This window comes from Pararhizobium sp. DWP3-4, from assembly GCF_049898205.1.
GTDB lineage: Bacteria > Pseudomonadota > Alphaproteobacteria > Rhizobiales > Rhizobiaceae > Pararhizobium.
This window is the reverse complement of sequence record NZ_JAFCXF010000004.1, coordinates 111,343-167,164: the sequence shown is the minus strand read 5'-3', so window position 1 is coordinate 167,164 and position 55,822 is coordinate 111,343. Positions and strand designations below refer to the sequence as shown.

The window sequence follows — 55,822 nt, the reverse complement described above, 5'->3', positions numbered from 1 at the left end:
GCCGAGCGTGACGAGCTTCTCGACGATCGGACGGATTTCCTTTGCCTTCGGCAAGGTCGTGACGATCTGCTCATGTTCGATGAGCGAAGCGGCCATATTGGCAAACATTGCCTTGCGATGGCTTGCAGTTCTATTCAGCTTGCGGCCGGCTACACCATGGCGCATTGCTATTCTCCTTTAATTGCAGGTTCCCTCTTGAGTATGGGCCTGCCGTTTCCTGGCACATGCAGACTTTTGCCTGCTGTTTGACGGGGAAAGGCAGTCAAAACCTGCCTTTTTTATTGTTAATATTGGTCTTCGTAGCGCTTGGCGAGATCTTCGATGTTCTCGGGCGGCCATGCGGGCACTTCCATGCCGAGATGCAGGCCCATGGAAGCGAGAACTTCCTTGATTTCGTTCAGCGACTTGCGGCCAAAGTTCGGAGTGCGAAGCATTTCGGCTTCGGTCTTCTGAATGAGGTCGCCGATATAGACGATGTTGTCGTTCTTCAGGCAGTTGGCCGAACGGACGGAAAGTTCCAGTTCGTCGACCTTCTTGAGCAGTGCCGGGTTGAACGCCAGTTCGGTAACGGCTTCTTCTTCGGCTTCCTTCTGCGGTTCGTCGAAGTTGACGAAAACGCCGAGCTGGTCCTGAAGGATGCGGGCCGCGAAAGCGACTGCATCTTCACCGGTGACGGAACCATCGGTCTCGATCTGCATCGACAGCTTGTCGTAGTCGAGAACCTGGCCTTCACGGGTGTTTTCCACCTTGTAGGACACTTTCTTGACCGGCGAATACAGGCTGTCGACCGGGATGAGGCCGATCGGCGCATCTTCCGAACGGTTGCGGTCCGCAGGCACGTAGCCCTTGCCGTTGTTGACGGTGAACTCCATGCGGATCTCGGCGCCCTCGTCGAGGGTGCAGATCACATGGTTCGGGTTGAGGATTTCGATATCGCCAACCGTCTGGATATCACCGGCGGTCACAACGCCCGGACCCTGCTTGCGCACAACCATGCGCTTTGCGTCGTCGCCATCCATCTTGATGGCGATTTCCTTGATGTTCAGCACGATGTCCGTCACGTCTTCCCGGACACCCGGGATCGAGGAGAACTCGTGCAGAACGCCGTCGATCTGCACTGCGGTAACAGCAGCACCACGAAGCGACGACAGAAGAACGCGGCGAAGCGCGTTGCCGAGGGTGAGGCCAAAGCCACGCTCCAGCGGCTCGGCAACAAGGCTAACCTTGGTACGGCCGGTGGACGAGAACTCAACCTTGTTCGGCTTGATCAGTTCCTGCCAGTTTTTCTGAATCATATGTTTTGCCTTCTGTTCGTTGCCACCATTCAATCGTGGCAACCGAGCCTTGAAGCGCCGGGAGAGGTAACCCCCTCACCGGCTTGATGAATGCGTAAATTAAACGCGGCGCTTCTTGCGCGGGCGGCAACCGTTGTGCGGGATCGGCGTGACGTCACGGATCGAGGTGATCATGAAGCCAGCAGCCTGAAGCGCACGCAGAGCCGACTCACGGCCGGAACCCGGGCCGCAGACTTCGACTTCGAGCGTCTTCATGCCGTGTTCCTGGGCCTTCTTGGCCGCATCTTCAGCAGCCATCTGAGCTGCGAACGGGGTCGACTTACGCGAGCCCTTGAAGCCCTTCGAACCAGCCGAAGACCAGGCAATTGCGTTGCCCTGTGCGTCGGTGATGGTGATCATCGTGTTGTTGAACGACGAGTTGACGTGCGCAACGCCCGTAGAAATGTTTTTCCGCTCGCGACGGCGAACGCGTGTGGCTTCCTTGGCCATGGTATACCTTTCGTTGATCTCTGCACCGCCGTAGTACCAGCGGCTCCACCGGGCGGAGGCTAACCCCTGCCCTGAATTTTCAAGTCATGCGCGAACGGAAAAATCCGGTCTGCGCGGCGATATCGTCACTGCCGTAGTTCCAGCAGCTCCACCGGAGGGACGCAGGCGCGCCCTTCCGAAACCACAAAAGAGGCCGGCGCCGAGCGCCAGCCTCTGCATTCCCCATTTCTGGGAAATTATTTCTTCTTGCCTGCAATCGCCTTTGCCGGGCCCTTGCGGGTACGGGCATTGGTATGCGTGCGCTGACCGCGAACCGGCAGCGAACGACGGTGACGCAGACCGCGGTAGCAGCCCAGGTCCATCAAACGCTTGATGTTCATCGAGGTTTCGCGACGCAGGTCGCCTTCAACCTGATAATCACGGTCGATTGCTTCGCGGATCTGAAGAACTTCAGCATCCGTCAGTTGGTGCACACGACGTTCAGCCGGGATACCGACCTTCTCGACGATTTCCTGTGCGAACTTCGCTCCGATCCCGTGAATGTAACGAAGCGCGATTACTACGCGCTTGCTCGTCGGGATGTTGACGCCAGCGATACGTGCCACGCCTGTTCTCCTTGCTTCCAGTTGCCATCCGGCAATAGGTGCTTCGTTATGCAGCCCTTTAAGAGGCCGACTGTGAAAGTTCTGTTCGGAACACGTCAAAAGAATCGCGCCCGGACTTCGTCTTTGAAATCCGCGCCGATCCCTAGCATGCTGCGAGTTAGCGCGGTCTTTGAAGGAATCGACCGCAAAAGTCAACTCCCCGGCAGTCCTTTTTCAAGAACTGCCTTTTAGGCGTCGGCAGAAGCCGATGCCAGAATTGCGTTGATCTGCGAGGTGACGGTCTCGACCGGCGCCATTCCATCAACTGTCTTCAACTCGCCGGTCACAGCGTAGTGCTGCGACAGCGGCGCCGTCTTCTCGCGATACTCGACAAGACGCTTCTTGAATGCTTCCGGATTATCGTCGGAACGAACCGTACCGCCAGCGGCAATGGTTTCTGCTACGCGATTCTCGATGCGCCGTACAAGCGCATCTTCGTCCACTTTCAATTCAATAACCGAATCAAGCCGCAGCCCCTTGCCTGCAAGCATCTTGCCAAGGGCAACAGCCTGCGGAACGGTGCGCGGATAGCCATCGAGAATGAAGCCGTTCGCACAGTCGGCCGAATCGATCCGGTCGGAGACGATCTCGTTGACGATCTCGTCGGAAACGAGCTGACCGGCATCCATGACGGCCTTGGCACGTTTGCCGACATCCGTCTCAGCCTGGACGGCCGCCCGCAGCATATCACCTGTGGAAAGCTGCGGAATGCCGTATTTCTCCGTCAGAAGCTTGGCCTGTGTTCCCTTGCCAGCTCCCGGCGGTCCTAAAAATATTAGTCTCATCGGCCCCTCTTTCCTCCACGCAGCTTCGATTTCTTGATCAGCCCCTCATACTGCTGGGCAATCAGGTGACCCTGCACCTGTGCTACAGTATCAAGGGTAACGCTGACAACAATCAAAAGCGACGTACCACCAAGGTAGAACGGCACGCCGGTCTGCGCGATCATGACTTCGGGCAGAATGCAGACGAACATCAGGTAGATCGCGCCGAGCACGGTGATGCGCGTCAGGACGTAGTCGATGTATTCCGCTGTGCGCTCGCCTGGGCGAATGCCGAGGATGAAGCCGCCGTGCTTCTTCAGATTGTCGGCCGTGTCCTTCGGATTGAAGACGATCGCGGTGTAGAAGAAGGCAAAGAACGCGATCATGCCGCCGTAGAGCACCATGTAGAGCGGCTTGCCGTGGCCGAGAGCAGCAACGATGGTCGTGGCCCAGCCTGGCAGCGCTGCGCTGTTGGCAAAGCCTGCAAGCGTTGCCGGCAGAAGCAGAAGCGACGACGCGAAGATGGCGGGGATGACGCCGGCGGTGTTGAGCTTCAGCGGCAGATGCGAGGTATCGCCCTGGAACATCTTGTTGCCGACTTGTCGCTTCGGATACTGGATCAGAAGCCGGCGCTGGGCGCGCTCGACGAAGACGATCAGCGCGATGACGGCAACGACCATGACGATGATGGCGAGGATCAGCGGCGTCGACAGAGCGCCGGTGCGGCCCAGTTCGAGCGTACCGGCCAGAGCCGTCGGCAGATGCGCGACGATACCGGCGAAGATGATCAGCGAGATACCGTTGCCGATGCCGCGCGAGGTGATCTGCTCGCCGAGCCACATCAGGAACATCGTGCCGCCAAGCAGCGAAATGACGGTGGAGATCCGGAAGAACCAGCCGGCATCGACGACAAGGCCGTTGCCGCTCTCGAGGCCAACCGCGATGCCATAGGCCTGCAGCGTGCCGAGAAGCACCGTGCCGTAGCGGGTGTACTGGTTGATAACCTTGCGGCCCTGCTCGCCTTCCTTCTTCAACTGTTCAAGCGACGGAACCACGGAGGTCATCAGCTGGACGATGATGGAGGCGGAAATGTAAGGCATGATGCCGAGGGCGAAGATCGCCATGCGCTCGACGGCGCCGCCGGAAAACATGTTGAAAAGGCCAAGGATGCCACCGCTCTGCCCGGCAAACGCCTGTGCAAAAGCTTCCGGGTTGAGGCCTGGCAGCGGAATATAGGTGCCGAGGCGATATACCAGAAGCGCACCGAGGGTGAACCAGAGGCGGCGTTTCAGATCTTCGGCTTTTGCGAACGTCGCAAAATTCAGGTTGGAGGCGAGCTGTTCCGCTGCAGAAGCCATGCAATTCTCCGCGTAGCCAGTTCGGAACCCGCGGGGAAACCCGGTCAGATCCGGAAAAAGCTATCTTCTTTTTATGAAAACCGGCTTGGAAACGACTGCAACTGCAATCTCGCGCCTCACCGTGGTTCCCGATCAATATTCTGCTGCGCCGGACGAATCCGGCCGTGCAATCCGTGAGGCTCTCATATGGGAGCAAAACCGCCCGGTGTGAAGCACCCCGGGCGGTTCATCAGCAACTAATTATTCAGCAGCGCCCGAAAGCAGCTTGATCGAACCGCCAGCCTTTTCGATCTTTTCGATCGCAGGCTTGGAAGCGCCGGCAACTTCGATCGTTACCTTTGCCGTCAGTTCGCCATCGGCGAGAACCCGAACGCCATCCCTGGCGCGGCGGATTACGCCGGCAGCCGTCAGAGCAGCAGCATCGATGGCCTTGGAAGCATCAAGCTTCTTGGCGTCGATGGCGATCTGGATACGGCCGAGCGACACGACAACAAAATCCGAACGGAAGATGTTGTTGAAGCCGCGCTTCGGCAGACGGCGGTAGATTGGCATCTGACCGCCTTCGAAGCCGTTGATGGCGACGCCGGAACGAGCCTTCTGACCCTTGACACCGCGGCCGGCAGTCTTGCCGGATCCGGAACCGATACCACGGCCGAGACGCTTGCGGTTCTTGGTCGAACCTTCGTTGTCTTTGATTTCATTCAGTTTCATGATGTTATCCCCCTCACTTCTCTTCGACGACGCGAACGAGGTGCTGGACGGCCCGGATCATGCCGCGAACGGAAGGTGTATCTTCCAGAACGCTAACCCGGTGCATCTTGTTGAGACCGAGACCGATCAGCGTTGCACGCTGTACGGCTGGGCGGCGAATGGGGCTGCCGATCTGTTCGACCGCAACCGTCTTCTTTGCAACTTCTTTGTTAGCCATTGTTCAGGCTCCCTTATTCTTCGGAAGCAACGCCGGCGGATACGCGGCGGCTCTGCAGAGTGGCATACTTCATGCCGCGCTGAGCTGCGATATCCTTCGGGTGCATCTGGCTCTTCAGGGCGTCGAACGTGGCGCGAATCATGTTGTACGGGTTCGAAGAACCAGTCGATTTCGCAACAACGTCGTGCATGCCGAGCGTTTCGAAAACGGCGCGCATCGGGCCGCCGGCAATGATACCGGTACCGGCCTTGGCAGCACGCAGCAGAACCTTGCCTGCGCCGTGACGGCCGTGAACGTCGTGATGAAGCGTACGGCCCGAGCGCAGCGGAACGAAGATCAGTTCGCGCTTGGCAGCTTCGGTGGCCTTGCGGATGGCTTCCGGCACTTCACGTGCCTTGCCATGACCGAAGCCAACGCGGCCCTTCTGGTCGCCGACGACGACGAGAGCAGCAAAGCCGAAACGACGGCCGCCCTTGACGACTTTTGCGACGCGGTTGATTGCTACGAGCTTGTCAACGAATTCGCTGTCGCGCTCCTCGCGGTTCTGGCGATCATCGCGAGAACCTCTTTTTTCTTGTGCCATTGTCCTTTTCCTTTTTCTTTTCCGGGTGCAATCGGCAGATTGACAAAAAGTCGCCCCGCCCCTTCGAGGGAGCGGAAGCGACGCGCTTTATAAAAAGCGGTTCGATGATCCGCCCAGGCAAGCCCGGACGGATATCATCTCCTGGAGCATGCCACTTCAAATGCGTACATTTGAAGTGGATAAAATGCTCCAGCTTCATAAGACTAGTGCGACCTTCACGCGTTCTTCGAACGCGTGGCGCACTAGAAGTTCAGGCCACCCTCGCGGGCTGCCTCGGCGAGCGCCTTGACGCGGCCGTGATAGATGAAGGCGCCGCGGTCAAAGACAACGTCCTTGACACCAGCCTTCGAGGCGCGCTCTGCGAGGAGCTTGCCAACGGCAGCAGCAGCTGCCGTGTCAGCGCCCGTCTTAAGCGACGAACGCAGATCCGTGTCGAGTGTCGAGGCAGACGCAACGGTCTTGCCAGCAACATCATCGATAACCTGTGCGTAGATGTTCTTCGACGAGCGATGAACAGACAGGCGCAGACGGCCATTGGCCACTGCCTTGACTTGACGGCGCACGCGGCTGGCGCGGCGCACAAGTGTATCTTTCCTTGTAGCCATTTCGCGTGATCCTTACTTCTTCTTGCCTTCTTTGCGGACAATCCGCTCGCCAGCATACTTGACGCCCTTGCCCTTGTAGGGCTCGGGGCCACGGTATTCGCGGATTTCTGCCGCGACCTGGCCGACCTGCTGCTTGTTGATGCCGGTGACGACGATTTCCGTCGGCTTCGGCACAGCAATCGAGATGCCTTCAGGAGTCTGATAGACCACGTCGTGGCTGAAACCGAGTGCCAGCTGCAGGTTCTTGCCCTGAAGCGACGCGCGATAACCAACGCCGTTGATTTCGAGCTTGCGCTCGTAACCATCCTTGACGCCCTTGAAGATGTTTTCGATCATCGTGCGGGACATGCCCCACTTGGAACGAGCATCCTTGGACTGGTCAACCGGGGTCACCGACACCGCGTTGTTGTCTTCCAGCTTTACGACGACTTCGTCGTTAGCAACGAAGAAGAGTTCGCCTTTCGGGCCCTTTGCAGTCACTGTCTGGCCACTAACCGTGGCCGTGACACCTGCAGGAACCGGAACGGGCTTTTTACCGATACGAGACATATTTCAAACCTGTCTGTCCGTTATGGAGGTCACTGCTGCCGTATTAGAATACGGAGCAGAGAACCTCGCCACCAACGTTCTGTTCGCGTGCCTGATGATCGGCCATCACACCCTTCGGAGTCGAAAGGATAGTGATACCGAGACCGTTCGCGACCTGCGGAATGGACTTGACCGAGACATACACTCGGCGGCCCGGCTTCGATACGCGGCCGATCTCACGGATCACCGACGCACCTTCGTAGTATTTCAGTTCGATATTGATCTCGGCCTTGCCGTTACCAAATTCTGTTTCCGAGTAACCGCGGATGTAGCCTTCAGCCTGAAGGACATCGAGAACGCGTGCGCGCAGCTTGGAAGCCGGAGTGGAAACACTCGACTTGCGGCGTGCAGCACCGTTGCGGATACGGGTGAGCATATCGCCCAGCGGATCAGTCATTGCCATGTGCCCGTCTCCTTACCAGCTCGACTTAACAATGCCCGGCACCTTGCCGAAATTGCCAAGTTCACGAAGCGCAATACGCGACATCTTGAGTTTGCGATAATATGCACGCGGGCGACCAGTCACTTCGCAACGGTTGCGAACACGGGTCTTGGAACCGTCACGCGGCAGGCTCGCCAACTTCAAAGTTGCCTTGAAGCGCTCTTCGATCGGAAGAGACTGGTTCATGATGGTTGCCTTCAGGGCTGCGCGCTTGGACGCATCCTGGGCAACCGACTTACGGCGGCGATTGTTTTTTTCAATTGCGCTCGTCTTCGCCATTCAACTTAATCCTTCTGCTTGTCGTTACGGCTTACTGGCGAAACGGGAAGTTGAACTCTGTGAGCAGAGCGCGTGCTTCGTCGTCGGTCGTTGCCGTCGTGCAAACGATGATGTCCATGCCCCACATCTGATCAACCTTGTCGTAGTTGATCTCCGGGAACACAATGTGTTCCTTGACACCCATGGCGAAGTTGCCACGGCCGTCAAAGCTCTTCGGATTCAGGCCGCGGAAATCTCGAACACGCGGAAGCGCGATGTTGATCAGGCGGTCCAGGAATTCGTACATGCGAATGCCGCGCAGGGTAACCTTCGCGCCGATCGGCATGTCTTCGCGCAGCTTGAAGCCGGCAATGGAGGTGCGGGCCTTAGTGATGACCGGCTTCTGGCCGGCAATCGCTGCGAGGTCTGCTGCAGCAACCGTCGGCTTCTTGCTATCAGCCGTCGATTCGCCAACACCCATGTTGATCACGATCTTGTCGAGGCGCGGGATCTGCATGACGTTTGCGTAGGAGAACTTCTCCTGCATCGCCTTGGAGATACGCTCGACATATTCGGTCTTGAGCCGGGGCTCGTACTTCTTAGCGTCAGCCATCGATCGACACTCCCGAACGCTTTGCAACGCGAACCTTCTTGTCGCCGTCGATCTTGAAACCGACGCGGGTCGGCTTGCCGTCCTGCGGATCGGCGATCGCGAGATTCGACAGATGAATCGACGCTTCCTTGTTGATGATACCGGCTTCCTGGGCCTGGGTCTGGCGCTGGTGACGCTTCACCATGTTTACGCCACGCACAACGGCCCGGTCTTCCTTAGGCAGAACCTGGAGAACTTCCCCAGAACGACCCTTGTCCTTACCGGTCAATACGACGACCTTGTCGCCCTTGCGAATCTTTTGCATCTCAATCGCTCCTTACAGTACTTCTGGAGCCAGCGAGATGATCTTCATGTGGTTCTTGGCGCGAAGTTCGCGCGGAACCGGTCCGAAGATACGGGTGCCGATCGGCTCTTTCTTGTTGTCGATAAGAACAGCTGCGTTGTTATCGAACCGGATGACGCTGCCGTCCGGACGACGGATGTCCTTGGCTGTGCGAACGACAACCGCCTTCATCACATCACCCTTCTTGACGCGGCCGCGCGGAATAGCTTCCTTGATCGAAACGACAATAATGTCGCCGACCGAAGCGTACTTGCGCTTGGAGCCGCCCAGCACCTTGATGCACATGACACGACGTGCGCCGGAATTATCCGCCACGTCGAGGTTTGTTTGCATCTGAATCATGTCAGGTCGCCTTCTTGTTGTGACCGGACCGGTTGGGCCAACCTCATCAGATTGAGGGCCCCCTGTTCCAGCTTCTAAATTTCTGTTCTCGCGCGGGATCGATCGTTGCCAGGGTGGTTTCCTAAACAGGACCTTCCGTGCGCTCAAAGCAAAAGAACGCTCGAGTCGAGCGTCCTTGCGCTGCTTCATATAGATTTTCGCAGCCGACGCAAGAGCCGGATGCGAAACTCTTAAGAATTAGGCCTGAACGGAAACCACTGTCCAGGTCTTGTCCTTGGAAATCGGCGCGCATTCCTCGATGGAAACCTGATCGCCGACCTTGTACTGGTTGTTCTCGTCATGCGCCTTGTACTTCTTGGACCGGCGAACGGTCTTCTGGAAGATCGGGTGCGCGAAACGACGCTCGACACGGACCACGACGGTCTTATCGTTCTTGTCGCTGACGACTGTGCCCTGCAGAATGCGTTTTGGCATATTCTTAGATCCTTAAGCCTTGGCTTCTGCCGCCTTCTGGCGGGCAATGGTTTTGACGCGCGCAATGCCCTTGCGGACTTCATTGATGCGCGACGACTTTTCGAGCTGGCCTGTGGCCTTCTGGAAGCGCAGGTTGAACTGCTCTTTCTTCAGCTTGGCGAGCTCTTCGTTGAGCTGATCGGCGCTGAGCGCGCGGATTGTATCGGCTTTCATTGGGCTTTACTCCTTACTCTGCAATGCGCTGAACGAAGCGCGTCTTGACAGAGAGTTTCGCAGCACCAAGGCGAAGCGCCTCGCGGGCGAGTTCTTCGCTGACGCCGTCGATTTCGAACATCATTCGGCCGGGCTTGACCTTGCAAGCCCAATATTCAACCGAACCCTTACCTTTACCCATGCGGACTTCGGTCGGCTTCGCCGTGACCGGTACGTCTGGGAATACGCGGATCCATACGCGGCCGGCACGTTTCATGTGACGGGTGATCGCGCGGCGGGCCGCTTCGATCTCGCGTGCGTTTACGCGGTTCGGCTCCTGAGACTTCAGGCCGAATTCACCGAAAGCAAGGTCGGAACCGCCCTTGGCAACGCCCTTGATGCGTCCCTTGAACTGCTTGCGGTACTTAGTGCGCTTTGGCTGCAACATTTTTTTAATTCTCCGATATTAGCTGCCAGGAACGACTGTTACGCGTTTTCGCGACGACGGTTGTTGCTGCTGGGGCCCTGGGCATCTGCCTCGGACGAACGACGCTCGGAAGCCATCGGATCGTGTTCGAGGATTTCGCCCTTAAAGATCCAGACCTTGATGCCGCAGATACCGAAAGCGGTCTTGGCTTCAGCCACACCGTAGTCGATGTCGGCGCGAAGCGTGTGCAACGGCACGCGGCCTTCACGATACCATTCGGTACGCGCGATTTCAGCACCGCCGAGACGGCCACCGCAGGTGATCTTGATGCCTTCGGCGCCAAGACGCATTGCGGACTGAACGGCACGCTTCATCGCACGGCGGAAAGCCACGCGGCGTTCGAGCTGCTGAGCGATCGACTGGGCGACGAGCGTCGAGTCGACTTCCGGCTTGCGCACTTCAACGATGTTGAGGTGCGTTTCCGACTTGGTCATCTCGCCGATCTTCTTGCGCAGCTTTTCGATGTCTGCGCCCTTCTTGCCGATGATCAGGCCCGGGCGAGCCGAGTGGATCGTGACGCGGCACTTCTTGTGCGGACGCTCGATGACCACCTTGGCGATACCGGCCTGCTTCAGCTCTTCCATGACGTAGGCACGGATCTTCAGGTCTTCGTGAAGAAGCTGACCGTATTCTGCGTTGTCCGCGAACCAGCGGCTATCCCAGGTACGGTTGATGCCGAGGCGGAAGCCGACTGGATTGATCTTCTGACCCATTATGCGGCCTCCCCTTTAGCTTCGACTTCGCGAACAACGATCGTCAGATGCGCGAAAGGCTTTTCGATACGCGATGCACGGCCACGGCCACGAGCGTGGAAACGCTTCATGACGATGGACTTGCCAACGTAAGCCTCGGCAACGATCAGGCTGTCGACGTCGAGATCGTGGTTGTTCTCTGCGTTTGCGATCGCAGATTCCAGCGTCTTCTTGACAGTGTCCGAGATCCGCTTGCGCGAGAACTCGAGTTCGGCCAGAGCCCGGTCGACCTTCTTGCCGCGGATCATCGCAGCTACCAGGTTGAGCTTCTGGGGGCTGACGCGGATCGTGCGCGCGATTGCCTGCGCCTCGTTATCCTTCAGCCGGCGTTCGGCTTTTGCCTTGCCCATAATTACTTCCTCTTTGCCTTCTTGTCCGCACCGTGACCGTAATAGGTCCGGGTCGGAGAGAATTCACCGAACTTGTGACCGATCATGTCTTCGTTGACACTGACCGGAACATGCTTGCTGCCATTGTAGACGCCGAACGTGAGACCGACGAACTGCGGCAGGATGGTGGAGCGACGGCTCCACATCTTGATCACTTCGTTGCGGCCGCCTTCACGAACCTTCTCAGCCTTCTTGAGAAGATAGCCGTCAACAAACGGACCTTTCCATACTGAACGAGTCATTGGAGACTTCCTCTCTTACTTCTTACGCTGATGACGCGAGCGCATGATGAACTTGTCTGTCGACTTGTTCGAGCGCGTACGCTTGCCCTTGGTGGGCTTACCCCAAGGCGAAACCGGATGACGGCCACCCGAGGTGCGGCCTTCACCACCGCCGTGCGGATGGTCAACAGGGTTCATGACGACGCCGCGAACGTGCGGACGCTTGCCACGCCACACCGAACGGCCGGCCTTGCCGTCGTTGATGTTGCCGTGGTCAGGGTTGGAGACTGCACCGACCGTTGCAAGGCAGGAGCCGTGCACCAGGCGCTGTTCGCCAGACGACAGGCGAAGGATCGCCATGCCCTGGTCGCGACCGACCAGCTGAACGTAGGCGCCAGCGGAGCGAGCGATCTGACCGCCCTTGCCTGGCTTCATCTCGACGTTGTGAACGATCGAACCAACCGGCATGTACTGAAGCGGCATGGTGTTGCCCGGCTTCACGTCAACCTGCTTTTCCGAGGCGATCACCTTGTCGCCGGCAGCAAGACGCTGCGGAGCGATGATGTAAGCCTGCTGGCCGTCCGCATAGTTGATCAGCGCGATGAACGCCGTGCGGTTCGGGTCGTATTCCAGACGCTCGACCGTGCCTTCGACGTCGAACTTGCGACGCTTGAAGTCGATCAGGCGGTAGGTCCGCTTGTGACCGCCACCCTGGTAACGCACGGTGATGCGGCCAGTGTTGTTGCGGCCGCCCTTGGAGGACAGGCCTTCGGTCAGCGACTTGACCGGCTTGCCCTTGTGCAGGCCGGACCGGTCGACGATGACCAGCTGGCGCTGGCTCGGGGTGGTCGGATTGAAACTTTTCAATGCCATTGTTCTATTCCTCAGAGTCCGGTTGAGACGTCGATGGTCTGACCGTCAGCGAGCGTGACGATAGCCTTCTTGACGTCCTTTTGCCGGCCAGCGAAGCCACGGAAGCGCTTCAGCTTGCCCTTGCGGACCAGCGTGTTGACAGCCTTAACCTTGACGCCGAACAGTGCTTCGATTGCAGCCTTGATTTCAGGCTTCGATGCATCCTTGGCGACGTTGAAGATGATCTGGTTCTGTTCAGAAACCAGCGTCGACTTTTCGGTGATCGACGGAGCGAGGATCACATCGTAGTGGCGAAGGTCAGTCATTTGAACCGCTCCTCGAGAGCTTCAACTGCTGCTTTGGAAAGCACGAGCTTGCCGCGGCGCAGAATGTCGTAAACATTGATGCCCTGCACCGGCAGAACGTCCACATTCGGGATGTTCTGAGCTGCGAGCTTGAAATTGCTGTCCAGTTCGGCGCCGCCGATGAACAACACGTTGGTCAGGCCGAGCGTCGCGAATGCGCCGGTCAGCGCCTTCGTCTTGGCTTCAGCAGCAACCAGGCTGTCAACGATGATCAGCTCTTCGGCACGCAGCTTGGCGGACAGCGCGTGGCGCAGGCCGAGAGCACGAACCTTCTTGGGCAGGTCATGGGCGTGGCTGCGAACAACCGGGCCGTGAGCCTTACCACCGCCGCGGAACTGCGGAGCACGAGCCGAATGGTGACGAGCGCGGCCCGTACCTTTCTGCTTGAACATCTTGGCGCCGGTGCGTGCGATTTCTGCACGGCCCTTTGCCTTGTGCGTACCCTGCTGCTTCTTGGCAAGCTGCCAGCGAACGACGCGGGCAATGATATCTTCGCGCGGCTCTAGGCCGAAAATCGCGTCGGACAGGGAAACCTTACCGGCCTCTTTGCCCTCGAGTGTGGTGACGTTGAGATCCATGATCTGGCCCCCTTACTTGGCTGCGCGCACAGCGGCAGGACGCGGAGCGTCAGCCGGAGTGCCGGACTTGATGGCGTCGCGAACGACGATCCATGCGCCCTTGGAGCCGGGTACGGCGCCCTTGACGAGGATCAGACCGCGGTCTTCATCGGTGGAGACCACTTCCAGGTTCTGGGTGGTGATGCGTGTCTGACCCATGTGGCCAGCCATGCGCTTACCCTTCCAGACGCGGCCCGGATCCTGGTTGGAACCAGTCGAACCATGCGAACGGTGCGATACGGACACGCCGTGCGTTGCACGCAGACCGCCGAAGTTGTGGCGCTTCATGGCACCGGCAAAACCCTTACCGGACGATGTACCGGTGACGTCGACCAGCTGGCCGGCGACGAAATGGTTTGCAGTGAGCTCAGCGCCGACATCGATCAGGTTGTCCGACGAAACGCGGAACTCGATGACCTTGGCCTTCGGCTCTACGTTGGCGGCAGCGAACTGACCACGCAAAGGCTTGCTCGTGTTCTTGACTTTAGCCTGGCCAGCACCGAGCTGAACTGCGGTATAGCCATTCTTGTCTTCTGTGCGATGGGCCACAACCTGGCAGTTTTCCATCCGCAATACTGTAACTGGGATGTGCTCACCAGCGTCGTTATAGACGCGGGTCATCCCAATCTTCTGTGCAATCACACCTGAACGCATTGGTTCATTCCTCTTAAGAGTTAGCGACGGAGAAACCCCCGTTGCATCTCTGGTTTAAGGTCTCCCTTTTTTCATCCGATCCACGTGGGATCATCCGATCGAAGGGTCGCCCGTTTTTGGAAGCCGTTGGACCGAAATCCACGTACCTTCCTTGTTTTTAAAGCTTGATTTCCACGTCCACGCCGGCAGCGAGGTCGAGCTTCATCAGCGCGTCAACAGTCTGGGGCGTAGGATCGACGATATCGAGGAGGCGCTTGTGGGTGCGCATCTCGAACTGTTCACGGCTCTTCTTGTCGACGTGGGGCGAGCGGTTGACAGTAAACTTTTCAATCCGCGTAGGAAGCGGCACCGGACCACGAACCGAAGCGCCTGTGCGCTTGGCCGTCGAAACGATTTCCCGCGTGGAGGCATCAAGAATCCGGTGATCAAACGCCTTGAGGCGGATACGGATATTCTGGCCGTTCATTCGAGTTATCCTTGTTGTTGTAAGCGAAAGCCCCAGGGGGAGGCATTTCGTTATTCGTTTCCGGGTGCTGATGCTTCAAAGAGCACAAAGAGCAAATCACTCTCTGTCCGTTTCTGCAATTCGACCCGCACATATACGGAATCGGCGCCCGACACAATGACCGAACGCCCACGAAAGCACGTTTTTTCGCGCTTCCGTCAATTCGAGAGGCATACACCTTGAGGCGCAGGCTTCGACCAGCAAATATTCAGGGAAGCGGCGCTGAAAGCGCCGCTTCCCAACCGAGTAAATTACTCGACGATCGAGGCGACGATGCCGGCGCCGACGGTGCGGCCGCCTTCGCGGATGGCGAAGCGCAGCTTTTCTTCCATCGCGATCGGAACGATCAGCTCGACGGAAACCGTGACGTTGTCGCCAGGCATAACCATTTCCGTGCCTTCAGGAAGCGACACGATGCCGGTCACGTCCGTCGTGCGGAAGTAGAACTGCGGACGGTAGTTGGTGAAGAACGGCGTATGACGGCCGCCCTCTTCCTTCGTCAGGATGTAGGCTTCAGCCATGAACTTCTTGTGCGGCTTGACCGAACCCGGCTTGCACAGGATCTGACCACGCTCGACGCCGTCACGGGTAACGCCGCGAACCAGAGCACCGATGTTGTCGCCGGCCTGGCCCTGATCGAGCAGCTTGCGGAACATTTCAACGCCGGTCACAGTCGTCTTGGCCGTCGGGCGGATGCCGACGATTTCGACTTCTTCGCCGACCTTGACGATACCACGCTCGACGCGGCCGGTCACAACCGTACCACGGCCCGAGATCGAGAACACGTCTTCGATCGGCAGCAGGAACGGCAGGTTGATCGGACGCTCAGGCGTCGGGATGTAGGCGTCAACAGCAGCCATCAGCTCGCGGATCGCGTCTTCGCCGATCTTCTTGTCGGAATCTTCAAGAGCGGCCAGAGCCGAACCCTTGATGATCGGAATGTCGTCGCCCGGAAAGTCGTACATCGACAGAAGTTCGCGCACTTCCAGCTCGACGAGCTCGAGAAGTTCGGCGTCGTCGACCTGGTCGACCTTGTTGAGGAACACGACGATCGCCGGAACGCCAACCTGACGGGCAAGCAGGATGTGCTCGCGGGTCTGCGGCATCGGGCCGTCGGCTGCCGAGCAAACCAGGATCGCGCCGTCCATCTGGGCAGCACCGGTGATCATGTTCTTGACGTAGTCGGCGTGGCCGGGGCAGTCAACGTGGGCATAGTGACGGGCAGGCGTTTCATACTCGACGTGTGCCGTCGAGATGGTGATGCCGCGGGCCTTTTCTTCCGGTGCGGCGTCGATCTGGTCATACGCCTTGTATTCGCCGAAATACTTCGTGATCGCTGCCGTCAGCGACGTCTTGCCATGGTCGACGTGGCCGATCGTGCCAATGTTAACGTGCGGCTTATTGCGCTCAAATTTGCTCTTTGCCATTTCCGGCTCTCCGTTTTTTAACCCCGAAGGGGAATTCTCTTGTTTCTGTCAGCTGGCGTTAGGCTCCGGTCACTTCTGACCGGAGTATTTCGCCTGGATTTCCTGTGCCACGTTCGACGGAACCGGCGCATAGTGATCGAAGGTCATCGTGTACTGTGCGCGGCCCTGGCTCATCGAGCGCAGGTTGTCCACGTACTTGAACATGTTGGCCAGCGGCACGTTGGCATTGATCACGACGGCGATGCCGCGTGCTTCCTGGCCCTGGATCTGACCGCGACGCGAGTTCAGATCGCCGATCACGTCACCGACGTAATCTTCCGGCGTCACGACTTCGACCTTCATCATCGGCTCGAGCAACTGGGCGCCAGCCTTCTTGGCTGCTTCACGGAAGCAGGCACGCGAGGCGATTTCGAAGGCGAGAACCGAGGAGTCGACGTCATGGAATGCGCCGTCGATCAGGGTTGCCTTGACGCCGAGCATCGGGAAGCCAGCCAGCGGACCGGAAGACAGGACGCTTTCGATGCCCTTCTGAACGCCGGGGATGTATTCCTTCGGAATGGAACCACCGACGATCTTGGATTCGAACTTGAAGTCGTCGCCTTCTTCATTCGGTTCGAAGACGATCTTGACGCGCGCGAACTGACCGGTACCACCGGACTGCTTCTTGTGCGTGTAGTCTTCTTCATGACGCTTCGTGATCGATTCACGGTAGGCAACCTGCGGCGCGCCGACGGTGGCTTCAACCTTGAATTCGCGGCGCATGCGGTCGACGAGGATGTCGAGGTGAAGTTCACCCATGCCGGCGATGATCGTCTGGCCGGATTCTTCATCCGTCTTGACGCGGAACGAAGGATCTTCAGCAGCCAGGCGGTTGAGCGCGAGGCCCATCTTTTCCTGGTCGCCCTTGGTCTTCGGCTCGATGGCGATCTGGATGACCGGCTCGGGGAATTCCATGCGCTCAAGGATAACCTGGTGCAGCGGATCGCAGAGCGTGTCGCCGGTCGTGGTTTCCTTGAGGCCTGCGAGAGCAACGATGTCGCCGGCAAAGGCTTCTTCGATGTCTTCACGGGAGTTGGAATGCATCTGCAGCATACGGCCGACGCGCTCGCGCTTTTCCTTGACCGTGTTCATGACCGACGTGCCCTTGGAGAGCTTGCCGGAATAGATGCGGGCGAAGGTGAGCGAACCGACGAAGGGGTCGTTCATGATCTTGAAGGCGAGCATCGACAACGGCTCTTCATCCGACGGATGACGGGCGATTTCGGCTTCGGTCTTCACATCAATGCCCTTGATCGACGGAATGTCGAGCGGCGAAGGCAGATATTCGACGACGGCGTCGAGCAAAGGCTGAACGCCCTTGTTCTTGAAGGCCGTACCGCAGAACATCGGGTGGAACTTCACGTCGATGGTACCGCGGCGAACCAGCTGACGGATCTTGTCGTTGTCCGGCATGATCCCGTTCAGATAGTCTTCCATCGCCTGCTCATCGATATCGACGACCTGTTCGATCATCTTCTCGCGATATTCAACAGCCTTTTCCTTCATGTCGTCCGGAATCTCGACGACATCCCACTGGGCGCCGAGCGACTCGTCGCGCCAGATCAGGGCATTCATCTCGATCAGGTCGATAACGCCCTTGAATTCGGTTTCCGCACCGATCGGGAGCTGCATGACAACAGCGATGGCGCCGAGACGGGTCTTGATCATCTCTACCGAGCGGTAGAAGTCAGCACCGGTCTTGTCCATCTTGTTGCAGAAGATCATCCGCGGGACGTTGTACTTTTCAGCCTGGCGCCAGACGGTTTCCGTCTGCGGCTCAACACCGGCATTGGCGTCGAGCAGAGCGATCGCACCGTCGAGAACGCGCAGCGAACGTTCGACTTCGATGGTGAAGTCGACGTGGCCGGGCGTGTCGATGATGTTGAAACGGCGCATCTTGCCGTCGCGACCCTTCCAGTAGGTCGTGGTGGCAGCGGACGTGATGGTGATACCGCGTTCCTGCTCCTGCTCCATCCAGTCCATGGTGGCGGCGCCGTCATGAACTTCACCGATCTTGTGCGACTTGCCGGTGTAGTAGAGAATCCGCTCAGTGGTCGTGGTCTTGCCGGCGTCGATATGCGCCATGATACCGAAATTGCGGTAGTCTTCGATCTTATATTCGCGAGCCATAATGACTGCCTTTCGAAAATTGTACGTCGATTACCAGCGATAGTGCGAGAATGCGCGGTTGGCGTCAGCCATCTTGTGCGTGTCTTCGCGCTTCTTGACAGCGGAACCACGGCCATTTGCCGCATCCATGAGTTCGCCGCAGAGGCGATCGATCATGGTGGTTTCGTTGCGCTTGCGGGCAGCAGCGATAAGCCAGCGAATGGCAAGTGCCTGGCGGCGCTCCGGACGAACATCGACTGGAACCTGGTAGGTTGCACCACCGACGCGGCGCGAACGAACTTCGACGTGCGGAGCGATATTGTCGAGAGCGGAATGGAACACGGTGACCGGCTCCTGCTTCAGCTTGCCTTGGACCAGATCGAACGCACCGTAAACGATGTTTTCAGCGACCGACTTCTTACCATGAAGCATGATTGCATTCATGAACTTGGTGACGACCAGATCGCCGAACTTCGGGTCCGGATTGATCTCGCGTTTTTCTGCACTATGACGACGTGACATACTTTTGTCTCTCAACTTTGAACGGGCGCCTTAACACGCGGAGAACCTCGCGCAGCACCTTAAATTGTGGAACCCGAATTACTTCGGACGCTTTGCACCATACTTCGAACGGCGCTGCTTACGGTTCTTGACACCCTGGGTATCGAGAACGCCGCGAATGATGTGGTAACGAACGCCCGGCAAGTCCTTTACGCGGCCGCCGCGGATCATGACAACGGAGTGTTCCTGAAGGTTGTGACCTTCGCCCGGAATGTAGCCGATGACTTCGAAGCCGTTGGTGAGGCGGATCTTGGCAACCTTACGCAGAGCCGAGTTCGGCTTCTTCGGGGTCGTTGTATAAACGCGCGTGCAAACGCCACGCTTCTGCGGGTTTTCCTGCAGAGCAGGAACCTTGTTGCGCTTTACCTGTGCCTGACGCGGCTTGCGGATCAGCTGGTTTACGGTAGGCATATAACCATCCCTTACAAATTCTGTCTCAATACCCTTGCGGGCGGATCAATGCCGTCTCCGGCGGTTTCGAACGCCATAAATGCGCAAAACGAGGACCGATCCGCCTTTCGGCAGATGGCCCGCAAAAAGCAGAGGACACCAATATTTTCAGCGTCTTGCGTGCAGCATTTTGGTCTTCAGCGTGCGTTTCGAACCTTGTTTGAGGCGAACTCCAGAACGTGACGTTCCGAACCAGCCAGCCTCACATAGGCTCCGATGGGGCGGGGTGTACTGATTTCGGGGTGTCGCGTCAAGGGGAATTAACAATTATTCTTGGTTCGGCAGGGCTGACATGCCTGCAAAACAAGGCTTTGACGCCGAAACGGGAGCAAGTGGCGGTCCGCGCGGGGCGGAATCGTCAGAGCGTCCTGTTCAACTTAAAGAATCATAAAGCAATTCTACAATTCCGCAACAACGGCGGGAATCGCCGTCCCTGCCCGTGACGATTCGTCGTGGGAACAGTGTTTTTTCCTCTGCGCACGGCAGCAATACGCTGTAAAGTCGTTTCACATATCTTTCGAAAGAGGAAATAGCCATGACTGCCAAGCCGGACAATGACAACAATCTCGACGGACCGATGATCTTCATCATCATCGGCAAGGCCTATGAGCAGGATGGCGACGAAGAAGGCGTGGACATTCACGTGATGCTGCGGGCACCTGACGACGATACCGCCGTTCGGGAAGCGTTGAACGCACTGGCCGAGGAAGGTTTTCTCGAGGCCGACCTCGATCAGATCGGCACGCTGACCGACGTGCCCAACGATGAGCCGCACGCATCCGCCTATCAGGGCGCGCTGACCGGCGAAGTGGCGATCATCAAGTTCGGATAACGCCCATCGAGCACCGCTGCCTCGTGTGATAGCGGCGAATTCGCGTGAAACGAAATGCAAAAGGCCGCCCGGATCACTCCGGGCGGCCTTTTCAATAAGTTGGAAAGGGCGGCAAACCGCCCTCGCCTTCTAAGCCTTATTCGGCCGCAGCTTCTTCCTTGGCTGCCATGTCGGCGAGCATCGGAGTTGCCGTGTCGGCACCCGTTCCCTTGCGGCGCTCTTCGAGGATCATCTCGTCGCGCGCGGTCGCAATACGGCGGATCTGGGTCATCGTGCCACCGGTACCGGCCGGGATGAGGCGGCCGACGATGACATTTTCCTTCAGACCCTGCAGGCCGTCGGTCTTGCCGGCGATCGCAGCTTCCGTCAGCACCTTGGTCGTTTCCTGGAAGGAAGCGGCCGAGATGAAGGACGGCGTCTGCAGCGATGCCTTGGTGATGCCGAGCAGGACCGGATCGCCGTAAGCCGGCTTCTTGCCCTGTTCGATCAGCTGATCGTTGACATCTTCCAGTTCGATACGGTCGACGCTGTCGCCAACGATATAGGTACTGTCACCAGCGTCGGTGACTTCGACCTTCTGCAGCATCTGGCGAACGATCACCTCGATGTGCTTGTCGTTGATCACAACGCCCTGCAGACGGTAGACTTCCTGGATTTCGTTGACCAGGTAGGAAGCGAGTGCCTCCACGCCCTTGATCGCCAGGATGTCGTGCGGTGCGGGGTTACCGTCGAGGATGTAGTCACCCTTTTCGATATAGTCGCCATCCTGAAGATGGAAGGGCTTGCCCTTCGGGATCAGGTATTCGACCGGCTCCACACCGTCTTCCGCAGGCTCGATCAGCACGCGGCGCTTGTTCTTGTAGTCGCGGCCGAAGCGGATCGTACCATCGATTTCGGCGATGATCGCGTGATCCTTCGGACGGCGCGCTTCGAAGAGTTCGGCAACGCGCGGCAGACCACCGGTGATGTCCTTCGTCTTGGCGCTTTCCAGCGGCGAACGTGCAAGCACGTCACCCTGGGAGACCTTGGTGCCCGGCTCGACCGACAGAATGGCGTCGACCGAAAGCATGAAGCGGGCGTCGCCACCACGCGACAGCTTCATCACTGCGCCGTTCTTGTCCTTGATGACGATTGCCGGCTTCAGGTCGATACCGCGTGGCGTCGAACGCCAATCGATAACCTGACGCTTGGTGATGCCGGTTGCTTCGTCGGTCGCTTCCAGAACGGAGATACCATCGACGATATCTTCGAAATGAACCGTTCCTTCGACTTCCGTCATCATCGGGCGTGTGTAGGGGTCCCACTCGGCCAGACGCTGGCCGCGCTTCACCTTGTCACCGTCATCGACGAAGATCTTCGAGCCGTAGGCGACGCGCTGCGAGGAGCGCTCGACACCACGTTCGTCGAGGATCTGGACCGCCATGTTACGGCCCATCGCGACGAGAACGTTGTCGGAGTTGCGCAGCATGTTGCGGTTCTTGATCTGGATCGTACCTTCGTACGACGCTTCCAGGAACGAGCTGTCGACAACCGTTGCCGTGCCACCAAGGTGGAACGTACGCATGGTGAGCTGGGTACCAGGTTCACCGATCGACTGAGCGGCGATAACGCCGACAGCCTCACCCATATTGACAGGTGTTCCGCGTGCAAGGTCACGACCGTAGCAGACGCCGCAGACGCCGGTCTGGATTTCGCAGGTCAGAGCCGAACGAATACGGATCGACTGGATGCCAGCCTTTTCGATTTCGACGACATCGGCTTCAAGGATCATCCGGCCGGCATCGACGATGCGATCGCCGGTCAGCGGGTGATCGATATTGTCGAGAGCCGTACGGCCGAGAACGCGGACACCGATGGAGGCAACGACCTGACCGGCATCGACGATGGCGGTCATGGTGAGGCCGGTTTCGGTACCGCAATCCACCGAGTTGACGATGCAATCCTGCGCGACGTCAACGAGACGGCGTGTCAGGTAACCGGAGTTTGCGGTCTTCAAGGCGGTGTCTGCGAGACCCTTACGGGCACCGTGGGTCGAGTTGAAGTACTCGTTAACGGTCAGGCCTTCCTTGAAGTTCGAGATGATCGGCGTCTCGATGATTTCACCCGACGGCTTGGCCATCAGGCCGCGCATGCCACCGAGCTGACGCATCTGGTTCGGAGAACCACGAGCACCCGAGTGCGACATCATGTAGATGGCGTTCATCGGCTTCTGACGGCCGTTATCGTCGAATTCGACAGCCTTAATGCGGGCCATCATGTCTTCGGCGACCTTGTCCGTTGCCTTGCCCCAGGCGTCGACGACCTTGTTATACTTTTCGCCCTGAGTGATCAGGCCGTCATTGTACTGCTGTTCGTATTCCTTCACCAGGCTTTCGGTGTCACCGACGATCTTGGCCTTGGTATCCGGAATGACCATGTCGTCCTTGCCGAACGAAATGCCGGCGCGGCAGGCATGGGCGAAGCCGAGCTGCATGATGCGGTCGCAGAAAATGACCGTGTCCTTCTGGCCGCAATGGCGGTAGACCGTGTCGATCATCTTGGAGATGTTCTTCTTGGTCAGTTCCTGGTTGCAGACGTCGAACGGCACGTTGGCGTTCTTCGGCAGAAGTTCGCCGATGATCATACGGCCAGGCGTGGTTTCATAGATCTTCGAGACAGGCTTGCCGTCGGCATCGACCGTCTTGAAGCGGCCGCGAATCTTGGCATGCAGCGTCACCGACTTGGTTTCAAGCGCGTGATGCAGTTCGCCGAGATCGGAGAAGGCCATGCCTTCGCCCGGCTCGTTCTGGTTCAGGATCGACAGATAGTAGAGGCCGAGAACCATGTCCTGCGACGGAACGATGATCGGCGCGCCGTTTGCCGGGTGCAGGATGTTGTTGGTCGACATCATCAGGACACGGGCTTCCAACTGCGCTTCCAGCGACAGCGGAACGTGAACGGCCATCTGGTCACCGTCGAAGTCGGCGTTGAACGCCGTGCAGACGAGCGGATGCAGTTGGATCGCCTTGCCTTCGACCAGGATCGGTTCGAAGGCCTGGATGCCCAGGCGGTGCAGCGTCGGTGCGCGGTTGAGAAGCACGGGGTGCTCGCGGATGACCTCGTCTAGGATGTCCCAGACTTCCGGCTTTTCCTTTTCAACCAGCTTCTTGGCCTGCTTGACGGTCGAGGAATAACCCTTGGCGTCGAGGCGGGCGTAGATGAACGGCTTGAACAGTTCGAGCGCCATCTTCTTCGGCAGGCCGCACTGGTGCAGCTTCAATTCCGGGCCGGTCACGATGACCGAACGGCCGGAATAGTCGACGCGCTTGCCGAGCAAGTTCTGACGGAAGCGGCCCTGCTTGCCCTTGAGCATGTCGGACAGCGACTTCAGCGGACGCTTGTTGGCGCCGGTGATGACGCGGCCACGGCGGCCGTTGTCGAACAGGGCGTCAACGGATTCCTGCAGCATGCGCTTTTCGTTGCGGATGATGATGCCAGGCGCACGCAGCTCGATCAGGCGCTTCAAACGGTTGTTCCGGTTGATAACGCGGCGATAAAGATCGTTGAGGTCGGATGTGGCGAAACGGCCGCCGTCCAGCGGTACCAGCGGACGCAGGTCCGGCGGGATCACCGGGACGACCTTCATGATCATCCATTCCGGGCGGTTGCCGGATTCCATGAAGTTCTCGACGATCTTCAGGCGCTTCATCAGCTTCTTCTGCTTCAGCTCGGACGTGGTGTCAGCCATTTCCGCGCGCAGATCGCCAGCGATCTTTTCGAGATTCATCGAAGCCAGCATCTCGTAGATGGCTTCAGCACCGATCATCGCGGTGAACTGATCTTCGCCGAACTCGTCGACGGCGATCATGTATTCTTCTTCCGAGAGAAGCTGACTTTCCTTGAGTGAGGTCAGGCCCGGTTCGGTGATGATGTAGTTTTCGAAATACAGGACGCGCTCGATATCCTTCAGCGTCATGTCGAGCAGCGTCGCGATGCGGCTCGGCAGGGACTTCAGGAACCAGATATGGGCGACCGGAGCTGCAAGCTCGATATGGCCCATGCGCTCACGGCGAACGCGCGACAACGTCACTTCGACGCCGCACTTTTCGCAGATGATGCCCTTGTACTTCATGCGCTTGTACTTGCCGCACAGGCACTCATAGTCCTTGATCGGGCCAAAGATACGCGCGCAGAAAAGGCCGTCGCGTTCCGGCTTGAACGTGCGGTAGTTGATTGTTTCCGGCTTCTTGATCTCACCGTAGGACCAGGAGAGAATCTTCTCCGGCGACGCAATCGAAATCCGGATGGAATCGAAGGTCTGCGCAGGCACCTGCGGATTGAAAAGGTTCATGACCTCTTGGTTCATGCCTATCTCCTTTATGGGCTATCGCCCTGAGCTTGGCAGAGAGCGCGGCAAATCCCGGGCGCCGGCTTCCTGCTCGAAACGGATAAAACCGCATGAAATGCGGCCGCATTTCCTACCCTGCCCCAACGATTTGAGACTGGGTGGAAATGGTGCGCGCCGCTTGGGAAAGCGGCACGCACCCTGATGTCTTATTCGGCCGCGTCCGGCAATTGCTGGTTTGCCGCGTTAAGTTCGTCGAGCTTGGAATTCTCCAGTTCGACCGAGAGACCCAACGACCGCATTTCCTTGACGAGAACGTTGAAGCTCTCCGGAATACCAGCCTCGAAAGTATCGTCGCCTCGGACGATCGCTTCGTAGACCTTGGTACGGCCGGCCACGTCGTCGGACTTCACCGTCAGCATTTCCTGCAGGGTGTAGGCGGCGCCGTAGGCTTCCAGAGCCCAGACTTCCATTTCCCCGAAGCGCTGACCGCCGAACTGCGCCTTACCACCGAGCGGCTGCTGGGTGACGAGCGAGTAAGGACCGATCGAACGGGCGTGGATCTTGTCGTCCACAAGGTGGTTCAGCTTCAGCATGTAGATGTATCCGACCGTCACCTGACGGTCGAACTGATCGCCGGTACGGCCATCATACAGCGTCGACTGACCCGAAACGTTCAGGCCTGCCTGTTCCAGCATCTCGTTGACGTCGGCTTCGACTGCACCGTCGAAGACCGGCGTTGCGATCGACACGCCGCGGCGGGTCTGCTCGGCCAGACGGACGATCGATTCGTCGTCGTAGTCCTTGATCGGCTCGCCCTTCGGACCAGAGCCGATGACGCTATCGATGGTATCGCGCAGCGGCTGAATTTCAGCGCCCGCCTTATAGGCATCGAGCATGGCACCGATCTTCTTGCCCATGCCGGCGCAGGCCCAACCCAGATGGGTTTCAAGGATCTGGCCGACGTTCATGCGCGAAGGCACGCCGAGCGGGTTCAACACGACGTCAACATGCGTACCGTCTTCCAGGAACGGCATGTCTTCGATCGGCACGATGCGGGAAACCACACCCTTGTTGCCGTGACGGCCGGCCATCTTGTCGCCTGGCTGGATCTTGCGCTTCACAGCAACAAAGACCTTGACCATCTTCATGACGCCCGGAGGCATTTCGTCGCCGCGCTGGACCTTTTCGACCTTGTCCATGAAGCGATGCTCGAGCAGCGACTTGGATTCGTCGTACTGGCCACGCAGAGCTTCAACTTCGCCCTGAGCCTTTTCGTCTTCCGTCGCAAACATCCACCACTGCGAGCGGGGATATTCGGAGATGACGGCGTTCGAAAGTTCGGTGCCCTTCTTGAAGCCCTTCGGACCGGCCACAGCGACCTGGCCGCGCAGCATGTCGAGGAGACGCGAGTAGACGTTGCGATCGAGGATCGCCTGTTCGTCGTCGCGGTCCTTGGCAAGACGCTCGATCTCTTCCCGCTCGATCGCCATCGCACGTTCGTCTTTTTCCACGCCGTGGCGGTTGAAGACGCGAACTTCGACGATGGTGCCGAAGGTGCCCGGAGGCATGCGCATGGAGGTGTCGCGGACGTCGGAAGCCTTTTCACCGAAGATGGCGCGCAGAAGCTTTTCTTCCGGCGTCATCGGGCTTTCGCCCTTCGGGGTGATCTTGCCGACCAGAATGTCGCCCGGGGTCACTTCGGCGCCGATGTAGACAATACCGGCTTCGTCGAGGTTCTTCAGTGCTTCTTCCGAAACGTTCGGAATATCGCGGGTGATTTCTTCCGGACCAAGCTTGGTGTCGCGCGCCATCACTTCGAATTCTTCGATGTGGATGGAGGTGAACACGTCATCGCGAACGATGCGCTCGGACAGAAGGATCGAGTCCTCGTAGTTGTAGCCGTTCCACGGCATGAACGCGACGAGCGCGTTGCGGCCGAGAGCCAGGTCACCGAGATCGGTTGACGGACCGTCAGCGATGATGTCGCCCTTGTTCAGAATATCACCGACGGTGACCAGCGGGCGCTGGTTGACGCAGGTGTTCTGGTTGGAACGCTGGAACTTCTGCAGGCGGTAGATATCAACACCGGACTTGCCGGCCTGGAGATCTTCCGTCGCACGGATAACGATACGGGTCGCGTCGACCTGGTCGACCACACCGCCACGGCGGGCAGCAATGGCAGCACCGGAGTCGCGGGCAACGATCGGCTCCATGCCGGTACCGACGAACGGAGCTTCCGCACGCAGCAGAGGCACGGCCTGACGCTGCATGTTGGAGCCCATGAGGGCGCGGTTGGCGTCGTCGTTTTCCAGGAACGGGATGAGCGCTGCCGCCACAGATACGAGCTGCTTGGGCGAAACGTCCATCAGGTTCACGATGTCGCGCGGTGCGAGCATAACGTCGCCGGCGTGACGGCAAACAACGAATTCTTCAACGAAGGACTGGTCTTCGTTGAGTTCGGAGTTGGCCTGGGCCACGTGATACTTGGCTTCTTCCATCGCCGACAGGTAGACGACATCCTTGGTCACCTTACCGTCGATGATCTTGCGGTAAGGGCTTTCGATGAAGCCGTACTTGTTGACCCGGGCAAAGGTTGCCAGCGAGTTGATCAGACCGATGTTCGGGCCTTCCGGCGTTTCGATCGGGCAGATACGGCCGTAATGGGTCGGGTGAACGTCGCGGACTTCGAAGCCGGCGCGTTCGCGCGTCAGACCGCCCGGTCCAAGAGCCGAAAGACGGCGCTTGTGGGTGATTTCCGACAGCGGGTTGACCTGGTCCATGAACTGCGACAGCTGCGAGGAACCGAAGAACTCGCGAACAGCGGCGGCAGCAGGCTTGGCGTTGATCAGGTCCTGCGGCATGACGGTGTCGATTTCGATCGACGACATGCGTTCCTTGATGGCGCGCTCCATGCGGAGCAGGCCGAGGCGGTACTGATTTTCCATCAATTCGCCGACCGAACGCACACGGCGGTTGCCGAGGTTGTCGATGTCGTCGATTTCGCCCTTGCCGTCGCGCAGGTCCACGAGCATCCGGACAACAGCCAGGATGTCTTCCTTGCGCAGGATACGAACGGTGTCGGCAGCATCCACGTCCAGACGCATGTTCATCTTGACGCGGCCGACGGCGGAGAGATCGTAACGCTCCGAATCGAAGAACAGCGTGTTGAACATGGCTTCAGCCGAATCCATGGTCGGCGGCTCGCCGGGACGCATGACGCGGTAGATGTCGAACAGGGCATCCTGACGGTTTTCGTTCTTGTCGACCGAAAGCGTGTTGCGGATGTAGGCACCGACATTGATATGGTCGATGTCGAGGATCGGGATCTCGTCGAAACCGGCCGTCAGAATGACGCCAAGCGTCTTCTCGTCGATTTCGTCGCCAGCTTCGAGGAAGATTTCACCCGTCGACGGATTGACCAGATCTTCGGCAAGGAAGTTGCCGTAAAGCTCGTCGTCCGTGGCCTTGATGGCCTTCAGACCTTTTTCCGTCAGCGTCTTCAACAGGCGCGGCGTCAGCTTCTTGCCGGATTCAACGACCACTTCGCCGGTGTCGGCGTCGATCAGGTCGGAAAGCGCCTTCTGGCCCTTGAGAACCTCCGGCTGGAACGGAATCCGCCAGCCCTTGCCGTCACGGGCATAGAGCGACTTGGTGTAGAAAGTCTCGAGGATTTCCTCGCCGTCCATGCCAAGCGCCATCAGAAGCGAGGTGACGGGGATCTTGCGGCGGCGGTCGATACGCGCGTGCACAACGTCCTTGGCATCGAATTCGATGTCGAGCCAGGAGCCGCGATACGGGATGACGCGGGCAGCAAACAGAAGCTTGCCCGAGGAATGGCTCTTGCCCTTGTCGTGGTCGAAGAACACGCCCGGCGAACGGTGCATCTGGGAAACGATGACGCGTTCGGTACCGTTGACGATGAACGTACCATTGTTGGTCATGAGCGGCATGTCGCCCATGTAAACGTTCTGTTCCTTGATGTCCTTGACGGACTTGGCACCCGTATCCTCGTCGATATCGAACACGATGAGACGCAGCGTCACCTTCAGTGGCGCTGCGTAGGTCAGATCGCGCTGACGGCATTCCTCAACGTCGAACTTCGGCTGTTCGAACTCGTAGGACACGAATTCGAGCATCGAAGCGCCGGAGAAATCCGTGATCGGGAAAACCGACTTGAAAACGGACTGGAGCCCCTCGTCCGGACGACCGCCCTGCGGCTCGTCGACCATGAGGAACTGGTCGTAGGATGCCTTCTGAACCTCGATGAGGTTCGGCATTTCTGCGACTTCGGGAATTTTACCAAAAAACTTGCGTACGCGCCTACGACCATTGAAAGAAAGGGTCTGAGCCATCGTCGCTCCTTCAAATTTTGCATCCGGGCCTGCAACGGACGGGAACCGATGGCCAGTCGATCCCGTCAATCAATGGATTGTTCAATCTCGTCCAACCTCCCAAAACGCTCAGCGCGGATTGCTGTGCTGTTCCTGGTTCGGGACTATCCTCTTGAAGAACCCATTACCCAAAAGCCGTTTTCAATGGGCTTTTGGGTAATATGTTCAGAAAGCGGTCAAAGAGAGGCGGCCATTTTCATGGCCACCTCCCCTTTAAAACAAGCAGAATTACTTGACGTCAACCTTGGCGCCAGCGTCTTCGAGCTTCTTCTTGAGATCAGCAGCTTCAGCCTTGGAAACGCCTTCCTTGACAGCCTTAGGAGCGGCTTCAACGAGGTCCTTGGCTTCCTTCAGGCCGAGGCCTGTGATCGCGCGGACTTCCTTGATGACGTTGATCTTGTTTGCGCCGGCATCAGCGAGGATGACGTCGAATTCAGTCTTTTCTTCTTCAACAACGGCAGCAGCAGCACCGCCAGCAGCAGCAGCAGCTACTGGTGCAGCAGCGGAAACGCCCCACTTTTCTTCAAGAAGCTTCGACAGTTCTGCAGCTTCCAGAACGGTCAACGAGGACAGGTCTTCAACGATCTTAGAGAGATCAGCCATTTTTTAGTTCCTTTTATTCGGTTCGAACTTGGTTTGATATAACAACGAAAAACCGCCTTATGCGGCTTCTTCGTCCTTCTTGGCGTAGGCCGCGAACACGCGGGCAAGCTGGCTTGCCGGTGCTGCAACAACCGATGCGATACGCGTTGCCGGGGTCTGAATCATACCCAGCAGCTTTGCACGCAGCTCGTCCAGCGACGGCAGGGTCGCAAGCGACTTGACTGCATCCGCGGACAGCGTGGTTGCGCCCATGGCGCCACCCAGAACAACGATCTTGTCGTTGGTCTTGGCGAAGTCCATGAGAACCTTTGGAGCCGTGATCGGGTCGGCGCTGAATGCTACCAGCGTCTGGCCCTTGAAGAGATTGGACATCCCTTCGGCTTCCGTACCCTGAAGGGCGATCTTGGCCAGGCGGTTCTTCGCGACTTTGACGGTGCCGCCAGCAGCGCGCATCTTCGAACGGAAGTCGTTCATCTGTGCGACTGTGACACCAGCATAGTGGGCCACGACAACCGAACCGGCGCCCTTGAAGGACTCGTTCAGCTCCGTGACGAATTCGCGTTTTTCCGCTCTTTCCACTGCCTATCTCCAGTTGACTGGACCGCAAAACACAGTCCAGTCGGTTTGCCTTTGCCGCACGAGATCAAAGGTGATCTCAGGCGACGCTCGAGGATCCTGTCCCCTGCGCGTTCCCGTTCAACCGGGTCCGGCACAAGGCAAGCCGAGGTTCGAACCGAATCTCCACACTTGCGTGCGTCAAATGAAATTCGGGACTCACCCATCTCATGCAGGCCGAAGTGATTAAGGGATAACCACCTGCAATCTCGGACAGGAGTTCCGGGTTTGATCCCGGAATTTCCGGCCCCGAAAGGCCGGAAATCTGTGACCGGACGAAAGTCCGGATAAACTTGATTAGGCGCTGACCGTCGACGGGTCGATCTTGACGCCCGGACCCATGGTCGAGGAAATCGCGACGCGCTTGACGTAATTGCCCTTGGCGCCAGCCGGCTTTGCCTTGATGACCGCATCAGCGAAAGCGCGGATGTTTTCTTCAAGAGCAGCGGCATCGAACGATGCCTTGCCGATGCCGGCGTGAACGATACCGGCCTTTTCGACGCGGAACTCAACGGCTCCGCCCTTCGATGCCTTGACAGCACCGGCGACGTCCATGGTGACGGTTCCGACCTTCGGGTTCGGCATCATGCCACGCGGGCCGAGTACCTTGCCGAGACGGCCGACCAGCGGCATCATGTCCGGAGTGGCGATGCAGCGATCGAAATCGATCTTGCCGCCCTGGACGATCTCCACCAGTTCTTCCGCGCCGACGATGTCTGCGCCGGCAGCCTTGGCTTCATCAGCCTTGGCGCCACGTGCGAACACGGCGACACGAACCGTACGGCCGGTGCCGTTCGGCAGGTTGACGACGCCACGGACCATCTGGTCGGCGTGACGCGGATCAACACCGAGGTTCATCGCAACTTCGATGGTTTCGTCGAACTTGGCGATCGCACGGGCCTTCACCAGGGTGATGGCTTCCGACAGAGCAACGAGCTTCGTCGGGTCAATGCCTTCGCGGGTCTTCTGTACGCGCTTTGCAATCTTTGTCATGGTCTCAACCTGCCACTTCCAGGCCCATGGAGCGGGCCGAGCCCTCAACCATTGCCATTGCGCCTTCGATATCAGCCGCGTTCAGATCCTTCATCTTGGCTTCAGCGATCTTGCGAACCTGATCCTTGGTGAGGGTACCGGCCTTGGCGCCCTTGCCAGGCGTCTTGGAACCAGCCGTCAGCTTGGCTTCCTTCTTCAGGAAGTAGCTGACTGGCGGCTGCTTCATGATGAAGGTGAAGGACTTGTCCTGGTAGTAGGTGATGACGACCGGGATCGGCATGCCCTTTTCCAGTTCCTGCGTGGCGGCATTGAACGCCTTGCAGAATTCCATGATGTTTACGCCACGCTGACCAAGCGCCGGGCCGATTGGCGGGGACGGGTTTGCCGATCCTGCCTTGACCTGAAGCTTGAGCTGGCCTGCAACTTTCTTAGCCATTTCTCTCTGCCTTTATGGTTTTCCCGGTATCCTTGCCCGCCATATGCGAACCGGACCCGGAAACGTTACAACCGGTTTCCCGGCTTCTCATGCCGCCCTTCATCGGGACGGCGGCTGCGGTTGCGTGGTGCGGATTGACCGGTCCGGCTAAGACCGGTTTCCTTCCACGCGGTTTGCGGGCTTGCCCGCATTTGCCGGATACATCGATCCGGCAAAACCAAAAGAAAGCTGCGCAGCCGAACGGAATTCGGCGCTGCAGCCTTCAGAAATCAGACTTTCTCGACCTGAGCGTACTCAAGATCTACCGGCGTTGCGCGGCCGAAGATGGAGACTTCAACCTTGAGGCGCGAACGCTCTTCGTCAACGTCCTGCACGATGCCGTTGAACGAGGCGAACGGACCATCGGAAACGCGCACCTGCTCGCCGACCTCGAACGAGATCGAAGGCTTTGGACGATCAACACCATCCTGGACCTGACCGAGAATGCGCTCGGCTTCGAAATCCGGAATCGGGACCGGCTTGTTGTTGGAACCGAGGAAACCCGTGACCTTCGGTGTATTCTTGATGAGGTGATAGGCCTCATCCGTCAGGTTGGCGCGCACAAGCACGTAACCTGGGAAGAACTTGCGCTCGGCATCGACCTTGCGGCCGCGGCGAACCTCAACGACCTTTTCGGTCGGAACGAGAATTTTTTCAAACAGATGACTTAAGCCGGTCTGCTTGGCCTTCTCCTCGATCGATTCAGCCACCTTCTTCTCGAAATTCGAGTAGGCGTGAACGATGTACCAACGCGCTGCCATATTCATCCCCAACCGTTCAAACGCCAGCATTCAGGACGAGGCCAATCAGCCAGCCCATCAGTTGGTCCGCAGCAAAAAAGAAGATAGCCGCAAAGAACACCATGACGAATACCATCAGCGTCGAGATCATCGTCTCGCGCCGTGAAGGCCATGTGACTTTCGCCGTCTCAGCACGAACCTGCTGCAGAAACGTAAATGGATTTGTTTTGGATGCCATTGAATGCTCACGCCTTAACGGCCCGTAAAGCTGACGATCAGCCCCACGCGCCGCGTGTCTGTTTGAACCCTACATAAAGACCGATTCTATAAATCACAAGAGGTCAACGGTCTTTTTGCGAAATTAGCCGAGAAGACAAGCCTTCTCCCTGTATCATACGCCAATTCGTTGCGGCCTGATATCAGCCGAATTGAATGGCAGGGGCAGTAAGGCTCGAACTTACGACCTGCGGTTTTGGAGACCGCCGCTCTACCAACTGAGCTATACCCCTAGACCCAGCAGCGCAGAATGCAAAAGCAAAGCGCCACGTGAAGTCAGCGGGTTATTATTCAGTTTGACCGGGATTGACAAGCGTCTTTGCGCGAAAAAAGAAAAGAAATCCGCATCGGGACGTCTTTTCCACGCCTTGATATCCGCAGCCTACGCCTCGACATATTGACGCCAGTCGTGCTCCTCGCGGAACCCCAGCACGTCGCGGATCTTCCGGTTCGAAAGCAGTCCCTCAAACGTGCCGATCTCGCGCGTAAACGGCACGTTGGGGAAATAGCGGGCCGCCAGTTCCTTCGTTGGCGTATTGGCCGACACGGTATCGTTGGCTGCATTGAAGACCTGGAAACCCAGCCCATCCTTTTCGATGCACAGCTTGACGATCTGCCCGAGGTCGCGGGCATCGATATAGCTCCAGGCAATGCGCTTGCGGATTTCCGGATTGGCGAAATAGGCCGGGAACCGTTCGTATTCGTGCGGTTCGATGACATTGCCGATTCTGAGCGCATAGATGTCGGCCCCGGAACGCTCGGCGAAGGCACGCGCCGTCTTCTCATTCACCACTTTCGACAGGCCGTACGAATCCATCGGATTGACGTCATAGTCCTCATCCAGGGGAAACTGATGAAAGTCGCGATGACCTTCGGCAAAGCAGACACCATAGGTGGTTTCGCTGGAGGCGACGATGATCTTGCGGACGCCGAGCTTCACCGCCGCCTCGATGACATTGTAGGTGCCCATCGTGTTGATGCGGAAGGTTTCGTTGTCCGGCTTGATCAGAATGCGCGGCACAGCGGCGAAATGAACCACCGCATCGAACGGCTGCGGCCCCTGCCCCTGTTCCAGGTCCGGAAAATCCCGGTGCATCGACATGACGTTGAACATCTGGCCGCTATCGGTGATATCGGCGATGAGATTGGTCACCCCTGGGCTCTCTAACGGCGTCAGGTCGACATTGTGCACCTCATAACCAGCCTCCACGAGATAAGGCACGGCATGCCGCCCTGCCTTGCCCGCACCGCCGGTAAACAAAATTCTCTTGCCCATGATGTTCCTCCGTTCCGCGCGACCTCTACAGGCGCGCGTGTGCCTCGTTATCCGGTATGCCCTGCCCCCTCCAGTACCGCAACAGCATTTCCGGGTGTCGGCAGGCGAACCACCGCGCACGACGCCTCAGCCGAGCGGTAGACAGCCATGGTCACCGCTTGTCGTTAGACAACAAGAGACCCCGCCGTTGCCGGCGGGGTCTTAAGGACCGATAATATCGGAACGATTACTCGACGATCGAGGCGACGAAGCCAGCGCCGGGTGAAAATCGCGCTTGCGCGCCATTTGCACCACTTTTCTGCGTCGGCAGCTTTCGGCCTCGTCTATCGATTGTTATTCAACGATCGAGGCGACGATGCCGGCGCCGACGGTGCGGCCGCCTTCGCGGATAGCGAAGCGCAGCTTTTCTTCCATCGCGATCGGAACGATCAGCTCGACGGAAACCGTGACGTTGTCGCCAGGCATGACCATTTCCGTGCCTTCAGGAAGCGACACGATGCCGGTCACGTCCGTCGTGCGGAAGTAGAACTGCGGACGGTAGTTGGTGAAGAACGGCGTATGACGGCCGCCCTCTTCCTTCGTCAGGATGTAGGCTTCAGCCATGAACTTCTTGTGCGGCTTGACCGAACCCGGCTTGCACAGAATCTGACCACGCTCGACGCCGTCACGGGTAACGCCGCGAACGAGAGCACCGATGTTGTCGCCGGCCTGGCCCTGATCGAGCAGCTTGCGGAACATTTCAACGCCGGTCACAGTCGTCTTGGCCGTCGGGCGGATGCCGACGATTTCGACTTCTTCGCCGACCTTGACGATACCACGCTCGACGCGGCCGGTCACAACCGTACCACGGCCCGAGATCGAGAACACGTCTTCGATCGGCAGCAGGAACGGCAGGTTGATCGGACGCTCAGGCGTCGGGATGTAGGCGTCAACAGCAGCCATCAGCTCGCGGATCGCGTCTTCGCCGATCTTCTTGTCCGAATCTTCAAGAGCGGCCAGAGCCGAACCCTTGATGATCGGAATGTCGTCGCCCGGAAAGTCGTACATCGACAGAAGTTCGCGCACTTCCAGCTCGACGAGCTCGAGAAGTTCGGCGTCGTCGACCTGGTCGACCTTGTTGAGGAACACGACGATCGCCGGAACGCCAACCTGACGGGCAAGCAGGATGTGCTCGCGGGTCTGCGGCATCGGGCCGTCGGCTGCCGAGCAAACCAGGATCGCGCCGTCCATCTGGGCAGCACCGGTGATCATGTTCTTGACGTAGTCGGCGTGGCCGGGGCAGTCAACGTGGGCATAGTGACGGGCAGGCGTTTCATACTCGACGTGCGCCGTCGAGATGGTGATGCCGCGGGCCTTTTCTTCCGGTGCGGCGTCGATCTGGTCATACGCCTTGTATTCGCCGAAATACTTCGTGATCGCTGCCGTCAGCGACGTCTTGCCATGGTCGACGTGGCCGATCGTGCCAATGTTAACGTGCGGCTTATTGCGCTCAAATTTGCTCTTTGCCATGGGGTCAAGTTTCCTGTGATCAATGAGAATGCACCATACCGGCGGCGCCGGTTTGGGGAGGCGTTTAAGGGTTTCGGGCGGAATGCGCAAGACTTAATTATTTTGCGCGCCGTCAAGGCCTTGCGGCCTGGATGAAGCCTATGTGGGGATGATGCTGCGCAATTCCAATGCCTGCCGCGCCGAAGGCGGAAGCAAACTCAAATCAACGGCTTGCAGAATTTTTTTAAAGCAAGGCCATAGAGGCAGCAGACGGTGGGAGCATTTTGATGGAGCGGGTAGCGGGAATCGAACCCGCGTATTCAGCTTGGAAGGCTGCTGCTCTACCATTGAGCTATACCCGCGGGTCAAGATCCGTCTGACAGAATGGTGGAGGGAGTTGGATTTGAACCAACGTAGGCTGAGCCAACGGATTTACAGTCCGTCCCCTTTAACCACTCGGGCATCCCTCCATTATTCTGTCGGGATCAAGCGACCAAGCTTTGCAGATCAAAGTGTTGTTTGCCGGGGCAAGTCAGCCCTTCAATCTGCGCCGGGTATATGACGGTCCCGTTTCATCCTGTCAACACGGCGCCTCAGAAAAAGTTGGGAAAATTGCGATAAAGATTGCCAGCTGCCGATTTCGCGAAAAACGGTTCCACGCGAACCGCATCGTCAGTATAAGACGGGTATGAGCAAAGATAATCCGGGCGACAAGAACGCCAAAGACACCCATTACGCCACTCTTCGCCGCGCGCATCGCGATGGCAAACGCGAACGCGGCGAAATTCCGACACCCGTGCAGGACAAGCGCAAGAAAAGCGCTGCACCAGACTGGAAGGCGCCGCAATTGGCGCCCGATCAGGTGCTGCTCTACGGCATCCATACGGTGCGTGCAGCCCTCGACAATCCCGAGCGCAAGATCACCAAGCTCTCCGTGACGCAGAATGCGCTGGTGCGGCTTGAAACCGGCCCGATCGAAGACCTCGGCTTCCCCGTGGAAATCGTCACGCCGCAGGACCTCGACAAGATACTGGGACCGGACGCCATCCATCAGGGTGCGATGCTGGAAACGGTTCCCCTGCCCGTCCGCCGCCTTTCGGCACTCAATGACAGCCCTTTGATTCTCGTCCTCGACCAGGTGACCGATCCGCACAATGTCGGCGCGATCATGCGCTCCGCCGTTGCCTTCAATGCCGGCGCCCTGATCACGACACAGCGTCACAGCCCGACCGAATCGGGCGTCATGGCCAAATCGGCCTCCGGCGCTCTGGAAATGATCCCCTATATCCAGATCACCAATCTCGCCGACGCGCTGGAAGAGCTGCACAAGCTCGGCTTCGTCTCGATCGGTCTTGATTCGGAAGGCCCGGAGCCGCTCGAACAGACACTCTCCGGCGCAAAGATCGCACTCGTTCTCGGTGCTGAAGGCAAGGGATTGCGGCAGAAGACACGCCAGACCGTCAACGCGCTTGCCCGTCTCGACATGCCGGGCGCCATCAAGTCGCTGAATGTCTCCAACGCGGCCGCAATCGCCATGTACGCGGCACGCGGCCATCTGGCCAAGGCCTGACGCGCTACCGTGTCAACGGCAGCACGGCAACCGACAAGCGGGCTTCGGGGCATTCGTCCCGGAGCCTGCGCCAGGTCATGACGTTGAGCTCTTTTTCGCAGCGCGCCAAATAGGCGGTGTCGCCCACCCGGATACAGGTCGTCTGGCCGAGTTCGAGTCTGGAACCGTCCCGGTTTCTGCAGGTGCAAATGGGATCGGCAGCAACGGACGCACTGAGAGAGGTTCCGGCAAAGGCCGAAACAAGCGCCACCATCCAGAGTGCCGGAACGCTTTTCATAAGCAGAGTGTAATACAAAAACGCGGTGCGTCGAGTCCCGCCGAACGTACCGACCGCAGTCCGCTGATCCTTGCGGCTCAGGCCTTCTTGAGAAACTCCGTGCGCAGCACCAAGCCCTTGATCTTGGCATGCCGGCATTCGACTTCGTCCGGATCTCCGGTCAGGTGGATGCCCTTGATCATCGTGCCGCGCTTCAAGGTTTCGGATGTGCCCTTGACCTTGAGATCCTTGATCAGCGTGACATTGTCTCCCTCGACGAGAATCGCGCCGTTGCTGTCCCTGACATCCGTCATTGCCATTCCAATCCGTTTTCCGTCGGGCCGGGCCCTCTGACGTCGGCTCTACCGCCTCGCGGCACCCGTGTCCAGCGCACGGTACGCCGTAATGGCGCCAACAAGTCACACGAAAGCCGGGCACCTGTTGCCCGGCTTTCCCTCACACAGATTCAGCCAGTCGATCAGGCCGCGATATCGAAATGCCCCCGGCCGGCAATGGCCTTTTCAGCCTCGGTGATGGCGGCTTCCTTCGAGTCCGGGCTGATGGCCAAGCCTTCGGCACGGACGAATTCGACATTGGTGATGCCGATGAAACCGAACACCGTGTTAAGATAGGTTTCCTGGTGATCCATGGCGCTGATCGGCGACGCACCGGAATAGTGGCCGCCGCGGGTCGAGGCGACGATGACCTTCTTACCCTTGGCGAGGCCTTCGACGCCCGCCTCGGTATAACGGAACGTCGTTCCGGCCACGAGAATGCGGTCGATCCAGGTCTTCAGCTGGCTTGGAATGGCGAAATTGTACATCGGTGCGCCGATGACGACGACGTCGGCGGCAAGAAACTCGTTGAGCGAGGCGCGGGCGGCATCGAGCTCCGAAACCAGGGTCGGGTCGAGGCCTTCGGGGTTGGCGGAAGCCGCCATCAAATGGGAGCCGTTGAGATGGGCAAGCGGAGCGGCAGCAAGATCGCGGTAGGTGACGCTGTCACCGGGCCGTTCGGCCTTGATGCGCGCGACGATCGATGCGGTCAGACGGCGGGAAACCGAATGATCTCCGAGAATGCCGGAGTCGATGTGGAGAATGTTCATAATGGCACCTTTATGTGCGTGTGGCGTTTGGGTGCATCACATATGAATTTAAAACAATCCGCTGATAAGCTAACCCTTTTTCGACAGGCCGTTTCCTGATAGAAACAATGGTGGCGGTCATCGATGGAAACGAAGGTGTGACATGCAGGACCTGAACGATATCGCGCTGTTTGCCGCAGTCGTGAAACACAAGGGCTTTTCCGCGGCTGCGCGTGCCCTCAACGTCCCCAAATCCAAGCTCAGCAAGCATGTGGCCCGGCTCGAGCAGCAGCTCGATGTCCGCCTTCTCGAACGCTCGACCCGCAAGCTGCGGGTGACGGAGATCGGCCAGGCCTTCTATGAGCGCTGCGAAACCATCCTGTCCGGCGTCGAGGCCGCCGAAGCGGTGGTTGCCGCAGCAAAGAGTGAGCCAACGGGTGTCGTGCGTCTTGCCTGTCCGATCGGCTTTACGCCCCTCGTCGGCCATATCCTGCCGGCCTTTCATCGGCGCTATCCGGACGTCCGGCTGCTGATCACCGCCTCCAATCGCCGGATCGACCTGGTCGAAGAGCGCATCGACATTGCACTTCGAGCGCGCGACCAACTGGATACGGACAACAACCTCATCGTGCGCAAACTGGGCGAGGCGCGTCAGTTTCTCGTGGCCAGCCCTGCACTGATAGCGCGGATCGGCAATGTGACGATCGAGACGCTCGGCACGATGCCGACGCTGTCGATGAACGAGCAGCACCTCTCCGATACCTGGCATTTGAACCACGCCGATGGAACAAGGCGGGACATTACCCATCAGCCCATCATCGGCTGCGGCGATTTCGGCATCCTCGAACGGGCGGCCATCGAGGGTGTCGGCATTGCGCTTCTGCCGGATCATCTCTGCGGCCGGGGGATCCGCACCGGCGTGCTCGTGCAGGTGCTGCCGGACTGGTGCTCGAACGCCACCATTGCCCACCTGGTCTTCACGTCGCGTCACGGCATGCTTCCGTCGGTCCGCGCGCTCATCGATTTCCTTGCCGACAATCTGCCCAGTGCAATGTCGCGCTGCACGGAAATCGATCCGCGCCCGGCAATGCTCGACGCGGCGGAATAGATAGCTTCTCTCAGGCTGCCAGGCCTATGATGACGGCGTTTCAAACGGCCGAATCAACGCTGGCGGAGGCAACGGACAATCATGACGCGGGAGCGGCGGCGGCGCATCATCCGGAAGCGGCGCACGGGACTTGGCATCGTCCTCGTCGCCGCCATCTCGTTTCTCGCCGGCATGACGGATGCGGCCGGCCTTCTGATTGCCGGCAGCTTCGTCTCTTTCATGAGCGGCAACACCACTCGCGCCGCCGTCGCGCTCGCCGACGGGAAGCCGGCCTATGCGGGAATTCTGCTCGGCGCCCTTTTGATGTTCGTCGCCGGCAACGCGCTCGGGATCATCATCGCCCACAACGCGGCCCGGCGGGCGTTTCGCGTCCTTGCCGGCGTTACCGTCCTGCTTGCGTTTGCCGCCGTCATCACCGATCCAGATCTTGCAACGCTGCAATTCTACGCGATCGTGCTGGCCATGGGGCTCGTCAATGCCGCCGTCGAGCACATCGAAGGACTACCGATCGGGCTGACCTACGTGACCGGCGCCCTCTCCCGTTTCGGTAAAGGCATCGGCAGCTGGATCGTCGGCGCGCCGCGGCCAGACTGGTCGCTGCAGATCGTCCCCTGGCTTGGCATGGTGTCCGGGGGCATCTGCGGTGCCTTTCTCGAACGGGCGCTTGGCGCTGGTGTACTTTGGCTGGTCTGTGCGCTGTCGGCAGCGCTGGCGATTCTCACTTTTTTCATCCCCCCGCGGCTGCAAAGGCGCCTCGCTCACCGCGCGCCACTGCAGGCGGCAAAAATGCGGCCGACAAAACCCGGCCTGTAATCACCGCAAAACAACGATCGCTGCACACTCGGCCGGTGCCGGTGCGAAAAAGCAGCTGCCGAACAGCATTTTTGCTTTACACGCGACCAGAATATGCTAATTCCCAGCCGCAAGTGCTGCCCTTATAGCTCAGTTGGTAGAGCACCTGATTTGTAATCAGGGGGTCCCGGGTTCGAGTCCTGGTGGGGGCACCATTTTTCCGCTGGCAAAATCCTCATTACCCGAATGTTTTGGCAACTCGCGGTGAGTTGGCGTATCCGATGGATTTGCAATTGCACACTTAGAATCAGGTCGCAGCAAGCTTATATAAGCAGTCGCGATATGCCGTTGGAACGGGCTTGAACGCCTGAGCGAAAAGCCCCGGCGCGAAATGAGGAATGACAAGCATGACGGCGGATGTCCTGGCTGCAAGTGGCGGCGTGAAACAGATTATTTGCATCAACTGGGGCACGAAATACGGCGCGCCGTTCATCAACCGGCTCTATGCGATGGTGGCGCGCAACATCACGCCCCCCTTCACCTTCACCTGTTTTACCGACAATCGGGATGGTCTGCGGCCAGAAATTCACCTGGAGGACCTACCACCGCTGAATATCGAAAAGATGCCGGTGAAAACCAAGGGCATCTGGCCCAAGGCGCGCCTGTGGGGGCCCACTCTCGGCAGTCTGACCGGCCCTGTGCTGTTCCTCGACCTCGATCTTGTGATCGTCGGCTCCCTCGACTCCTTCTTTGAAATGGGCGGGCCGGATGATGTGATGATCGCCCAGAATCAGACCACGCCATTCGAGCGGCTTGGCCAGACATCTTTGTTCCGGTTTCCGGTCGGCAAACTTGTACCGCTGCTCGAGAAATTCCGCGCCGACCCGCAAGGGGTCGCTGACAAATATGAATTCGAACAACGGTTTGTCACCCGCAACGCTCCGGGCGGCGTCAAATTTTTCCCTCGCCGCTGGGTCCTGCATTTCAAACAGGATTGCCGTTGGCCGATCCCGCTGAACTATTTCCTGGTGCCCCGCCTTCCTACGAATGCCAAGGTCATCCTCTTCCCGCGCAACTTCTTCCCGCAGCATGCGATTGATGGGCAGTTCGGCGAGAGCGGGCATGCCACAACACCTCTCGACCATATTTACGGCGTGTTTGACGCGAGCCGGCGGAAACGCAAGGCACCGTTCAAGTACCTGCGCCAATATATCCTTCCAACACCGTGGGTCGCCGATCATTGGCGGGAATGAAGTTCAATCTTTTCTTCCCCGCAATGTTCTTTTGTGCATGATAACGTCTGTATTCTCTGCAGCGGCGCCTTCTGTCGGACTTCCAGACGGACCACATTTCGGGCCTTTCCATTTTGAACGGCCCTTATCGTAAAACAGACAGGCATTTCATGGCTCGCACGTTCAAAACCATCGCCTTCGCCGCTTCCTCCACCGACGAAGCCCAGGCGGCGGCAGAGGAGCTGATCGCGCTATACGGCCAGGAAGATCCGGACGAAGCAGACGTGATCGTGGCGCTTGGCGGCGATGGCTTCATGTTGCAGACGCTGCACAAGACGATGAATTCCGGCAAGCTGATCTACGGCATGAACCGCGGCTCGATCGGCTTTCTGATGAACCGCTACAGCACCGAAAACCTGCACAAACGCCTGGCAGATGCCGTGGAGAACACGTTCCGTCCGCTTGAGATGCAGACCACCGATGCCGACGGCAACAGTTTCAAGGCGCTGGCGATCAACGAGGTCTATCTGTTTCGCCAATCCTATCAGGCAGCCAAGCTGCGGGTCGTGGTCGATGATCGCGTCCGGCTGGAGGAACTGATTTGCGACGGCGTCCTGCTTTCCACGCCCGCTGGGTCCACGGCCTACAACCTGTCCGCCCACGGGCCGATCCTGCCGCTAGAGGCCCCGCTTCTAGCTTTGACGCCGGTCAGCCCGTTCCGGCCACGGCGCTGGCGCGGCGCATTGCTGCCCAACAAGGTGACCGTCGATATCGCCATTCTCGAACCGGAAAAACGCCCGGTCAACGCGGTCGCCGATCATGTCGAGGTCAAGTCGGTGGTGAAGGTGCGCATCGCCGAATCGGAAAACACGACGGCGCATATTCTTTCGGATCCGGATTATTCCTGGTCGGACCGTATCCTTGCGGAACAATTTTCCAACTAGAAGCAGCAGGCACCTTCGCTGTCTGCCGCCGCAATACTTTGATTTCGAATCGATTTCGGCCGGAAACTGTGGCAGGGTTGAGTATGCCTTGGTGCCGGCAACGGATCGGCGCAGCAGAGCATCCGGCTTTTCACACGAGTTTACCGAAGGCGACGACGATGCTCCCTATCCCATGTTTCAGCGTGCGTTCGCTTTGGCGGCGGTTGCTGCCGCAACAGCGCGGGTATGCGGCCCGGCCACGCGCAGCCCCGCTTTCCGTGCAGTGTCTGGCTGCGCTCGTTTTGGTGTTGCCGTTTGTCGTGGGGGCACCTGCCCGCGCGGACGAGACCGTACTGATGCCTGCCAATATCATTTTCGTGACAAGCACGGGATATTGGGAGGAAAGCGGCGATCCGCTGGCCGTCGTGGATCCGAGTGCTGCCAAGCCGGCGCAGGATCAACCAGCGGCGGCGCAGCGCGGTTATTACAAGCTTGTCGCCGTGCGCCAGCCCGAGGGCAACGCTCACATCTTCCTGCAGCAGGTGGCGCTGGATGCGGCCGGTCCCAAAGTTGTCTCGTCGGCGGAGCTTGAGGAATTTTCCGCGATGAAGGCCTATATCACCGATATCAGGCCTGAGACATCCGATGGTATCTCTAACCAGCCCGGCCTGTTCGCCACCGTCTATCTGAAGACCGATCCGACAGCAGCCGAACCTGAGACCTGGACCGTGCTGATCGACGATATCGGCGACATCAAGGTCGAGCGCGAAACGAACTGACCGCGCAGTCTTTCAAAAAAAGCCGGGCGTCCAAAAGAAAAGCCGAGCGATTGGCGGGCCCGGCTTTTCGGATTTTCAGAGGATAGGAGAAACAGGCTCACGCCAGATCGTCGACCACGGCATCGGCGCCGCCGTTGACGCGGTGGGCAAGCGCCGCTTCCATGAACTCATTGAGGTCGCCGTCGAGCACATCGTCAGGTGCCGTGCTGGCAACGCCGGTGCGCAGGTCCTTGACCAACTGATAAGGTTGCAGCACGTAGGAGCGGATCTGGTGGCCCCAGCCGATATCGCTCTTCGATGCGGCCTCGGCATTGGCCGCGTCCTCGCGCTTCTTCAGCTCCGCTTCATACAGTCGGGCACGCAACATGTCCCAAGCCTTGGCCTTGTTCTTGTGCTGCGAACGTTCCTGCTGGCACTGCACGACGATGCCGGACGGCATGTGCGTGATGCGCACCGCCGAATCGGTGGTGTTGACGTGCTGGCCGCCGGCGCCCGACGAACGGTAGGTGTCGATACGGCAATCGCTCTCGTTGATATCGATCTGGATCGAATCGTCGATGACCGGATAGACCCAGATCGACGAGAACGAGGTGTGACGGCGGGCATTGCTGTCGAACGGCGAGATGCGCACCAGGCGGTGGACGCCCGATTCGGTCTTCAGCCAGCCATAGGCATTGTGCCCCTTGACCAGAAGCGTCGCCGACTTGATGCCGGCCTCTTCGCCATCATGAACTTCCAGAAGCTCGACCTTGTAGCCCTGGCGTTCGGCCCAGCGCGTGTACATGCGCAAGAGGATGTTCGCCCAGTCCTGGCTCTCGGTACCACCGGCGCCGGAATGGACTTCCAGATAGGTGTCATTGCTGTCGGCTTCGCCGGACAGCATCGCCTCCACCTGCCGGCGGGCTGCCTCCGTGCGCAGAACGCGCAATGCGTCTTCGGCTTCCTTGATGATATCGGCGTCGCCCTCTTCCTCACCGAGTTCGATAAGGTCGATGGCATCCTGCATCTGCTGCTCGAAAGCGCGGACGCTGGTGATGCCGTCGTCGAGATGCTGGCGCTCGCGCATCAGCTTCTGGGCTTCCGCCGCATCGTTCCAGAGGTTCGGATCCTCCGACTTGTTGTTCAACCAGTCCAGCCGTCTTACCGCCTGATCCCAGTCAAAGATGCCTCCTCAGCAGGCTTATGGCCTGCTTGATTTCGTCGACAATGTTCTCGATTTCGGTCCGCATGATCCTGCTTCTTGCGCTCGTATGGAATGTGCGCCGTGAATAGCGACGCCTGCCGCTTATGTAAAGACCGGCAGGCGTCTGCAAATGGGAAGGGTGGGGTTAAAACAGCCCGCTGGAGCCGCGGTTGATGGCGTCGTTTGCCTGCGGCGACGCCTTCAGGATTTCCTCCGGCGGGATGTACTGGTCGGCTCCGCCGATGACCGAGAAGGTGTCGGCCGGGCCGGTGCCGGGCTTGAAGGCCTCGATGATCGTATCCGGATCGCCGTCGGCTGCAGCCATCCCGGTCTTGCGGTTGACCGGGATCAGGCTCATGCCTTCCGGAACGACAAACTGGACCGGGCGCGTGCCCTGCGTTGCGGCCTGCATGAAGTCGTTGAAGACGGGGGCAGCCAGACCGCCACCGGTCGCACCGCGACCGAGCGGTGCCGGGCTATCGAAGCCGAGATAGAGGCCTGCGACCAAGTCCGGCGTATAACCGACGAACCAGGCGTCTTTTTCGTCATTGGTGGTTCCGGTCTTGCCAGCCACAGGGCGATCGAGCTTGATCTTGCCGGCGGCAGTCCCGCGCGAAATCACGCCTTCCATCATCGAGGTGATCTGGTAGGCGGTCATCGGGTCGAGGACCTGTTCGCGATTATCGGTCAGAACAGGCTCTTCCTGTTCCTGCCAATCGGCAGCATTGCAATTGTCGCAGGTGCGATCTTCATGACGGAAGATCGTCTTGCCGTAACGGTCCTGAATGCGGTCGATCATCGATGGCTTGATCTGCTTGCCGCCGTTGGCAAGTACGGAATAGGCCGAAACCATGCGCAGAACCGTCGTTTCGCCCGAACCGAGCGACATGGCGAGAACCGGCAGCATCTTGTCATAGATGCCGAAACGTTCGGCATATTCGGCGACGAGGTTCATGCCCATATCGTTGGCAAGCCGCACCGTCATCAGGTTACGCGACTTTTCGATGCCGAGGCGCAGGGTCGAGGGACCGGCCGAACCACCGCCGTAGTTTTCCGGGCGCCAGACCTGACCGCCGGTGACGAGCTCGAACGGAGCATCGAGGATGACGGATGCAGGCGTATAGCCGTTATCCAACGCTGCCGCGTAGACGAAGGGCTTGAAGGACGAGCCTGGCTGGCGCATCGCCTGGGTCGCCCGGTTGAATTCCGACTGACCGTAGGAAAAGCCACCGGCCATCGCCAGCACACGGCCGGTCTGCGGGTCCATGGCGACAAGGCCGCCCTGCACCTTCGGCGGCTGGCGCAGGCGATATTCTCCCGCAGTATCGGTGGGCTCGACATAAACAACATCGCCTGGGCCAACGACACCTTCCGGCGACTTTGCCGACTTGCGGTCACCAGCGGAGGAACGATAGGCCCACTGCATGTTCTTGGCAGTGATTCGACCAGTCAGCCGGTCGGTGCCAACCTTGCCGCCTGCGTCCTTTTCCGGCTGGATGCCGATATCGGCGCCATCGCCATCGACGGAAAGAACAACTGCCAGCTTCCATTCGGGCACATCGGACAATGCGTTCAGCTTGCCGAGCGGCTCGCCCCAATCTCCGCCGATCTCGATTGCCTTCATCGGGCCGTGGAAACCACGGCGCTCGTCATAGGAGACCAGTGCATTCTGCAAGGCCTTGCGGGCTTCGACCTGCAGTCTCGGGTCAAGCGACGTGCGAACGGAGAGACCGCCTTCATAGAGAGCATTGTCTCCATAGCGCTGGATGATCTGGCGGCGGACTTCCTCGGCGAAGTAATCAGACGCGAACAGATGCGATCCGCCCCGGCGAACGCTGACGCCGAGCGGCTGCTTCTTGGCCTCTTCGCCATCGCTCTTGGCGACATAGCCGTTCTCGACCATGCGATCGATAACCCAGTTGCGCCGCTCGATTGCCGCTTCGGCCTTGCGGAACGGATGATAGTTTGCCGGCCCTTTCGGCAGAGCTGCAAGGTACGCGGTTTCGGCAATGGTCAGTTCGGTGACCGACTTGTCGAAATAGGTCAGTGCGGCGCCGGCGATACCGTAGGAGTTCAGGCCGAAGAAAATTTCGTTCAGATACAGTTCGAGAATGCGGTCCTTGCTGTAGGCCTGCTCGATGCGGAAGGACAGGATCGCTTCCTTGACCTTGCGGTCGATCGTCTGGTCGGCGGACAGCAGGAAGTTCTTGGCGACCTGCTGGGTGATCGTCGAGGCGCCAACCGGGCGGCGGCCGGAGCCGAAATTCTGCAGGTTGACGAAGATGGCGCGGCCAAGGCCGGTGATGTCGACGCCGGGATGCTGATAGAAATTCTTGTCTTCGGCCGAAATGAAGGCGGCCTTGACGCGATCTGGAATGGCCTGGATCGGCAGATAGAGGCGGCGCTCGCGGGCATATTCGGCCATCAGCGCACCGTTGCCTGCGTGGACGCGGGTCGTCACCGGCGGCGCATAGCTGTTAAGAACCTCATAATCTGGCAGGTCCTTTGTCACATGGCCAAGATAGATGGCAGCAGCTGCGGCAACGCCGAGCACTAGAAATGCGCCAATGCCGAAGAAATATCCAATCAGTCTGATCATCAGCCAGGTACCGGTATCCAGTTGTCGTTTATCTGTGCGCAGCACATGTTGAAGGTGGGCCTAACCCGCACCTTGCCCGAATGCAATCACGCCAGCGCATTAAACAACGAATGAAACGCGCTCCGGATGTCCGGTGACGCTTCCCCACGTTGCATGTTTGCGGCTGGCCATCTTCTTTCAGATCACCCACCGCGCAATTCAGGTTTCCGGATAGCGACCGGATTGTGAGCAAAATAGGGCTTGCTGCCGTTTAAACATAGGTCATCCCGTTGAAAACGATAGCGCTGTTACTCGAGCGACACAAATCACAACACATGTAATTACTGGTCCAGCCCCTGGAACGGTAGGCGATGAAGCTCGGGCCGGGCCGCCTTCAACCGCCGTTTGCCAAGGTCTCGCCGCGATAGCGGCGCACGGCGACGGCGAGCAGACCGGCGACCTTGCTGCGCCAGACTGGATCGACGAGGAGCTTTTCATCCTCCTTATTGGACAAAAAGCCCAGCTCCAGCAGAATCGACGGCACATCCGGGGCCTGCAGCACACGGAACCCGGCATGACGGTGGGGATTGTTGATCAGGTTGATCTGACCCTCGAATGACGAAACGACGGACCGCGCCAAGTTAACCGAGAATGCCTGCGTTTCGCGGCGAGTCAGATCGATCAGAATGTCGGCAACTTCAGCCGGTTCGCTCTTGAAGGCGACGCCGGCGATCTCGTCCGACAGGTTTTCGCGTGCGGCGAGGTTGGCGGCCAGGTGGTCGGATGCCTTGTCGGAAATCGTATAGACGGTGGCGCCGCGAATATCGCGCTGCTTCAGCGTATCGGCATGGATGGAGATGAACAGGTTGGCACTATGCTGACGGGCGACCTGTACACGCTCCGGCAAGGAGAGAAATTCATCCTTGTCGCGGGTCAGGAACGCCTTGACGCCGTTCTCCTTGTTGAGCGTCTCGACGAGCTGCGCGGCGAAAGCGAGCGTGACGCTCTTTTCTTCCATCTTGGTCTCGCTGCCGATCGCACCGGTATCGATACCGCCATGGCCTGCATCGACTGCAACGATGAATGCTCCGGGCGCCGCCGGCTCGACCAGCCTGTCGGTTTTGGCCGCCGTCACGGTGCCAGTCCACTTCTGCTCTTCGATCAGGCTGGAAAAACGCGCCTCGGTCACCCGCTCTGCATCGAGCACCAGGCGAAACCCCTTCCCTTCTTCATCAGCCTTGACGTCCGCAACCGTCACGGCAACGGGCTTGATGGCCGTGAGCACCACACGAGCACTGCCCGGCCCCATGGCGCCATAGCGGATTTCGGTGAACAGGCCGCGCGCCTTCAGGTCCTCGGGCTTCAAACCGAAGGAGGTTTCCGGCAGATCGACGATGACACGGGGAGGATTGGCAACATAGTGGACGAAGAAAATCGGCTTGCGATCGAATTCGATCACCACCCTTGTGCGGGCATCGTCGCCGGCAATCCGGGCACCGTAAGCGAGCAACGGCGCATCCGTGGCATGGGCGACTGGCGCCATGGACACAAGCATGAGGCCCAGCAGGCACCGTCGTATCATTGCTGACAGGATCAAATCCGCTTTTCCTTGTTGCACATGCCCGCCGGAGCCGGGTCGTCGCGTCTCCCGAAATCCGATCTCGATGTCTCGTTTCGGGACAAAGCCCTACACCCGGCGCGTTACCGCCTATGGTACCCTTGACGCCATATGATTAACCAAACCTTGCTTTCCCCACTTTCAAGGCGCACCGACTGCCCTCTCCGACGCCATTAAAGCGCATAAAGACGGCAGGAAACCGGCACTCCGGCAGTACACACCCCGACAAGCGAATCAATCAATATTATGGCAGTTCCGGCTTTTCCCTTGCCATTGTGACATAGAAAACATAAAAGCCTTGCAGGGAGAAAGTGTTGACGGGATAGAATCGACGACCGGCAGCCAAAGGGTTTTTTAAGCCTTGGCGCCAGAGCGTGATCGGGACGGGTAAAACCGCTTCAACGCAGATCACGTCTCGGACAAGCAGTCGCGCTTCATCCGCCGTCGCTCCACTTTTTCTTCGCATGCTGAATCGAGAAATTCCGGCGGTGGCCGGAGCGTTTATGGTGACGATCACCGCAGGCCCGTGACCGGGCACATTCATCGGGCCGTCAAGGCCTACTACATTGGCATTCTTGTTTGGTCATTAACGTTGTCCCAGCAGTATCGGTCAGAAGTAAACAGGCCCCGGAACAGACTAGTTCCGGCTGCCGTCTGGCTGTTGGACGACCTCCCCAACCATACAGGAACATTCACATCCGGCGAAAAACCTGAGCTGCATGGAAAGTCTCCTCCGGGAGGCAATTTTCCTGCCGTTTCCAGGGTGCGCCGAGGAGCACCACCTACATGGCAGAGAAAATGCTTATCGATGCGTCTCACGCTGAAGAGACGCGCGTCGTTGTCGTACGCGGAAACCGCATAGAAGAATTCGACTTCGAATCCGAACACAAGAAACAGATACGCGGTAATATCTACCTCGCGAAAGTGACGCGCGTCGAGCCGTCGCTGCAGGCGGCCTTCGTCGATTACGGCGGCAACCGCCACGGCTTCCTGGCCTTCGCCGAAATCCACCCCGATTATTACCAGATCCCGCTTGCCGACCGGCAGGCCCTGTTGCGGCAGGAAGCCGAAGAAGCGCGCCGCGACGACGACATCGAGCATGTCGAAACCGGCACGGATCTCGGCCCTGACACAGAGGATGAGTTGGTAGAGACGACGGTCGAAAACGTCGTCGAGATTATCGAGACCGCTGCCGAGCCGGTAGAGACCTTGGAAGCGGCAGTCGAGGCTGACGAAAAGCCTAAGGCAAAAGCCAAGCGCCCGCGCCGCACCAAGAAGGCTGCTGCGGCCGAAGCTGCAGACGGCGACGAAGGCAACGGCGGCGAAATGGCTGCCATGGTCGATACCGACAGCATTTCGGAAGACACACGCGGCGGACGCCGTGGCCACGATGACGACGATGATGACGATGGTCATCACGAGGAAAAGGAAATCATCGAATCCGTTGGCGCCGAAGACGCCATGGAAGAAGTGCCGGACCGGCAGGCCAGCCGCCGTCCGCGCAAGCAGTACCGTATCCAGGAAGTCATCAAGCGCCGGCAGATTCTGCTGGTGCAGGTGGCCAAGGAAGAACGCGGCAACAAGGGCGCAGCCCTCACCACCTACCTGTCGCTGGCCGGCCGCTACTCGGTCCTGATGCCGAACACGGCGCGTGGCGGCGGTATTTCCCGCAAGATCACCAACCTGCCGGACCGCAAGCGCCTGAAGGAAATCGCCCGCGCGCTCGACGTGCCGCAGGGCATGGGCGTCATCCTGCGCACCGCCGGTGCCAACCGCACCAAGGTCGAAGTCAAGCGCGACTTCGAATACCTGATGCGCCTGTGGGAAAACGTTCGCACGCTCACCCTGTCCTCGACGGCCCCCTGCCTCGTCTATGAGGAAGGCTCACTGATCAAGCGCTCGATCCGCGACCTTTACAACAAGGATATCAGCGAGATCATCGTTGCCGGCGAGGAAGGCTACAAGGAAGCCAAGGGCTTCATGAAGATGCTGATGCCGAGCCACGCCAAGGTGGTTCAGCCTTACCGCGACGTGCATCCGATCTTCTCGCGCTCGGGCATCGAAGCCCAGCTCGATCGCATGCTGGTGCCGCAGGTAACGCTGAAGTCCGGCGGTTACATCATCATCAACCAGACCGAAGCGCTGGTTGCCATCGACGTCAACTCGGGCCGTTCGACCCGCGAACACTCGATCGAGGACACGGCCCTCCAGACCAACCTCGAAGCCGCCGAAGAAGTCGCCCGCCAGCTGCGCCTGCGCGACCTTGCCGGTCTCGTGGTCGTCGACTTCATCGACATGGAAGAAAAGCGCAACAACCGTTCGGTTGAAAAGCGCCTGAAGGACCATCTCAAGAACGACCGCGCCCGCATCCAGGTTGGCCGCATCTCGCATTTCGGCCTGCTCGAAATGTCGCGCCAGCGCATTCGCGCTTCGGTGCTTGAATCGACCATGCAGGTCTGCTCGCATTGCAACGGCACGGGCCACGTCCGTTCGCAGTCCTCCGTCGCCCTGCATGTCCTGCGCGGCGTCGAGGAATATCTCTTGAAGAACACCACGCACAATATCACCGTGCGGACGACCCCGGATATCGCGCTCTATCTGCTCAACCACAAGCGCGGCACGATCATCGATTATGAAGAGCGTTTTGGCGTTCAGATCATCATCGAGGCGGACGCCCATGTCGGTGCGCAGCATTTTGCCATCGATCGCGGAGAAGCCGTCGAGAACCCGGTCAAGATCGATCAGATCATCCAGTTCGAGCCAGAAATCGACGAAGACGACGATATCGTCATCGAAGAGGATATCGAAGACGACGAAGAACTCGTGGTCGAAGCCAAGCCGGAACGCGCAGAGCGGGCCGAGCGCAGCGAACGGGCTCCTGCCGAGCCGGGTGACGATCAGGGTAACCGCAAGCGCAAGCGCCGGCGTCGCCGGCGTGGCGGCCGCCCTGGCGGCGACCAGGCAACGGAAGCCGGTGTCAGCGCCGACGATGCCTCCGATGAGGATGGCGACGAGGACGAAGCCGACGACGTTGCCGCACAGGCAGGTGGCGAAGATGCGCAGGATGCAGGCCTGAGCGAAGAAGAACGCCAAAAGCGCAAGCGCCGCCGTCGCGGCAAGCGTGGCGGGCGCCGCAATCGTCCGGACGAGGCAGAAGGCGAAAACCTGGCAGCAGACGGCGAAGCCGCTGGTGAAGAAGCCGCCACCGATGCGCCAGAAGCGGACGCTGCTGCTGCCGTTTCAGCCGAAGCCGTGGTTGCCGCTGTAGCGGTTGAGCACGTCGCCGAAGCTCCGGTTGTCGCCGAGGAAGAGGTGAAGCCGGCCAAGCCGAAGCGTAGCCGCAAGAAAGCCGTGGCTGCCGTTGACGAGGCCGTTGCCATTGCCGAGCAGGCGCCTGTCGCGAGCGCCGATGCGGATGCCCAGGCTGCTATCGAAGCCAAGCCCGAAGCGGTTGCTACCGTCGAGGAGCCGGCTGTCGAAAAGGCCGCTGCGGACCTCGGAGACACCAAGCTCGACGAGACGAAACCGGTGCGCGCCAACCGCGATGTCGAGACGATTGCCCGCGAACCGGTGGTCAAGTCGTTCTCCGTCAAGAAGGACGAAGGCGACGCGGATCCGGCAAAGCCCAAGAAGGGCGGCTGGTGGCAGAAGCGCGGCTTCTTCTGAGCCGAACGAACATCTGAGACATGAGACAGGGAAAACCGGCCAAGCGATTGGCCGGTTTTTTCGTTTCAAGCCTGTTCCATAAGTAACTGCGTAAATACTGGAGCTGCGGCAGATTGTGCTTCGCTGGACGAGATGGGCTCGCCCGGCACCAGCCGGAGGAGGCAATCATGCGACGTTTCCTTGTCGCAGCGGCGCTCGTCGCCATTCCCGCCATTTCGCTTGCAGCCACACCCCAGGCCGGCAGCAATGGCCGCCAGCGGTACAATGACTTCTACTACAAGAGTTATGACACAGCTTTTGAACCGGTGTGTGTGATCAGGATAGTCCGCAAGACGGACGAGCAAGGCAACCCCACCATCCAGAAGGTCCGTATCTGCCGCTGAGGCAAACGGCTCGAAACGCGCCACAGGCATGCGCGTCCACTGTGGGCGCGCATGAAGCAACGGCTTATCGAACCTGTACCAGCTCCCAATCCGATTCACAGCTGTAACAGACCGAATCCGGAAACCCCTTTAACAGCCTGAGATCGCTACAGGATCACGCCAGCCAACGGGCAATTCGGTCCATTGCAATGATCATGTCAGCTTCTGCCCCCGCATAGGAAAACCGCATCGCGCGATGCCCTTCGACAGGATCGAAATCCAGCCCCGGCGTTGCTGCCACATTGATCTCGGCCAGCATCTTGCGGGCAAAATTCATGCTGTCATTGGTGAAGCGGCTGACGTCGGCATAGGCGTAGAAAGCGCCATCCATCGGCGAAGCGATGGTAAAACCGATCTCCGGCAGGCGCTTCAGCAGAAGATCACGATTGGCGGCATAGGATGCCTTGTAGACATCCAGTTCCACCTCGCAGCCGAGCGCTGCTTCCGCCGCGATTTGCGACAGTTCCGGCGGCGAAATATATAGGCTCTGGGCGATCCGCTCGAAGGCGCGAACCTGGTTCTCCGGCAGGATCATCCAGCCGATCCGCCAGCCAGTCATGCAATAATATTTCGAGAACGAGTTGATGATGACCGCTTCATCGGTCACCGCCAGCGCCGTCGTCTCCTCGCCGGCAAAAGTCAGGCCATGATAGATTTCGTCCGAGATGAAGGCAATATTATTGTCATGGCAATAGTCGGCAAGCGCCTTCAGCCCTGCCCTGCCGGTCACCGTGCCTGTCGGATTGGCCGGGCTGGCGAGCAGAACGCCGTCCAACCGTTTGCCGGCTTTTACCGCCGCGGCTTCCAGGCTTTGCGGCGTCAGTGTGAAGCCGCTTTCCGCATCCGCCTCGACCTCGACGACACTCATACCGAGAGCTGTCAGGATGTTGCGGTAGGCCGGGTAGCCCGGCCGGGCGATGGCAACACAATCGCCGGGATCAAACAGCGCCAGGAAAGCCAGATTGAAGCCGGCCGATGATCCCGTCGTTACGGCAACGCGTTGCGGATCGATATCGATGCCATAGCGCGCTCGATAATGCCGGGCGATCGCGATTCTGAGCGATGCAGTTCCCAGTGCATCGGTATAGCCAAGGCGGCCATGGCCAAGGGCGGTTCGTGCGGCATCCAGTGCCGCCTTGGGCGCTGGATGGCTCGGCTGGCCGACAGCCATCGAGATCACCGGGTAACCGGCCTGGCGGCGCTTGGTGGCCTCGGCCAGAACATCCATGGCGTGAAACGGTTCGACGGAACTGCGGGCGGACAGAGGCTTCAACGGCACATCCTCGATGTTTTCGACGTGACAGGCATGTGCCTGATCGCAAAGGGCTTCACAAGTGCGCGAGCGCCGCATTTCCGCCGATTTTGCGGTTTCGTTTGGCGCCGCGCCACCCTATGGTCGGCGACGATATCTGTTGTCCTTCAAACAAGCCTGTTGACGCGGCCTTAGAGCCTCGTACCATAAATGAGGCACATTCTGTTGTCTCAAATCGGCCGATCCACCAGAAGGATGGCGCGGAGCGATGCCGATCCATCGGTCAAGCCATTCGACGCAGTGGGCGGCCGATTTCAGGCAACCCGGAGGGCCGGATGCTTTTTTGTCAGGAAAAGGGCTTTTGTCTCGGACGTACCGTCTGGTATGCCCTTCGACAAAAGCCCTTTTCCTGACAAAAAATCCTTCCGGCAGAATGCGCCTCATTTATGGTACGAGGCTCTAACACTTGAACGACAGACTGCAGCAACGAAAGACAACGAGGACCATCATGGCATTCAACGTTCGCAAGATCATCGCCGCTTCGCTCATCCTTTTGACGGCGAGTGCTGCTACCTCTCCGGCAGCCTACGCGCTGGATGCCAAGCAGAAGCAGGAAATCGGCGATTTCATCAAGGAATACCTCGTCGCCAATCCGGAAATCCTTCTCGAAGCCCAGCAGTCGCTGAAGAAGAAGCAGGCCGACGAGCAGTCGGCGCAGGCGCAGGCTGCCATTACAGACAATGAAAAGGCGATCTTCGAGTCGCCCTATGACGTGACGCTTGGAAATCCGAATGGCAATGTGACCATCGTCGAATTCTACGACTACAATTGCGGCTACTGCAAACGCGCTTTGTCGGACATGGAAACCATTCTGGAAAAGGACAAGAACGTCCGTTTCGTCCTGAAGGAACTGCCGATCCTCGGACCGGATTCGATGGCCGCCCACAAGGTCAGCACCGCCTTCCGCGCCATCGCACCGGAAAAATACGGTGACTTCCATCGCGCCCTTTTGGGCGGCGAGGACCGCGCCAACGAGGAAACGGCGATGGCCGTGGCCACCGGTCTTGGCGTGACTGAGGCCGACCTGCGTAAGAAGATGGCTGAAAACACCCAGGACGACGCCGTCAAGGAGGTCTACACGCTTGCCAACGATCTCGGCATTACCGGCACGCCGTCCTACGTGATCGGCAAGGAAGCCGTTTATGGCGCCGTCGGCGCGGAAGAAATTGAAACCAAGGTCACCAACGTCCGTACCTGCGGCAAGACCGTCTGCTAAGTTCCATTTTTGGGTAAGCGGCGCGTTATGGCTTGTGGACAAATGCCGAGGGGGGCCAAAGGGCTTTTCCTCGGCAGTTCGCCGGTCTATAGGTAGCGCTCGATTATCGGACCGGATCCCTTATGCCATCGACCATTTTCGTGCTGAACGGCCCCAACCTCAACGCGCTCGGCAAACGCGAGCCCGGTATTTATGGAGGCCAGACGCTGGCCGACATCGAGGCAATGTGTGTCGAGCATGGCAATACGCTCGGTCTCAACGTCGTCTGCCGCCAGAGCAATCATGAAGGCGATCTCGTCGACTGGTTCCACGAGGCAGGCAGCGTAGCGCAGGGCATCGCCATCAATGCCGGCGCCTACACCCACACATCGATCGCATTGCACGATGCGGCAAAGGCGATCGGCATTCCGGTCGTCGAAGTGCATCTCTCCAATGTTCATGCCCGCGAGGAATTCCGGCACAAATCGATGCTGGCACCCGCCGCAAAAGGCGTGATCTGCGGCTTTGGCGCCGACAGTTACATTCTGGCGCTCAATGCGCTAAAGACACTCACACAACAGACGAAATAAAAAGAACACGAGGCTCATATCCATGGCTGACAAGAAACCCGGCATCGACCAGTCGCTGATCCGCGATCTCGCCAACATTCTGAACGAAACCGATCTCACCGAAATCGAAGTGGAACAGGATGACCTGCGTATCCGCGTTTCCCGCGCCGGTA

60 protein-coding genes and 4 tRNA genes (2 of these 64 running past the window's edge) are annotated in these 55,822 nt (G+C 58.9%); 13 read left to right on the top strand and 51 right to left on the bottom strand.

Annotation, left to right across the window (positions count from 1 at the left end; translation table 11 throughout):
• The 31 genes from rplQ to rpsL all read right to left on the bottom strand — a co-directional run.
• Positions 1–165, bottom strand: the 5' end (the start) of a protein-coding gene (gene rplQ / locus ACP7E6_RS12565; protein WP_113317595.1) for a 50S ribosomal protein L17. The gene continues 261 nt to the left of window position 1, outside the view; the window shows 165 of its 426 coding nt (coding positions 1–165); its start codon is at positions 163–165; the stop codon falls past the left edge of the window.
• A 119-nt stretch (positions 166–284) separates the two neighbouring features.
• Positions 285–1,295 carry a DNA-directed RNA polymerase subunit alpha gene (locus tag ACP7E6_RS12560; RefSeq protein WP_060638418.1) on the bottom strand — a complete coding sequence of 337 codons (1,011 nt, stop codon included), beginning with the start codon at positions 1,293–1,295 and terminating at the stop codon, positions 285–287.
• 99 nt (positions 1,296–1,394) lie between these two features.
• Positions 1,395–1,784, bottom strand: a complete 390-nt coding sequence (gene rpsK, locus ACP7E6_RS12555; protein WP_018328263.1) for a 30S ribosomal protein S11 — start codon at positions 1,782–1,784, stop codon at positions 1,395–1,397.
• Positions 1,785–2,020: 236 nt separating this feature from the next.
• Complete coding sequence (rpsM, locus tag ACP7E6_RS12550; RefSeq protein ID WP_071832785.1) at positions 2,021–2,389, bottom strand: 30S ribosomal protein S13; 369 nt, start codon at positions 2,387–2,389, stop codon at positions 2,021–2,023.
• Positions 2,390–2,616: 227 nt separating this feature from the next.
• The gene (locus ACP7E6_RS12545; RefSeq protein ID WP_426230071.1) at positions 2,617–3,213 is read right to left on the bottom strand and encodes an adenylate kinase; all 597 of its coding nucleotides are present in this window, start codon (positions 3,211–3,213) and stop codon (positions 2,617–2,619) included.
• Positions 3,210–4,550, bottom strand: coding sequence for a preprotein translocase subunit SecY (gene secY, locus ACP7E6_RS12540; RefSeq protein ID WP_426230070.1), 1,341 nt, complete (start codon positions 4,548–4,550; stop codon positions 3,210–3,212). Before secY ends, ACP7E6_RS12545 begins: the two co-directional genes overlap by 4 nt.
• A gap of 240 nt (positions 4,551–4,790) precedes the next feature.
• Complete coding sequence (gene rplO, locus ACP7E6_RS12535) at positions 4,791–5,261, bottom strand: 50S ribosomal protein L15 (protein ID WP_426230069.1); 471 nt, start codon at positions 5,259–5,261, stop codon at positions 4,791–4,793.
• Between the two features lie 13 nt (positions 5,262–5,274).
• Positions 5,275–5,478: a 50S ribosomal protein L30 gene (gene rpmD / locus ACP7E6_RS12530; RefSeq protein WP_426230068.1), complete on the bottom strand. Its 204-nt coding sequence runs from the start codon at positions 5,476–5,478 to the stop codon at positions 5,275–5,277.
• A 13-nt stretch (positions 5,479–5,491) separates the two neighbouring features.
• Positions 5,492–6,061 carry a 30S ribosomal protein S5 gene (gene rpsE, locus ACP7E6_RS12525; protein WP_060505083.1) on the bottom strand — a complete coding sequence of 190 codons (570 nt, stop codon included), beginning with the start codon at positions 6,059–6,061 and terminating at the stop codon, positions 5,492–5,494.
• Between the two features lie 242 nt (positions 6,062–6,303).
• Positions 6,304–6,666, bottom strand: coding sequence for a 50S ribosomal protein L18 (gene rplR, locus ACP7E6_RS12520; RefSeq protein WP_037169470.1), 363 nt, complete (start codon positions 6,664–6,666; stop codon positions 6,304–6,306).
• Positions 6,667–6,678: 12 nt separating this feature from the next.
• Positions 6,679–7,215 carry a 50S ribosomal protein L6 gene (gene rplF, locus ACP7E6_RS12515; protein ID WP_037169468.1) on the bottom strand — a complete coding sequence of 179 codons (537 nt, stop codon included), beginning with the start codon at positions 7,213–7,215 and terminating at the stop codon, positions 6,679–6,681.
• 43 nt (positions 7,216–7,258) lie between these two features.
• Entirely contained in the window at positions 7,259–7,657 is a 399-nt protein-coding gene (gene rpsH / locus ACP7E6_RS12510) for a 30S ribosomal protein S8 (RefSeq protein ID WP_056335736.1), read from the bottom strand.
• Positions 7,658–7,669: 12 nt separating this feature from the next.
• Positions 7,670–7,975 (bottom strand): 30S ribosomal protein S14, encoded by a 306-nt coding sequence (rpsN, locus tag ACP7E6_RS12505; RefSeq protein ID WP_037100611.1) that lies wholly within the window; start codon positions 7,973–7,975, stop codon positions 7,670–7,672.
• Between the two features lie 31 nt (positions 7,976–8,006).
• Entirely contained in the window at positions 8,007–8,567 is a 561-nt protein-coding gene (gene rplE / locus ACP7E6_RS12500; RefSeq protein ID WP_426230067.1) for a 50S ribosomal protein L5, read from the bottom strand.
• On the bottom strand, positions 8,560–8,871 hold the full coding sequence (gene rplX / locus ACP7E6_RS12495) for a 50S ribosomal protein L24 (RefSeq protein ID WP_060638392.1): 312 nt from the start codon (positions 8,869–8,871) through the stop codon (positions 8,560–8,562). The genes rplE and rplX overlap by 8 nt, the downstream gene beginning before the upstream one ends.
• A gap of 12 nt (positions 8,872–8,883) precedes the next feature.
• Positions 8,884–9,252 carry a 50S ribosomal protein L14 gene (gene rplN, locus ACP7E6_RS12490; RefSeq protein WP_018328276.1) on the bottom strand — a complete coding sequence of 123 codons (369 nt, stop codon included), beginning with the start codon at positions 9,250–9,252 and terminating at the stop codon, positions 8,884–8,886.
• 237 nt (positions 9,253–9,489) lie between these two features.
• Positions 9,490–9,726: a 30S ribosomal protein S17 gene (gene rpsQ / locus ACP7E6_RS12485; protein WP_037100601.1), complete on the bottom strand. Its 237-nt coding sequence runs from the start codon at positions 9,724–9,726 to the stop codon at positions 9,490–9,492.
• 12 nt (positions 9,727–9,738) lie between these two features.
• A complete protein-coding gene (rpmC, locus tag ACP7E6_RS12480; protein WP_113243433.1) occupies positions 9,739–9,939 on the bottom strand; it encodes a 50S ribosomal protein L29 in 201 nt (66 codons plus the stop codon).
• 13 nt (positions 9,940–9,952) lie between these two features.
• Entirely contained in the window at positions 9,953–10,366 is a 414-nt protein-coding gene (gene rplP / locus ACP7E6_RS12475) for a 50S ribosomal protein L16 (RefSeq protein ID WP_018239489.1), read from the bottom strand.
• 38 nt (positions 10,367–10,404) lie between these two features.
• Positions 10,405–11,118 carry a 30S ribosomal protein S3 gene (rpsC, locus tag ACP7E6_RS12470; protein WP_037100592.1) on the bottom strand — a complete coding sequence of 238 codons (714 nt, stop codon included), beginning with the start codon at positions 11,116–11,118 and terminating at the stop codon, positions 10,405–10,407.
• On the bottom strand, positions 11,118–11,507 hold the full coding sequence (rplV, locus tag ACP7E6_RS12465; protein WP_018328280.1) for a 50S ribosomal protein L22: 390 nt from the start codon (positions 11,505–11,507) through the stop codon (positions 11,118–11,120). Before rplV ends, rpsC begins: the two co-directional genes overlap by 1 nt.
• 2 nt (positions 11,508–11,509) lie before the next feature.
• Positions 11,510–11,788, bottom strand: coding sequence for a 30S ribosomal protein S19 (gene rpsS, locus ACP7E6_RS12460; RefSeq protein ID WP_037100590.1), 279 nt, complete (start codon positions 11,786–11,788; stop codon positions 11,510–11,512).
• A 15-nt stretch (positions 11,789–11,803) separates the two neighbouring features.
• Complete coding sequence (gene rplB, locus ACP7E6_RS12455; RefSeq protein ID WP_113243431.1) at positions 11,804–12,640, bottom strand: 50S ribosomal protein L2; 837 nt, start codon at positions 12,638–12,640, stop codon at positions 11,804–11,806.
• 11 nt (positions 12,641–12,651) lie between these two features.
• On the bottom strand, positions 12,652–12,945 hold the full coding sequence (locus ACP7E6_RS12450; RefSeq protein ID WP_426230066.1) for a 50S ribosomal protein L23: 294 nt from the start codon (positions 12,943–12,945) through the stop codon (positions 12,652–12,654).
• Positions 12,942–13,562, bottom strand: a complete 621-nt coding sequence (gene rplD, locus ACP7E6_RS12445; RefSeq protein WP_426230065.1) for a 50S ribosomal protein L4 — start codon at positions 13,560–13,562, stop codon at positions 12,942–12,944. Before rplD ends, ACP7E6_RS12450 begins: the two co-directional genes overlap by 4 nt.
• Before the next feature lie 12 nt (positions 13,563–13,574).
• Complete coding sequence (rplC, locus tag ACP7E6_RS12440) at positions 13,575–14,255, bottom strand: 50S ribosomal protein L3 (RefSeq protein ID WP_318412344.1); 681 nt, start codon at positions 14,253–14,255, stop codon at positions 13,575–13,577.
• Between the two features lie 157 nt (positions 14,256–14,412).
• Entirely contained in the window at positions 14,413–14,721 is a 309-nt protein-coding gene (rpsJ, locus tag ACP7E6_RS12435; RefSeq protein WP_003507767.1) for a 30S ribosomal protein S10, read from the bottom strand.
• Between the two features lie 290 nt (positions 14,722–15,011).
• Complete coding sequence (gene tuf, locus ACP7E6_RS12430; RefSeq protein WP_426230058.1) at positions 15,012–16,187, bottom strand: elongation factor Tu; 1,176 nt, start codon at positions 16,185–16,187, stop codon at positions 15,012–15,014.
• 69 nt (positions 16,188–16,256) lie between these two features.
• Complete coding sequence (gene fusA / locus ACP7E6_RS12425) at positions 16,257–18,356, bottom strand: elongation factor G (RefSeq protein ID WP_426230064.1); 2,100 nt, start codon at positions 18,354–18,356, stop codon at positions 16,257–16,259.
• A 30-nt stretch (positions 18,357–18,386) separates the two neighbouring features.
• Complete coding sequence (rpsG, locus tag ACP7E6_RS12420) at positions 18,387–18,857, bottom strand: 30S ribosomal protein S7 (protein ID WP_113247978.1); 471 nt, start codon at positions 18,855–18,857, stop codon at positions 18,387–18,389.
• Positions 18,858–18,935: 78 nt separating this feature from the next.
• The gene (rpsL, locus tag ACP7E6_RS12415) at positions 18,936–19,307 is read right to left on the bottom strand and encodes a 30S ribosomal protein S12 (protein ID WP_003507760.1); all 372 of its coding nucleotides are present in this window, start codon (positions 19,305–19,307) and stop codon (positions 18,936–18,938) included.
• 574 nt (positions 19,308–19,881) lie between these two features.
• Between rpsL and ACP7E6_RS12410 the strand changes: the two genes are divergently transcribed.
• Positions 19,882–20,178, top strand: coding sequence for a transcriptional regulator (locus ACP7E6_RS12410; RefSeq protein ID WP_113313676.1), 297 nt, complete (start codon positions 19,882–19,884; stop codon positions 20,176–20,178).
• A 136-nt stretch (positions 20,179–20,314) separates the two neighbouring features.
• Here the strand turns inward: ACP7E6_RS12410 and rpoC are convergent, their stop codons facing one another.
• From rpoC to ACP7E6_RS12345, 13 genes are all read right to left on the bottom strand, one after another.
• Positions 20,315–24,523 (bottom strand): DNA-directed RNA polymerase subunit beta', encoded by a 4,209-nt coding sequence (rpoC, locus tag ACP7E6_RS12405; protein WP_426230063.1) that lies wholly within the window; start codon positions 24,521–24,523, stop codon positions 20,315–20,317.
• A gap of 188 nt (positions 24,524–24,711) precedes the next feature.
• Complete coding sequence (gene rpoB / locus ACP7E6_RS12400; RefSeq protein ID WP_426230062.1) at positions 24,712–28,857, bottom strand: DNA-directed RNA polymerase subunit beta; 4,146 nt, start codon at positions 28,855–28,857, stop codon at positions 24,712–24,714.
• A gap of 267 nt (positions 28,858–29,124) precedes the next feature.
• Positions 29,125–29,499 (bottom strand): 50S ribosomal protein L7/L12, encoded by a 375-nt coding sequence (rplL, locus tag ACP7E6_RS12395; protein WP_113247982.1) that lies wholly within the window; start codon positions 29,497–29,499, stop codon positions 29,125–29,127.
• Positions 29,500–29,556: 57 nt separating this feature from the next.
• Positions 29,557–30,078 (bottom strand): 50S ribosomal protein L10, encoded by a 522-nt coding sequence (rplJ, locus tag ACP7E6_RS12390; protein WP_037103356.1) that lies wholly within the window; start codon positions 30,076–30,078, stop codon positions 29,557–29,559.
• A gap of 333 nt (positions 30,079–30,411) precedes the next feature.
• Complete coding sequence (gene rplA / locus ACP7E6_RS12385) at positions 30,412–31,107, bottom strand: 50S ribosomal protein L1 (protein WP_426230061.1); 696 nt, start codon at positions 31,105–31,107, stop codon at positions 30,412–30,414.
• A 4-nt stretch (positions 31,108–31,111) separates the two neighbouring features.
• On the bottom strand, positions 31,112–31,543 hold the full coding sequence (gene rplK, locus ACP7E6_RS12380) for a 50S ribosomal protein L11 (protein ID WP_113247984.1): 432 nt from the start codon (positions 31,541–31,543) through the stop codon (positions 31,112–31,114).
• Between the two features lie 269 nt (positions 31,544–31,812).
• Positions 31,813–32,343: a transcription termination/antitermination protein NusG gene (gene nusG / locus ACP7E6_RS12375; protein WP_426230060.1), complete on the bottom strand. Its 531-nt coding sequence runs from the start codon at positions 32,341–32,343 to the stop codon at positions 31,813–31,815.
• 16 nt (positions 32,344–32,359) lie between these two features.
• On the bottom strand, positions 32,360–32,560 hold the full coding sequence (gene secE / locus ACP7E6_RS12370) for a preprotein translocase subunit SecE (RefSeq protein WP_037103350.1): 201 nt from the start codon (positions 32,558–32,560) through the stop codon (positions 32,360–32,362).
• 195 nt (positions 32,561–32,755) lie between these two features.
• A tRNA-Trp gene (locus ACP7E6_RS12365) sits at positions 32,756–32,831 on the bottom strand.
• 149 nt (positions 32,832–32,980) lie between these two features.
• Positions 32,981–33,874, bottom strand: coding sequence for an NAD-dependent epimerase/dehydratase family protein (locus tag ACP7E6_RS12360; protein ID WP_426230059.1), 894 nt, complete (start codon positions 33,872–33,874; stop codon positions 32,981–32,983).
• A gap of 333 nt (positions 33,875–34,207) precedes the next feature.
• Positions 34,208–35,383 (bottom strand): elongation factor Tu, encoded by a 1,176-nt coding sequence (gene tuf, locus ACP7E6_RS12355; RefSeq protein WP_426230058.1) that lies wholly within the window; start codon positions 35,381–35,383, stop codon positions 34,208–34,210.
• 267 nt (positions 35,384–35,650) lie between these two features.
• Positions 35,651–35,724: transfer RNA gene (locus ACP7E6_RS12350), tRNA-Gly, on the bottom strand.
• A gap of 23 nt (positions 35,725–35,747) precedes the next feature.
• Positions 35,748–35,832: transfer RNA gene (locus ACP7E6_RS12345), tRNA-Tyr, on the bottom strand.
• A gap of 218 nt (positions 35,833–36,050) precedes the next feature.
• Between ACP7E6_RS12345 and ACP7E6_RS12340 the strand changes: the two genes are divergently transcribed.
• On the top strand, positions 36,051–36,932 hold the full coding sequence (locus ACP7E6_RS12340; protein ID WP_426230057.1) for a TrmH family RNA methyltransferase: 882 nt from the start codon (positions 36,051–36,053) through the stop codon (positions 36,930–36,932).
• Positions 36,933–37,286: 354 nt separating this feature from the next.
• Here ACP7E6_RS12340 and ACP7E6_RS12335 read toward each other — a convergent pair whose 3' ends face one another.
• Both ACP7E6_RS12335 and ACP7E6_RS12330 read right to left on the bottom strand, forming a co-directional pair.
• Positions 37,287–37,502 carry an alkylphosphonate utilization protein gene (locus ACP7E6_RS12335; RefSeq protein WP_426230056.1) on the bottom strand — a complete coding sequence of 72 codons (216 nt, stop codon included), beginning with the start codon at positions 37,500–37,502 and terminating at the stop codon, positions 37,287–37,289.
• A gap of 164 nt (positions 37,503–37,666) precedes the next feature.
• Positions 37,667–38,293 carry an FMN-dependent NADH-azoreductase gene (locus ACP7E6_RS12330; RefSeq protein ID WP_426230055.1) on the bottom strand — a complete coding sequence of 209 codons (627 nt, stop codon included), beginning with the start codon at positions 38,291–38,293 and terminating at the stop codon, positions 37,667–37,669.
• 142 nt (positions 38,294–38,435) lie between these two features.
• Between ACP7E6_RS12330 and ACP7E6_RS12325 the strand changes: the two genes are divergently transcribed.
• The 6 genes from ACP7E6_RS12325 to ACP7E6_RS12300 all read left to right on the top strand — a co-directional run bounded on the left by ACP7E6_RS12325 (position 38,436) and on the right by ACP7E6_RS12300 (position 43,106).
• The gene (locus tag ACP7E6_RS12325; RefSeq protein WP_426230054.1) at positions 38,436–39,380 is read left to right on the top strand and encodes a LysR family transcriptional regulator; all 945 of its coding nucleotides are present in this window, start codon (positions 38,436–38,438) and stop codon (positions 39,378–39,380) included.
• Between the two features lie 81 nt (positions 39,381–39,461).
• Positions 39,462–40,193 (top strand): YoaK family protein, encoded by a 732-nt coding sequence (locus ACP7E6_RS12320; RefSeq protein WP_426230053.1) that lies wholly within the window; start codon positions 39,462–39,464, stop codon positions 40,191–40,193.
• A 118-nt stretch (positions 40,194–40,311) separates the two neighbouring features.
• A tRNA-Thr gene (locus tag ACP7E6_RS12315) sits at positions 40,312–40,387 on the top strand.
• A gap of 192 nt (positions 40,388–40,579) precedes the next feature.
• Complete coding sequence (locus tag ACP7E6_RS12310; RefSeq protein ID WP_426230052.1) at positions 40,580–41,425, top strand: glycosyl transferase; 846 nt, start codon at positions 40,580–40,582, stop codon at positions 41,423–41,425.
• 149 nt (positions 41,426–41,574) lie between these two features.
• Positions 41,575–42,348: an NAD kinase gene (locus ACP7E6_RS12305; RefSeq protein WP_426230051.1), complete on the top strand. Its 774-nt coding sequence runs from the start codon at positions 41,575–41,577 to the stop codon at positions 42,346–42,348.
• A gap of 257 nt (positions 42,349–42,605) precedes the next feature.
• On the top strand, positions 42,606–43,106 hold the full coding sequence (locus ACP7E6_RS12300) for a hypothetical protein (protein WP_426230328.1): 501 nt from the start codon (positions 42,606–42,608) through the stop codon (positions 43,104–43,106).
• 97 nt (positions 43,107–43,203) lie between these two features.
• On the opposite strand, the gene prfB is transcribed toward ACP7E6_RS12300, so the two are convergent.
• The 4 genes from prfB to ACP7E6_RS12280 form a co-directional block, all read right to left on the bottom strand.
• Positions 43,204–44,335, bottom strand: a protein-coding gene (gene prfB, locus ACP7E6_RS12295; protein ID WP_426230050.1) for a peptide chain release factor 2 whose coding sequence is annotated in 2 segments (ribosomal slippage) — positions 43,204–44,265 and positions 44,267–44,335 — 1,131 coding nt in all. Because the reading frame shifts where the segments join, the coding sequence is not laid out codon by codon here.
• Between the two features lie 99 nt (positions 44,336–44,434).
• Positions 44,435–46,888: a penicillin-binding protein 1A gene (locus ACP7E6_RS12290; RefSeq protein ID WP_426230049.1), complete on the bottom strand. Its 2,454-nt coding sequence runs from the start codon at positions 46,886–46,888 to the stop codon at positions 44,435–44,437.
• Between the two features lie 373 nt (positions 46,889–47,261).
• Entirely contained in the window at positions 47,262–48,422 is a 1,161-nt protein-coding gene (locus tag ACP7E6_RS12285) for an N-acetylmuramoyl-L-alanine amidase (protein ID WP_426230327.1), read from the bottom strand.
• Between the two features lie 307 nt (positions 48,423–48,729).
• Complete coding sequence (locus tag ACP7E6_RS12280; protein ID WP_426230048.1) at positions 48,730–49,029, bottom strand: hypothetical protein; 300 nt, start codon at positions 49,027–49,029, stop codon at positions 48,730–48,732.
• A gap of 242 nt (positions 49,030–49,271) precedes the next feature.
• Between ACP7E6_RS12280 and ACP7E6_RS12275 the strand changes: the two genes are divergently transcribed.
• Together ACP7E6_RS12275 and ACP7E6_RS12270 are read left to right on the top strand one after the other, a co-directional pair.
• Complete coding sequence (locus ACP7E6_RS12275) at positions 49,272–52,151, top strand: Rne/Rng family ribonuclease (protein ID WP_426230047.1); 2,880 nt, start codon at positions 49,272–49,274, stop codon at positions 52,149–52,151.
• Between the two features lie 167 nt (positions 52,152–52,318).
• On the top strand, positions 52,319–52,534 hold the full coding sequence (locus ACP7E6_RS12270; RefSeq protein ID WP_426230046.1) for a hypothetical protein: 216 nt from the start codon (positions 52,319–52,321) through the stop codon (positions 52,532–52,534).
• A 154-nt stretch (positions 52,535–52,688) separates the two neighbouring features.
• Here the strand turns inward: ACP7E6_RS12270 and ACP7E6_RS12265 are convergent, their stop codons facing one another.
• The gene (locus ACP7E6_RS12265; RefSeq protein ID WP_426230326.1) at positions 52,689–53,801 is read right to left on the bottom strand and encodes a pyridoxal phosphate-dependent aminotransferase; all 1,113 of its coding nucleotides are present in this window, start codon (positions 53,799–53,801) and stop codon (positions 52,689–52,691) included.
• Between the two features lie 532 nt (positions 53,802–54,333).
• On the opposite strand from ACP7E6_RS12265, the gene ACP7E6_RS12260 reads away from it, so the two are divergent.
• From ACP7E6_RS12260 to accB, 3 genes are all read left to right on the top strand, one after another.
• A complete protein-coding gene (locus ACP7E6_RS12260) occupies positions 54,334–55,101 on the top strand; it encodes a DsbA family protein (RefSeq protein ID WP_426230045.1) in 768 nt (255 codons plus the stop codon).
• Between the two features lie 122 nt (positions 55,102–55,223).
• Positions 55,224–55,670, top strand: a complete 447-nt coding sequence (gene aroQ / locus ACP7E6_RS12255; protein WP_426230044.1) for a type II 3-dehydroquinate dehydratase — start codon at positions 55,224–55,226, stop codon at positions 55,668–55,670.
• A 22-nt stretch (positions 55,671–55,692) separates the two neighbouring features.
• A protein-coding gene (gene accB / locus ACP7E6_RS12250) for an acetyl-CoA carboxylase biotin carboxyl carrier protein (protein WP_426123060.1) crosses the window boundary here: on the top strand, positions 55,693–55,822 show its start. Its footprint extends 335 nt past the window's final position; 130 of the gene's 465 nt are visible here — the first part of the coding sequence; its start codon is at positions 55,693–55,695; its stop codon lies off the right edge, out of view.

Coding starts and splice junctions, on each gene's coding strand:
- rpsS (WP_037100590.1), bottom strand. CDS start 11,788: ATGACTCGTTCAGTATGGAAAGGTCCGTTTGTTGACGGCTATCTTCTC.
- ACP7E6_RS12260 (WP_426230045.1), top strand. CDS start 54,334: ATGGCATTCAACGTTCGCAAGATCATCGCCGCTTCGCTCATCCTTTTG.
- ACP7E6_RS12360 (WP_426230059.1), bottom strand. CDS start 33,874: ATGGGCAAGAGAATTTTGTTTACCGGCGGTGCGGGCAAGGCAGGGCGG.
- rplP (WP_018239489.1), bottom strand. CDS start 10,366: ATGTTGCAGCCAAAGCGCACTAAGTACCGCAAGCAGTTCAAGGGACGC.
- rpsE (WP_060505083.1), bottom strand. CDS start 6,061: ATGGCACAAGAAAAAAGAGGTTCTCGCGATGATCGCCAGAACCGCGAG.
- rplX (WP_060638392.1), bottom strand. CDS start 8,871: ATGCAAAAGATTCGCAAGGGCGACAAGGTCGTCGTATTGACCGGTAAG.
- rplR (WP_037169470.1), bottom strand. CDS start 6,666: ATGGCTACAAGGAAAGATACACTTGTGCGCCGCGCCAGCCGCGTGCGC.
- rplA (WP_426230061.1), bottom strand. CDS start 31,107: ATGACAAAGATTGCAAAGCGCGTACAGAAGACCCGCGAAGGCATTGAC.
- rpmC (WP_113243433.1), bottom strand. CDS start 9,939: ATGAAAGCCGATACAATCCGCGCGCTCAGCGCCGATCAGCTCAACGAA.
- rplO (WP_426230069.1), bottom strand. CDS start 5,261: ATGAAACTGAATGAAATCAAAGACAACGAAGGTTCGACCAAGAACCGC.
- aroQ (WP_426230044.1), top strand. CDS start 55,224: ATGCCATCGACCATTTTCGTGCTGAACGGCCCCAACCTCAACGCGCTC.
- rplE (WP_426230067.1), bottom strand. CDS start 8,567: ATGGCTGACGCTAAGAAGTACGAGCCCCGGCTCAAGACCGAATATGTC.
- ACP7E6_RS12325 (WP_426230054.1), top strand. CDS start 38,436: ATGCAGGACCTGAACGATATCGCGCTGTTTGCCGCAGTCGTGAAACAC.
- ACP7E6_RS12340 (WP_426230057.1), top strand. CDS start 36,051: ATGAGCAAAGATAATCCGGGCGACAAGAACGCCAAAGACACCCATTAC.
- rpoC (WP_426230063.1), bottom strand. CDS start 24,523: ATGAACCAAGAGGTCATGAACCTTTTCAATCCGCAGGTGCCTGCGCAG.
- rpsQ (WP_037100601.1), bottom strand. CDS start 9,726: ATGCCAAAACGCATTCTGCAGGGCACAGTCGTCAGCGACAAGAACGAT.
- ACP7E6_RS12285 (WP_426230327.1), bottom strand. CDS start 48,422: ATGCTTGTGTCCATGGCGCCAGTCGCCCATGCCACGGATGCGCCGTTG.
- ACP7E6_RS12270 (WP_426230046.1), top strand. CDS start 52,319: ATGCGACGTTTCCTTGTCGCAGCGGCGCTCGTCGCCATTCCCGCCATT.
- ACP7E6_RS12320 (WP_426230053.1), top strand. CDS start 39,462: ATGACGCGGGAGCGGCGGCGGCGCATCATCCGGAAGCGGCGCACGGGA.
- fusA (WP_426230064.1), bottom strand. CDS start 18,356: ATGGCTCGCGAATATAAGATCGAAGACTACCGCAATTTCGGTATCATG.
- ACP7E6_RS12310 (WP_426230052.1), top strand. CDS start 40,580: ATGACGGCGGATGTCCTGGCTGCAAGTGGCGGCGTGAAACAGATTATT.
- rpsK (WP_018328263.1), bottom strand. CDS start 1,784: ATGGCCAAGGAAGCCACACGCGTTCGCCGTCGCGAGCGGAAAAACATT.
- rpsH (WP_056335736.1), bottom strand. CDS start 7,657: ATGGCAATGACTGATCCGCTGGGCGATATGCTCACCCGTATCCGCAAC.
- rplN (WP_018328276.1), bottom strand. CDS start 9,252: ATGATTCAGATGCAAACAAACCTCGACGTGGCGGATAATTCCGGCGCA.
- rpsC (WP_037100592.1), bottom strand. CDS start 11,118: ATGGGTCAGAAGATCAATCCAGTCGGCTTCCGCCTCGGCATCAACCGT.
- ACP7E6_RS12450 (WP_426230066.1), bottom strand. CDS start 12,945: ATGACTGACCTTCGCCACTACGATGTGATCCTCGCTCCGTCGATCACC.
- ACP7E6_RS12305 (WP_426230051.1), top strand. CDS start 41,575: ATGGCTCGCACGTTCAAAACCATCGCCTTCGCCGCTTCCTCCACCGAC.
- rpmD (WP_426230068.1), bottom strand. CDS start 5,478: ATGGCTAACAAAGAAGTTGCAAAGAAGACGGTTGCGGTCGAACAGATC.
- ACP7E6_RS12275 (WP_426230047.1), top strand. CDS start 49,272: ATGGCAGAGAAAATGCTTATCGATGCGTCTCACGCTGAAGAGACGCGC.
- tuf (WP_426230058.1), bottom strand. CDS start 35,383: ATGGCAAAGAGCAAATTTGAGCGCAATAAGCCGCACGTTAACATTGGC.
- rplF (WP_037169468.1), bottom strand. CDS start 7,215: ATGTCTCGTATCGGTAAAAAGCCCGTTCCGGTTCCTGCAGGTGTCACG.
- rpsG (WP_113247978.1), bottom strand. CDS start 18,857: ATGTCACGTCGTCATAGTGCAGAAAAACGCGAGATCAATCCGGACCCG.
- secE (WP_037103350.1), bottom strand. CDS start 32,560: ATGGCATCCAAAACAAATCCATTTACGTTTCTGCAGCAGGTTCGTGCT.
- ACP7E6_RS12335 (WP_426230056.1), bottom strand. CDS start 37,502: ATGACGGATGTCAGGGACAGCAACGGCGCGATTCTCGTCGAGGGAGAC.
- secY (WP_426230070.1), bottom strand. CDS start 4,550: ATGGCTTCTGCAGCGGAACAGCTCGCCTCCAACCTGAATTTTGCGACG.
- nusG (WP_426230060.1), bottom strand. CDS start 32,343: ATGGCAGCGCGTTGGTACATCGTTCACGCCTACTCGAATTTCGAGAAG.
- rpoB (WP_426230062.1), bottom strand. CDS start 28,857: ATGGCTCAGACCCTTTCTTTCAATGGTCGTAGGCGCGTACGCAAGTTT.
- rplK (WP_113247984.1), bottom strand. CDS start 31,543: ATGGCTAAGAAAGTTGCAGGCCAGCTCAAGCTTCAGGTCAAGGCAGGA.
- rplD (WP_426230065.1), bottom strand. CDS start 13,562: ATGGATCTCAACGTCACCACACTCGAGGGCAAAGAGGCCGGTAAGGTT.
- rplV (WP_018328280.1), bottom strand. CDS start 11,507: ATGGGCAAGGCAAAAGCCGAACGCCGGCTGAAGGATAACGAGGCGCAG.
- tuf (WP_426230058.1), bottom strand. CDS start 16,187: ATGGCAAAGAGCAAATTTGAGCGCAATAAGCCGCACGTTAACATTGGC.
- rplB (WP_113243431.1), bottom strand. CDS start 12,640: ATGGCATTGAAAAGTTTCAATCCGACCACCCCGAGCCAGCGCCAGCTG.
- ACP7E6_RS12280 (WP_426230048.1), bottom strand. CDS start 49,029: ATGAATGTGCCCGGTCACGGGCCTGCGGTGATCGTCACCATAAACGCT.
- rplL (WP_113247982.1), bottom strand. CDS start 29,499: ATGGCTGATCTCTCTAAGATCGTTGAAGACCTGTCCTCGTTGACCGTT.
- ACP7E6_RS12330 (WP_426230055.1), bottom strand. CDS start 38,293: ATGAACATTCTCCACATCGACTCCGGCATTCTCGGAGATCATTCGGTT.
- ACP7E6_RS12265 (WP_426230326.1), bottom strand. CDS start 53,801: ATGGATGTTCTGGCCGAGGCCACCAAGCGCCGCCAGGCCGGTTACCCG.
- ACP7E6_RS12560 (WP_060638418.1), bottom strand. CDS start 1,295: ATGATTCAGAAAAACTGGCAGGAACTGATCAAGCCGAACAAGGTTGAG.
- rpsN (WP_037100611.1), bottom strand. CDS start 7,975: ATGGCGAAGACGAGCGCAATTGAAAAAAACAATCGCCGCCGTAAGTCG.
- rplC (WP_318412344.1), bottom strand. CDS start 14,255: ATGCGTTCAGGTGTGATTGCACAGAAGATTGGGATGACCCGCGTCTAT.
- ACP7E6_RS12545 (WP_426230071.1), bottom strand. CDS start 3,213: ATGAGACTAATATTTTTAGGACCGCCGGGAGCTGGCAAGGGAACACAG.
- rpsJ (WP_003507767.1), bottom strand. CDS start 14,721: ATGAACGGCCAGAATATCCGTATCCGCCTCAAGGCGTTTGATCACCGG.
- rpsL (WP_003507760.1), bottom strand. CDS start 19,307: ATGCCTACCGTAAACCAGCTGATCCGCAAGCCGCGTCAGGCACAGGTA.
- ACP7E6_RS12410 (WP_113313676.1), top strand. CDS start 19,882: ATGACTGCCAAGCCGGACAATGACAACAATCTCGACGGACCGATGATC.
- ACP7E6_RS12290 (WP_426230049.1), bottom strand. CDS start 46,888: ATGATCAGACTGATTGGATATTTCTTCGGCATTGGCGCATTTCTAGTG.